Here is a 55,541-nt window from a genome sequence, read left to right as displayed (position 1 = left end):
CTGCTCGCCCGCCTGGTCCTGCGCGGTATCGCCCTGGCCACCGGCGTCGAACTCCCCGTCGACGCACCGGGCCGCCGCGCCCTGTGGCGCCTCGCCTCGGTCACACCGGACGAAGTGTCCAGCACGGTGCTCACCTTCGGCCTACGACCGACTGGCACGACCTGGGGCGAGAGAACCCTTCGAGAACGCGCGGACCACCACCTGGAGACCCACCTCACCCTGCGTGAACTGCGCGCCCTCCACCTGCAGATGCCGGCCGGAGCCCGCATCCACGTCTGCGAGAACCCCCGGGTGGTCGAAGCCGCCGCCGAGGCAGGCTGCGCCGAGCCGCTGGTCTGCACGTCGGGGAGCGCGGCGACGGTCGTCCTCACCCTCCTCGACGCACTGGCCGCAGCCGGGTGCGCCTTCGCCTACCACGGTGACTTCGACTGGCCCGGCATCGCACTGGCCAACCGTGTGATGGACCAGTACGGCGCGCACCCCTGGCGCATGAGGGCAACGGACTACGAATACCTCGCGACCCGAACCCAGGTACACGGCACCCCGCAGCTCCTCCTCACCGGCCCGCCCGTGCAAGCCGTATGGGATGCCGAACTGACCCCCGCCATGGAAGCCCTGGGCATTGCCCTCCACGAGGAGTCGGCACTCGACCTTCTCCTGGAAGACCTCCGCTAACCGGCGTATGCCTTGCCGCCGCAAACCGGTCCACGCACCGCACCACGTGACCGGATTGCGCCCTTTCGGCCCGCAACCCTCCAGCTCACGCTGGTCGCAGACCGTTGCGGGGCAGTGTGGAGGGGGCCGCCATGTCCGGGTCGGTGTACATACCTGTCTTACCGGTGCGGGTTCACGCCGTGTCCGCGGTCAAGGACCTGTCCCCGTGGGTCCGTGACCGGACAACCCCGTTGTGGACCCTGCCCGTTGTCACCGCCGAAAGCCCCGACCAGCTCGAACAAGCGGTGGACAAGGAACTACTACGCGTCGCCTCCGTGCAGAAGCACAGCCCCGCATGGCTCGATGCGCCCTACGCCGATCTCGGCGAGAGCCCTTACGCGGACCTGCTCCCCTTCTACTGGTCCCACACGCCGCTCCGGCCGGTCACCGACCCGGATCTACCCGACTCCCACCATGCCGCCGCCATGGACGGCGCCCGCTCGGGTGGCAACGGACTCGGCGTCCGCATCCGGATGCCCGGCGCCTGGAACGACCAACTCGCCGAACACGCCATGGCTTTGCTGGACAGGACACATTCGGAAGCGATACCGGTGGATCTTCTCCTCGACCTCCAGACCGTCCTCCCCAGCCGCCCCGACGCCGGCAAAGAAGCACTGCGCGCGCTCGACATGCTTGTGCCCCTCGCCTCCTGGCGCACGATCGCCGTGCTTTCCGGCGCCTTCCCGGACAACGTCGACGGATTGTTGGACCGAGACCGCGGCGATGCGGATCGCGCGGACTGGGACGCCTGGCATGAGATACGGGTCAGCGGCGGCCCTACGCGCCCCTCACCCTGTACGGGGACTACGGCACCCTGCCCGCCCGGAACATCGGCAGGGCAACCGCCGATGGCGCCCGATCGCCGTTCGGACTGCTCAGGTACACCACGGACCGCTCCTTCCTGCTCGCCAGGTTCCGGGCCGAAAACCGCGGCGAAACCGGCGCCACCCGGGAAGCAGCCCGCTGGATCACCCAAAGTCCGGACTTCCGCGGGGAAACGGCCAGCAGCGGTGAACGCTGGTACCACCAGTGCGCCCGGACTACGGGCTCCAAAGGCACCGGCAACCCCGGGACATGGAACTCCGTGGGCAATGTGCAGCACGTGACCCATGTCGTCCGCTGCTTGTGCGGGGACGAAGAGGGCGCCTGAATCCGCCCGCCTTCCGCTTGCGCACCCCCCCCAACCACCCCCCACCCACCGTGACTTGCAAGTGAACAACATCGCCGCAGCTCAAGTGACCCTTCCGTGATGATGGAACAAGATCTGTCTATATAGATAGCTGACTATCGTTCACATTCGGGTGGCGACCCATACGCGGAGAGTTCATATAGGCGGGCTTCGATCCAAGCCACGCGGCCGGGCAAGCCGGCGGACACGAGGATCGAGAGTCACGTGGACATTCATTTGTTGCGCCGGGCCAAGGCGCCCTTGGCTCTGATGGCGGCTGTGATGCTGGCGGTGAGCGCCTGCGGTGGCGATGACGACGGGGACGGGGACGGTGCCGGCGGAGGCGCCGGGGGAAGTGAACTGTCGGGGTCGGTCAAGGTCGACGGGTCCAGTACCGTCGCGCCGCTGACCACCGCCGCCGCCGAGCTCTTCGCCGAGGAGCAGCCCAAGGTGAAGGTGACCGTGGGTACTTCGGGCACCGGTGGTGGGTTCGAGAAGTTCTGCAACGGCGAGACCGACATCTCCGACGCCTCCCGTCCCATCAAGGACGAGGAGAAGGCGGCCTGCGAGAAGAACAGCATCACCTACGAAGAGTTCCAGGTCGCCAACGACGCCCTCACCGTCGTCGTGCCCAAGGAGAACGACTGGGTCGAGTGCCTCACCGTCGAGCAGCTCAAGAAGATCTGGGAGCCCGACTCCAAGGTCAGCAACTGGAACCAAGTCGATCCCAAGTTCCCTGACGAGGCACTGAAGTTGTTCGGGCCCGGTACCGACTCCGGCACCTTCGACTACTTCACCGACGAGATCAACGGGGAGGAAGGGGCCTCCCGGACCGACTACTCGCCCAGCGAGGACGACAACGTCATCGTCCAAGGCGTTGCCGGGTCTCCCGGCGGGCTCGGGTACTTCGGGTTCTCCTATTTCGAGGAGAACTCCGACAAGCTGAAAGCCCTTCAGGTCGATGGCGGTGAAGGGTGTGTCTCGCCGAGTGTCGAGACGGCCCAGGACGGGTCCTACACGCCTCTCGCCCGGCCCCTGTTCATCTACCCCTCCGCCAAGGCCCTCGAGCGTGAGGAAGTGCTCGGGTTCGTCGAGTACTACGTCGAGGACCACAAGGCCATCGCCGAGGACGCCCTGTTCATTCCGCTCAACAGTGAGCAGGAGACCGAGCTCAAGGCCGACCTCGACAAGCTCAAGGAATCGGTGAAGTGACCTCGCCGACGCTCAAGGCCCCCGCAGGGACACCGTCCCTGCGGCGGGCCAAGCCGCGTTATGGCGAACGGGTCATCCAGGGCCTGCTGTTGGTCGCGGCGCTGGTCTCCGTCGCCACCACCATCGGCATCGTCGTCTCGCTCATCCCGCCCACCGTCGACTTCTTCGAGCGCGTCGGCTTCGGCGAGTTCCTCTTCGGCACCGACTGGACCGCGCTCTTCAGCACCCCCGAGTACGGGGTGCTGCCCCTGCTCGGCGCCACCATGCTGATCACGGTGATCGCGCTGGTCGTCGCCGTGCCCGTGGGGCTCGGGTCCGCCATCTATTTGAGTGAGTACGCCAGTCGGCGCGTCCGCGCCGCGCTCAAGCCCGCCCTCGAAGTCCTCGCCGGTGTGCCCACGGTCGTCTACGGCTTCTTCGCGCTCAACTTCGTCACGCCCCGGCTCCAGGACTGGTGGCCGGGCGGCACCGGGCCCGACTTTCAGAACGCCCTGTCCGCGGGCCTGGTCATGGGCGTCATGATCATCCCGACCATCGCCTCGCTCTCCGAGGACGCCATGGCCGCCGTACCGCAGTCGCTGCGGGACGGGGCCTACGCGCTCGGCTCCGGCAAGCGGATCGTGTCCGTGCGGGTCGTCGTGCCCGCCGCGCTCTCCGGCATCGTCGCGGCCTGCGTGCTCGGCATCTCCCGCGCCATCGGCGAGACGATGATCGTCGCCATCGCGTCCGGGCTCACCGCCAACCTCAGCGCCAACCCGCTGGAGGCGATGCAGACCATGACCGGGTTCATCGCCCAGGCCGGCATGGGTGACGTCCCGGTGCAGTCCTTCGAGTACAAGACCATCTTCGCCGTCGGGTCCCTGCTGTTCCTCATCACCTTCGTGATGAACGTGATCAGCATCCGGCTGGTCCGCAAGTACCGGGAGGTGTACGAATGACCACCGAGATCCGGGTCACCGAACCGCCCTCCCACGCCGCCCCGCGCAAGCTCGCGGGCCCCCGATTCCGGCCCGCCGAGAGCGCCTTCCGGCTGTTGCTGCTGTGCTGCCTGGGCGTGGGCATCGTCTTCCTCGGCGTCCTCATCACCTACGTGCTGGTGGAGGCCTGGCCGCGGCTCGACTCACGGCTGTGGGAGAACTTCCCCTCCATCCGGCGGCCCGAGCGCGCCGGCGCCCAGTCCGCGATCTTCGGCACGATCTGGGTGATCGCGTTCACCGCCCTGTTCTGCCTGCCCACCGGCATCATGGCGGCGATCTACCTGGAGGAGTATGCCGACCCCAACCGCTGGTACAACCGCATGATCGAGCTGAACATCCAGAACCTGGCCGCCGTGCCCTCGATCATCTACGGCATCCTGGGACTTGGCCTCCTCGCCCGCGAACTCTCCCTAGGCACCACCGTGTTGACGGCCTCACTCACCCTGTCGCTGCTCGTGCTGCCGGTCGTCATCATCGCCTCGCGCGAGGCGATCCGTGCCGTACCGCAGTCCATCCGGCAGGCCTCGCTGGCCCTCGGCGCCACCCAGTGGCAGACCGTCTGGCGGCAGGTGCTGCCCGCCGCCGTGCCCGGCATCGCCACCGGCTCGATCCTCGCCCTGTCCCGGGCGATCGGCGAGGCCGCGCCGCTGCTGCTGCTCGGAGCGGTGACCTACGTGGCGTTCAACCCGGAGGGTCTGGAGAGCTCGTACACCGTGCTGCCCATCCAGATCTTCAACTGGATCAGCCAGTCCCGCGAGGAGTTCCGCCACCTCGCCGCCGCCACGATCGTCATCCTCCTGGCCCTTCTCCTCCTCATGAACGCGGCCGCGATCTGGCTGCGCAACCGCTTCACTAAGCGCTGGTGATACCGATGACCGAAAACGCCGTCCCCGGACAGGGCGAGGAAGCCCACGCCCTCGCCGTCACCCTCGGAAAGCGCCGCCGCAGCCGACCCGAACCGTCCCTGAACGACCCGGTGTTCGAGATATCCGACCTGGACATCTGGTACGGCGACCATCAGGCCGTACGCGATGTCAGCATGCTCATCGGACGCCGCCAGATCACCGCCATGATCGGGCCCTCCGGCTGCGGCAAGTCCACCGTGATCCGCTGCTTCAACCGCATGAACGACCTCATCCCCGGCGCCCGGGTGACCGGCAAGGTCGCCTACCACGGGGAGAACCTGTACGACGCCGACGTCGACCCCATCGAAGTGCGCCGGCGCATCGGCATGGTGTTCCAGAAGCCGAACCCGTTCCCCAAGTCGATCTACGACAACATCGCCTACGGGCCCCGGGTCAACGGCATGAAGGGCAGCATGGACGACCTCGTCGAGGAGGCGCTCACCGGCGCCGCGCTCTGGGACGAGGTCAAGGACAAGCTGAAGTCCAACGCCCTTGCGCTGTCCGGCGGTCAGCAGCAGCGGCTGTGCATCGCCCGCGCCATCGCGGTCCGGCCCGAGGTGATCCTCATGGACGAGCCCTGCTCCGCGCTCGACCCGATCGCCACCGCCCGCATCGAGGACCTGATGGCGGAACTCGCGGCCGACTTCACCATCGTCATCGTCACGCACAACATGCAGCAGGCCGCCCGAATCTCCGACTACACCGCCTTCTTCACGGCCGACGTCGACGACAAGGGCGTACGGCACGGCCGGCTCGTCGAGTACGACACCACCGTAAAGATCTTCGAGAACCCCGCCGACCAGCGCACCGAGGACTACATCACCGGCCGCTTCGGCTGACCCGATGTCCCGTCCGAGGTCCCTCCGCTCCGCGCCCCTTTGCGCGTCCACGTGAAGGAGTACGACGGGTGACACCCGAGGCACACGGACCGACCGAGGCACATGGACCGACCGAGGCACCCGGACCGACGGAGGTGCAAGGGCCGAAGGAGTCCTCGTCCACCGCCGGTTCCGACGACAGCCGTTCACCGGACCTGCTGCTCGCCGAACCCGACCCGGAGCTCGCCCGGGACGTCACCGCCCGCTTCCTCAGCGCGGGCGTGCGGACCCTGGTCTGCCACGACGGCGCCGAGGCCCTGCTCCAGGTCGGCGCCCGCCGCCCCCGGGCCGTGCTGCTCGCCGCGCCGCTGCCGGTCGTCGGCGCCGCCGCGGTCACCGAGCTGATCGCCCGGCTGCACCCGGTGCCCGTCATCGTGGGCGCCGGGGCGGAGGGCGCCGCGGAGGCCACCGCCGCGCTGACGGCGGGCGCGGTGGCCTTCGTCGCCCGTCCCTACCGGGCCGAGGAGATCCTGCCGCTGCTCACCCTCGGCGCCCGGGCCGGAGCCGCCCCGCGGATGCTGGTCGTCGGGGACATCGAGCTCGACGTCGAGGGCTTTCACGTGTACGTCCGCGGGCGCTCGCTCACCCTGCCCGTACGCGAGTTCCTGCTGCTGCGCTATCTGATGGAACGTCCCAGCAAGGTCGTCAGCCGAAGGGAGCTGACCAAGGCGCTGTGGGGCGCCGACAAGCTCGACAGCAACACGCTCACCGTGCATGTGCGCCGGGTCCGCAACAAGCTCCGGGACGAGGCGGGCAGCCGGTGCACCATCGACGCGATCCGGGGCATGGGATACCGGCTGGAGTGCGGGCGCGAGGAGTCCGCCGCGAGCGGACGCGCCGGAGCCAAGGTGAACCGTGGGTGAACAACTCGTGGGTCGGGCAACCCTGTTCGAAGGGTACGGCGGAACCGCCCTATGGTGGTTGGATGAACGTCTCTCCTGGGGATACGGAGCTCGCCGCCGACCAACCGGAAGCTCACACATCGTCCCTGGCCCGCCTGTTGATCGACCGGGACGAGGCCGAGCGGCTGGCCGCCGTGCTCAAGGCCATCGCCGATCCGACCCGGCTGCAGCTCCTCCGGCTCATCGAGCGGGCACCCGCCGGTGAGGCCTGCGTCGCCGATCTCACCGACTGCCTGGGGCTGCGGCAGCCGACCGTCAGCCACCATCTGAAGGTCATGACCGACGCGGGACTGCTCACCCGGGAACGCCGGGGTACCTGGGTCTGGTACGCCGTCGACCGGGACGGCCTGCACCGGGTGCGGGACATCCTGAAGCCGGTACCGACGGTGGTCACGGCCGCCTAAAACAGGCCGCCTAAGACAGGCCTTCACGGGCCCCTAAGACAGGCCGCCTAAGAAACCAGGCTTGCTAAGACAGGTCCCCCACCACCGCCCGCACCCGGCTCGCGACCTTCTCCGGCAGGGGCGCGTAGTGGATGCCGGGGAGGATCTCCTGACCGGCCTCGCTGACGACGTAGGACAGGAACGACTTCAGGGCCGGGAGCGTGTCGGGCGGGGTGCCCTCGGCGCAGACCACCTCGTAGGTGACCAGGACGATCGGGTACGCCCCGGGCGCCCGCGTCGCGTGGTCGAGCCGCAGCGCCAGGTCCCGCCCCTTCCCGGTGATCCGCGCCCCGGCGATCCCGGCCGAGGCGGTCCTGGGGCTCGGGGCGACCGGCTCCGCCGCGCCCGTGTCGATCCGGACCGTCGGGATGCGGCCCTTCGTGGCGTACGACAGCTCGACGTAGCCGATCGAGCCGAGCGTGCCGGTCATCTCGCTCGCCATGTTCTGCGAGCCGTCGGCGGAGTTGCCGCCCTCGGCCGGCCAGGACTTCGAGACCGGGTAGGGCCACTCCCGTGACGCGGCGGCGGAGAGGTAGGCCGTGAAGTTCTGGGTGGTGCCCGAGCCGTCGGAGCGGTGCACGGACTGGATGGCCAGGTCGGGCAGGCGGGCGCCGGGGTTGAGGGCGCGGATCGCGGGGTCGTTCCAGCGGGTGATCCGGGAGTCGAAGATCCTGGCCAGCGTGGGCGCGTCCAGGACCAGGTCGTCCACCTCGGAGAGGTTGTAGCCGACCGCGATCGGGCCGCCCACAGTGGGCAGGTTGACCGCGCGCCCGCCCCCGCACACCGGCCCGGTGCGCGCCAGGTCCGCCGGCTTCAGCGCGCCGTCGGTGCCGCCGCGCCGTGACGCCCCGCATGAACTGCGAGACACCCGCGGTCGATCCCACCGGGTTGTAGGCGATCCGTACCCCCGGACAGGCCCGTTGGTACTGCGCCATCCAGTACTTCATCGCGTTGTCCTGGGCGCTCGAACCCGACCCCGACACCTGCCCCCGCGCCGCGCACCGGATCCGCGGATCCGCCGGCGCCCTGGCGGCCGTACGACTCCCGGGGCCGCCCGAATCGTCCTCCGTCCAGGCCCATAACCAGGCCCCGCCCGCGACGGCCACGCCCGCCGCCGTGACGACGGCGCCGACCGGCACCAGGCCGAGGCGGGGGCGTCGCCTGGGCCGTCGATGTCGCACCATGTCCCCTCCGAAGCGTTCCGGGGTTCCCGGGGGCATAGATGCTGGCCTATGTCGGGCGGGGGTGTGGCGACGTCGGCGCGAACGTCTGGCGACGCCTTCGTGGCGTAGGGCGGTCAGGGCAGGGCGGTCAGGGCCCGGTCGGGGCAGGGCGGTCAGCGTAGGGCCAGCATCCGCGCCATCGCCGCGACGACCTGGGGCGCGACCTTGTAATAGACCCACGTGCCGCGCCGCTCGGAGGTGAGCAGGCCTGCCTCCTTCAGCTTCTTCAGGTGGTGGGAGACGGTCGGCTGGGAGACGCCCACGTCGGAGATGTCGCACACGCAGGCCTCCCCGCCCTCGTGCGAGGCGACCAGTGAGAAGAGCCGCAGCCGTACGGGGTCGCCGAGCGCCTTGAACATACGGGCGGTGCGCTCGGCCTCGTCCGTGCTCAGGGGGCGCTCGGTGAGGGGCGGGCAGCAGGGGACGGCTTCGGTGCCGACCGTCTCCAGTAGTTCCACTTCCAGTCCCGGTTCCACGTCCAGTGCGCTGTCCTGATTCGGCATGTGTCTATGTTGACACACTTCGAATCAAGGGGCAGGGTGGGTGCTGTATCGACAGATGTCGAATCAATGGAGCTGTCATGGCTGAGTACCCCGTCGTCGTCATCGGAGCCGGTCCCGTGGGCCTGGCCGCCGCCGCGCACCTCGCCGCGCGCGGACTGGAACCCCTGGTCCTGGAGGCGGGCCCGGTCGCGGGCAGCGCGGTCCGCGAGTGGGCGCACGTCCGGCTGTTCTCCCCGTGGGCCGAACTCGTCGACCCGGTCGCCGAGAAGCTGCTGGCCCCCACCGGCTGGGTCCGCCCCGACGGTGCCGCCTATCCCACCGGGGGCGACTGGGCGGACCGCTACCTCCAGCCGCTCGCCGACGCCCTCGGCGGCCGGGTCCGCTACGGCGTCGCCGTCACCGGAGTGGCCCGCGCCGGGCGCGACCGGGTCGTCGACGCGGGGCGCTCCGGGCAGCCGTTCACCGTGCACGTCACCCACGCCGACGGCCACGAGGACCGGCTGACGGCCCGAGCGGTCCTCGACGCCTCCGGCACCTGGTCCGGCCCGGCCCCGATGGGCGCCGACGGGCTGCCCGCGCTGGGCGAGAGGGCGGCGGCCGACCGGATCTCCTACCGGGTCCCCGACCTCCGCGACCCCGCCATCCGTGCCCGTTACGAGGGCCGCCGCACCGCCGTCGTCGGCTCTGGCGCCTCCGCGTTCACGGCCCTCGCCACGCTCGCCGACCTCCCGGGCGCCCACGCGGTATGGGTCCTGCGCCGCGGAAGCGCCCAGTACGGCGGCGGCGAGGCCGACCTGCTCCCGGCCCGCGGCGCCCTCGGGCTGCGCGCCAGGGCCGCCGTGGAGGAGGGGCACGCCGAGGCGGCGACGGGATTCCGGATCCGGGCGGTCGAACGGGTCGCGGACGGGCTCGTGCTGATCGCCGACGACGGCCGCCGCCTGGACCCGGTGGACGAAGTCCTCGTCCTCACCGGCTTCCGGCCCGACCTGTCGTTCCTCTCCGAGGTCCGCCTCGGCCTCGACGAACGCCTCCAGGCCCCCGTCGGACTGGCCCCGCTCATCGACCCCAACGTCCACTCCTGCGGCACCGTCCCACCGCACGGCGTCGGCGAGCTCTCCCATCCGGAGCAGGGCATCCACCTGGTCGGCATGAAGTCCTACGGCCGCGCCCCGACGTTCCTCGCCATGACCGGGTACGAACAGGTCCGCTCCATCGCGGCGGCGCTGGCCGGCGACGCCGAGGCGGCCCGCCGGATCGAACTGACACTGCCCGCGACCGGGGTGTGCGGGGGCTCCGGGCTCTACGACGACGCAGGCGGCGGGAGTTGCTGCTCCTGAAGCATGGGGGCATCAGGGTCTGCCCGACCCCAGCGACCGCTCCCGCACCCGGGCCAGATGCCCCTCGAACACCTCCCGGGTGTCGGGCGTCAGCGTGCGCAGGGCGACCAGGGCCGTGATCACGACGTCGCACAGTTCCGCCTGTACGTCGTCCCAGGTGTGCGTGACGCCCTTGCGGGGGTTCTGCCCGGTCGCCCCGATCACCGCCTCGGCGACCTCGCCGACCTCCTCCGACAGCTTCAGCATGCGCAGGAGCAGGCCCTCCCGGCCGTCGACCGGACGGTTCGCGTCCAGCCAGGCGTACAGCTCGTCGATGCCGGACCACAGGTCGGTCGCGGGAGGCGTGGCGGTCTGTTCAGTCATACGCCGAGACTGTCACGCCCCACTGACAGCGCCCCGGGGCAGGGAAGCCCCAGGCCAGGGAAGCCCCGGGCCAGGGAGGCCCGGGCCAGGGAAGCCCCGGGTCAGGGAAGCCCCGGCGAGGGCAACCCCGGCCAGGGCAACCCCTCCTTGGCGAACCCCGGCCACACATCCTCAGCTCTTGAACTCGTCCTCGAACAGGGCCACTTGCTCGCCCTCCCGTTCCTCGCGCAACGCCTTGTTGCGCATGCCGACGACGACCGCCGTCCCCGCCGCCGTCGCCGCGAGCGCCACCGGGACCATCCAGCCCCGGTCGAAGACATGGCCGAGCGCGTGGTCCAGGGAGAGTCGGCCCGGGCCGCTGACCGCGAGGCCGGCCGCGGCCAGGCCCAGGGTGGCGGCGTACTCGTAGCCGCCGCTCGCGTTGAAGAAGCCGTTCGGGGTGTGCACCGCCGCCGCGCCGGTCATCGCGCCGGCTGCCGCCGCGCCCGCCGCCGGGGTGGCGAGGCCCAGCGCCAGCAGGGTGCCGCCGCCCGCCTCGGCGAGGCCGGCCATCCTCGCGTTCGCCTCGCCGGGCCGGTATCCCACGGACTCCATGAACTGCCCGGTGCCCTTGATACCTCCTCCGCCGAACCAGCCGAACAGCTTCTGCGCGCCGTGCGCGGCCAGTACCCCGCCGGCACCCAGCCGCAGCAGGAGCAGACCCAGATCACGTCGGTCGTAAGAGCTCACGGTGTCTCCCGTAACAGACAGCAGGAACAGTCCCCTCCCGCGTGTCCACCGTCGCACCCCGCACACCCGAGGGGCCTGCCCGGGCCGCCGTTCGGGTGGCGGGGTGCCGGGAGCGATGTGAGTCTGACGGTCATGACGATCCAACCGAAGAACCTCAGCGACCCAGCCGTCCGGGACTTCGTCGCCGCCGTCAACGCGCACGACCGGCAGGCCTTCATGGACCTGCTCACCCCGGACGCGACCATGGCGGACGACGGCACCGACCGTGACCTCGACGACTGGATCGACCGGGAGATCTTCTCCTCCAACGGTCACCTGGAGGTGGACCGGGAGTCCGACGGCGGCCACGCCCTCCTCGCCCGCTACCGCAACGACACCTGGGGCGAGATGCGCACCCGCTGGCGCTTCGAGGTCGACGACGACGGCAAGATCCGCCGCTTCGAGACGGGCCAGGCCTGAAGTTCCCTCTCAGCGCGCGGACTTGCTCTGAAGTTCCCTCTCCGCGCCGGGACTTGCCCTGAAGTGGGCTTCAACTCCTAGCGTCTGCAGCCATGAACGCAATGGAGACGAACCTCAGGCCTCTCGGCCGCAGCGGAATCGACGTCAGCGCCCTCGGCTTCGGCTGCTGGGCCATCGGCGGTGAGTGGACCGACCCGGACGGACAGCCGCTGGGCTGGGGCCGGGTCGACGACGAGGAGTCGGTACGGGCGATCCGGCGCGCCCTCGACCTCGGCGTCACCTTCTTCGACACCGCCGACACCTACGGCGCCGGGCACAGCGAGCGCGTCCTCGGCCGTGCGCTGGGCAGGCGCCGGGCCGACGTGATCGTCGCCACCAAGTGGGGCAACGTCTTCGACGAGGAGACCCGCACCCTCACCGGCGGCGACGACTCCCCGGCCTACGCCCGTCGCGCCCTGACCGCCTCGCTGCGGCGCCTGGACACCGACTACGTCGACCTTTACCAGCTGCACCTGTCGGAGGCCGACCCCGACCGCGCGGCCGAACTCCGTGACATGTGCGAGGAGTTCGTGCGCGACGGGCTCGTCCGGGCCTACGCCTGGAGCACCGACGACCCCGCCCGCGCCGCCGTCTTCGCGGAGGGCGCCCACTGCGCGGCCGTACAGCATCGGCTCAACGTGCTGCAGGACGCACCCGAAATGCTGGCGCTCTGCGCGGAGTTCGGACTCGCGAGCGTCAACCGCAGTCCGCTGGCGATGGGGTTGCTGAGCGGGAGGCGGACGGCGGGGCAGGCGCTCGACGCGGGGGACATCCGCAACGCGCCTCCGGCCTGGCTGCCCGGTTTCGCGGCCGGGTCCGGTGCGGATCCCGAGTGGCTGAAGCGGGTGGAGGCGATCCGGGAGATCCTGACCAGCGGCGGCCGTACGCCTGCCCAGGGCGCGCTCGCCTGGATCTGGGCGCGTAGTCCGCACACGGTGCCGATTCCGGGGTTCCGCACGGTCGCGCAGGCCGAGGAGAACGCGGGGGCGATGGCGAAAGGGCCGCTCACCGCAGCCCAGTTGGCCGAGATCGACGGCATCCTGGGGCGGTGAGCGGCCCTTCCTCTAGTACGTCACCTGCCGTTCCGTCAGGGTGATCCGGCCCGACTTGATGGTGGCGAGGCGGGGTGCGCGGCGGGCGATCGAGGAATCGTGGGTGACCATGACGAAGGTCAGCCCGTACTCGTGCCACAGCCCCTCCAGCAGGGCCATGATGTCGTCGCGGGTGCCCTCGTCGAGGTTGCCGGTGGGTTCGTCGGCGAGCAGCACCTTCGGCCGCTTGACCAGGGCGCGGGCGATGGCGACGCGCTGCTGCTGGCCGCCGGACATCTCCGACGGTACGTGGGTGAGGCGTTCGCCGAGGCCGACGGAGTTCAGCGCCTCGGCGGCCCGTTCGCGGCGCTCCTTGGGGCTGACGCCGAGGGGGACGAGCGCGGTTTCCACGTTCTCCTGGGCGGTGAGGGTGGGGATGAGGTTGAACGCCTGGAAGATGATGCCGATCTTCTCGGCGCGCAGGCGGGTGAGCCGGGCCTCGCTGACGGTGGCGAGGTCGACGTCGTCCAGCATGACGCTGCCCTCGGAGGGGCGGTCGAGGCCACCGATCATCTGGAGCAGCGTGGACTTGCCGCCGCCGGTCGGTCCCTGGATGACGAGCTGATCGCCGTCCGCGATGGTGAGGTCGACGCCGTCGAGGGCGAGGACTGTTTCCTTGCCTCGGGTGTAGCGCTTGGTGACGTTTCTGAGGTCGTACATGGGGGCTCCTGGGGGGGTGTTCGGGGTGGTTCGCCGGGTGCGGGTTCGTGGGGGCTGGTCGCGCAGTTCCCCGCGCCCCTGGGAGTTGCAGCCGAGGCTTGCTACTCGACTCGCCTCAGTGCGTCCGCCGGGCGGAGCCGGGATGCTCGCCAGCCGCCGAAGCCGCCCGCTATCAGGCCGCCCGCCACCGCCAGGCCCACCGCCAGGGCGATCGTCGTCGCGCTGACCGGGGCCGTGAGGGCCACCTCCAGGGCGTTCGAGGACTGCTGGGCGCCGGGGCCGCCGCCCATGCCGCCGCCACCGGGGCCGCCGCCCATGCCGCCGCCCGTCGAGCCGAGTTGAGCCTCCAGGGTCGGGCTGATCGCCGTCACCGTGTAGGCGCCCGCCAGGCCGACCGCGATACCGAGGACACCGCCCACCAGGCCGCTGACGATCGCCTCGCCGACCACCTGGCGGGTGACCCGGCCCGACGTCCAGCCCAGGGCCTTCAGGGTGCCGAACTCGCGGACCCGGCGCGTCACCGCCGACGACGTCAGCAGGCCCGCGACCAGGAACGCCGCCGCCAGTACCGCGACCGACAGCCACTTGCCGACGCTCGACGCGAGGTTCGACGCGGTCGACAGGGACCCCGACACCGTCTCCGCCAGATCCGCGGACGTCGTAACCGTCGTACCGGAGATGTTCTTCTGGATCGTCGACTTGACCGCGTCGATCCGCTGGGAGTCCGTGGCCTTGACGTAGATCGTCGTGACCTTGTTCTTCGCGTCGCCCAGCGTCTGGGCCTGCTTCAGGGGCAGGTAGACGTCGGTCGTCGACTCGCTGCTCTCCGGGGTCGCGATGCCGATGATCGTGTACTTGGTCCCGGAGATCTTGAAGGTCTCGCCGACCTTGTACTCGTTCTCCTTCGCGTACGACTTGCTGAGCACCGCCACCTTCGCGCTGGTCTGCGTCGCCGTGAAGGTCTTGCCGGAGGTGATCTGCGAGCCGGCCAGCGGGCCGAGGTCCTGGTCGGTGACGTCGACGCCGGCGACGGAGTAGGAGTTGACGTCGAAGGAGGCGCCGCCGCCCTGGACCTGCGGCTGGCCGGTGGCGCCGGAGCCGCCCGTGCCTCCGGGGCCGCCCTGGGACTGGCTGCCCTGGGACTGCGACTGCGCCTGGCCCTGCGTGAAGGAGCCGTCGACCTTCGTGACGTTCAGGGTCAGCGCGCCGACCGCGTTGGCGACCCCGCTCTGCCGGGCCACCTTCGTCACGAGCGAGGCACTGAGCGCCTCACCGCCCTGCGTCATCACCCGGTCCGAGCTCTGCTCCTCGTCCTCGTCGGACTTGGCGTCGAACTCGAACCTCGGTCCGCCCGAGGCGTTGTCGCTGGGCGCCGATCTGGCCTTGGTGACCGTCATGTCGGTGCCCAGGCCGTAGAGGGACTGCAGGACCTTGTCCTGCGCCTGCTGCATGCCCGCCGACACGGAGTTGACCGTGATGACGAGGGCGATTCCGAGCGCCAGACCCAGTGCGACGACCAGAGCCGCCTTCTTGCGCCGGCTCAGCTCGCGCTTGAGATAGATGCCAAACATCCCGTTCCTCGAAGGTTCTTGGCGCCCGCTGTGGGCGCGGCCTCAAGGTAGGGACGGAATGTTGTGCGGCCGTGAGGAAGGGATAGGTGCGGGCTGAGAAGGGATGTGAACCTGCTGAGAGTCGTACGGCAGCCGTCGACGGCGCGGTGCGTACCCCGCGGTCCCGCGCGAGGTCCACCCCCAACCCGCGCCGTCGGACGGCTGCCGTCTCCCCCCTCGGTGTGGCCGGAAGCCCTCCACTCCAACTGTGAAGCTCTTGTGGAGGAGAGTTGAGCATAAGCCGCCGACCGGCCGCAATGGTGCGGACGGTCAAATTCCGATTGTGCAAGTTGAGGAGACTGAGTTCTTCGGCGTTCCTCAGCTCTGGCTCAGCCGCGTCCCACGTACGGCATGGCCGTCGCCAGCACCGTCGCGAACTGCACGTTCGCCGCCAGCGGCAGCTCGGCCATGTGCCGGACGGTTCGCGCCACGTCGGCCACGTCCATCACGGGCTCCGGCGCCACCTCGCCGTTGGCCTGAAGTGCCCCCGTCTGCATGCGGGCCGTCATGTCGGTGGCCGCGTTGCCGATGTCGATCTGCCCGACGGCGATGTCGTACGGCCGCCCGTCCAGTGACAGCGACTTCGTCAGGCCCGTCAGCGCGTGCTTGGTCGCCGTGTAGGCGACGGAGTGCGGGCGGGGGGTATGGGCGGAGATGGACCCGTTGTTGATGATCCGGCCGCCCCGGGGGTCCTGCTCCTTCATCTGCCGGAACGCCGCCTGCGCACACAGGAACGCCCCGTTGAGGTTGGTGTCCACCACGTGCCGCCAGGCGTCGTAGGGCAGCTCCTCCACCGGCACCCCGCCCGGCCCGAACGTCCCCGCGTTGTTGAACAGCAGGTCGACCCGCCCGAACCGGTCCACCGTGGCGGCGAACAATGCGGCGACCTCCTCGGGCCGCGCCACATCCGTGCGTACGGCGAGGGCGGCGCCCTCGGGCGCCAGGGCCGCCGTCTCCTCCAGGGTCCCGGTGCGGCGGCCCGCCAGCGCCACCGACCAGCCCGCGCGCAGCAGCTCCACGGCGACCGCGCGCCCGATGCCGGAGCCGGCCCCGGTCACCACGGCGGTCCTCGGCCTGTCAGTTTGCTTCGCATTCATGGCCCCGCAGCGTACGGGAGGGTCCGCCATCCGGAACTCATCCGTCCGCCATCCGGGTGTTGTGTACGCGCCAATCGAGAGTCGTCCCCGGCCACTCCAATGCCTGGTGCATTCATTTCGTCAGGGGAGGACCGGATGACACTCGACGCACGCCAGTCACAGCACGCCCCCGAACTGCGCGCGGCGGCCCGGCACTTGGGCCGCCGTCGCTTCCTCACGGTCACGGGCGCGGCCGCCGCGCTCGCCTTCGCGGTGAACCTGCCCACGGCCGGGGTCGCGGGCGCCGCCGAGCTGGACGCCCGGAAGATCACCGAGAACCCGTTCACCCTCGGCGTCGCCTCCGGCGACCCGCTGCCCGGCTCGGTCCTGCTGTGGACCCGCCTCGCCCCCGCCCCCTACCAGCCCGACGGCGGACTGCCCGCCGAGCGCGTCACCGTGCACTGGGAGCTGGCCCGCGACGAGAACTTCCGCCGCCCGGTCAGACGCGGCACCGCCACCGCGCACCCCGAGTTCCAGCACACCGTCCACGTCGAGGTCGGCCACCTCGACACCGACCGCGTCCTGTACTACCGCTTCCGGGTCGGCTCCTGGATCTCCGAGACCGGCCGCACCCGCACCGCCCCCGCCCCGGGCGCCCGCGGCTCCGGGCTCAAGCTCGCCGCCGTCTCCTGCCAGGCGTACCACGACGGCTACTTCACCCCGTACGGCCATCTCGCCGCCGACGACGTCGACGTCGTCTTCCACCTCGGCGATTACCTCTACGAGTACGCCGTCAACTCTGTCGGCGGCAACCGCAACTACACCGACCGCGTCCTGCCGGCCCTGTTCAACCGGGAGACGCTGACCCTGGAGGACTACCGGCTGCGCTACGCCCTCTACAAGTCCGACCCCGATCTGCGCGCCGCGCACGCCGCGCACCCCTTCGTCGTCACCTGGGACGACCACGAGACCGAGAACAACTACGCCGACGACAGCCCCGAGAACAGCGTCCCGCCGGAGGAGTTCCTGCTGCGCCGCGCCTCCGCCTACCGCGCCTACTGGGAGCACCAGCCGCTGCGCCGCCCCCAGCTCCCCGAGGGCCCCGACATGCAGCTCTACCGGCGCCTGAAGTGGGGCCGGCTCGCCCAGTTCGACGTGCTCGACACCCGGCAGTACCGCTCCAACCAGGCCCAGGGCGACGGCGCCAAGGTGCCCGGGCCCGAGGTCGACGACCCGGCGCGCACGATGACCGGTGAGACGCAGGAGCGGTGGCTGCTGGACGGCTGGCGGTCCTCGCGGGCGCTGTGGAACGTCGTCCCGCAGCAGGTCGTCTTCTCCCAGCGCAAGTTCGACCTCGTCGAGCCCTCCCGGGTCTCGATGGACGCCTGGGACGGCTACCGCGCCTCCCGCCGCCGGATCCTGGACGGCGCCGAGGCCGCGGGCGTCGACAACCTGATGGTGCTCACCGGCGATGTGCACGTCGGGTACGCCTTCGACATCAAGGACGACTTCGACGACCCGGCCTCGCGGATCCGGGGCACGGAGATCGTGGCGACCTCGATCGCGAGCGGCCGGGACGGCGCCGACAAGCCCGCGAACTGGGACACCTACATGACCGCCAACCCGCACCTGAAGTTCTACAACGGCCGGCGCGGCTATGTGACCGTCGCGCTGGACGAGCGGCAGGCGCGGGCCGACTTCCGGACGGTGCCGTACGTGACCACGCCGGGGGCGCCGGTCACGACGGCCGCGTCCTTCGTGACGGAGGTGGGGGAGCCGGGGCTCAAGCCGGCGTGAGCGCCGTCTCGCCCGAGGGTTCGCCCGTCTCGCCCGAGGGTTCGCCCGTCTCGCTCGGGTAGCGGACGCCGACGCGGTCCCGGATCGCGTCGAGCGTCCGCATCACGGCGAGGGTGCCGTCCAGCGGGACGAGCGGGGACTCCGTCTCCCCGGCCCGCAGGGCGCGCATCACCTCGGCGGCCTCGTGGCGCAGGCTGGCGCGAGGGCCGTCGGCCGGGTCGGCGGCGAACCGCTCCGGGTCGCGGCCGTCCCGGTGCAGGACGAAGTGGTCCGGGAAGAAGAAGCCGTAGGGGATGTCGATCCGGCCGTGCGAGCCGGTGACCGACGCCGAGGTCGCCGTACCGCCGATGATGGAGCAGTGCACCGAAGCGAGAGCGCCGCTCTCCCAGGAGAGCAGTGCTCCGGTCTGGAGATCGACGCCCTCGTCCGAGAGCACCGCTCTCGCGACGATGTCCGAGGGCTCCCCGAGCAGCAGCTGCGCGAACGACACCGGGTAGACCCCGAGATCGAGCAGCGCGCCCCCGCCCTGCAGCGGGTCACGCAGCCGGTGCGCGGGCGGGAAGGGCCCGGCCAGCCCGAAGTCGGCCTGCACACTGCGCACTTCGCCGATCGCCCCGTCGTCGACCAGCGCCTTCAGCTTCCGGACCAGCGGATTGCAGTACATCCACATGGCCTCCATCAGGAAGCTCCCGCGCGCCTTCGCGAGGCCGACCAGCTCCTCGGCCTCCCGCGCGTTCAGCGTGAAGGCCTTCTCGCACAGCACGTTCCGCCCGGCCTCCAGGCACAGGCCCGCGGCGACCCGGTGCGCCGAGTGCGGAGTGGCGACGTACACGACATCGATGTCCTCGTCGGCCGCCAGCGCGGCCCAGTCGCCGTACGCGCGCCCGATCCCGAACCGCTCCGCGAACGCGTCCGCCGACGCCTGCGACCGCGAGGCCACCGCCACGACCTCGGCGTCCGGCAGGTCCACCAGGTCGGCCGTGAACGTGGCCGCGATCCCCCCGGTCGCCAGGATCCCCCAGCGCACCTTCTGCTCACTCATCCCCGAACCCCACCCTTGCTGTAGTGACCCTCGGCACTGTGTTCGAGCTGAGAGCATAGGGGCGGCATCGTGAGAAGAGGGAGGGGCACATGCCCGACACCGGGGCGTCCAGGGCATCCATACCGAACCAAACGCAGGCGGCCGTACCGAAGGCGGAACCGGCCGCCCGCGCCATGCGGCGTACCGGTCTGCTGGTCACCCTCGTCCTCGGCGGGCTGACCGCCACGCCCCCGCTGGCGATGGACATGTACCTGCCCGCCCTCCCGCAGGTCACCGGGGCCCTCAGCGCCCCCGCCGCGACCGTCCAGCTCACCCTCACCGCCTGCCTCGCCGGCATGGCGCTCGGCCAGCTCGTGGTCGGCCCGATGAGCGACCGCTGGGGCCGCCGACGCCCGCTGCTGATCGGCCTCGCGGTGTACGTCCTCGCCACCGCCCTGTGCGCCATCGCGCCGACGGTCGAGTTCCTGGTCGCCTTCCGGCTCGCGCAGGGGCTCGCGGGCGCCGCCGGAATCGTGATCGCCCGCGCGGTCGTCCGCGACCTCTACGACGGCGTCGCGATGGCCCGCTTCTTCTCCACCCTCATGCTGATCTCCGGCGTCGCGCCGATCGTGGCGCCCCTGATCGGCGGCCAGATCCTGCGGGTCACCGACTGGCGGGGCGTGTTCGTCGTCCTGACCGTGGTCGGGGTGGCGCTGGCGGGCGTGGTGTGGGCCCGGCTGCCGGAGACCCTCGACCCGGCCGACCGGCACTCGGGAGGCGTCGGCGAGGCCCTGCGCTCGATGCGGGGGCTGCTCGCCGACCGCGCCTTCGCGGGCTACATGCTGACCGGCGGCTTCGCCTTCGCCGCGCTGTTCGCGTACATCGCCGCCTCCCCCTTCGTGATCCAGGAGATCTACGGCGCCTCCCCGCAGACCTTCAGTCTGCTGTTCGGCCTGAACTCCATCGGGCTGGTCATCGTCGGCCAGATCAACGGCAAGGTGCTGGTCGGGCGGGTGAGCCTGGACTCGGTGCTCGCGGTCGGCCTCGGCGTGGTGCTGCTGGCCGCCACGGCGCTGCTGCTGATGTCGGCGGGCGTGTTCGGCGAGGTGGGCCTGGTGCCGGTGGCCGCCGCGCTGTTCGTACTGATGTCGGCCATGGGCGTCACGCTGCCCAACACCCAGACCCTGGCGCTGCTGCGCACCAAGCAGGCGGCGGGTTCGGCGTCGGCGTTGCTGGGTACCTCGTCCTTCCTGATCGGCGCGGTCGCCTCGCCCCTGGTGGGGGTCGCCGGGGAGGACACGGCCGTACCCATGGCGGTGGTCCAACTGGCCGCCGCGCTGGTGGCGTCGGCCTGCTTCGTGGGAATGTGCCGTCCCTGGAACAAGCGTGGGGACACGGCGGCGAGCGTGGAGGGAGCGGGGAGCTGAGCGCACCGAGACTGCGCGGCGACACTCCGGAACGGGCGGGCCTCGACCCCGAGGAACTCGCCCACCTGGTCCGCGAGGTCCACGCCCTCACGACGGGCGAGCGGCCCTGGGCGGCGGGGGCCGTGGTGATCGCCGGACGTGGCCCCTGTGTGGCCGTGGAGGAGGCGGCGGGTTGGGCGGTGCGATACGCCTCGTACGACCCGCAGAAGGACGCCGGGGTGGAGCTCCCCGTGTCCTCCCGCGTCCCGATGACGGTGCGGACCGCCTTCGACCTGGCGTCCCTGACGAAGGTCTTCACGGCCGTGGCCGCGGTGCAGCAGATCGAGCGGGGGACGCTCGGGATCGACGCGGAGGTGGGGGCGTATCTCCCGGACTTCCGCGGGGCGGCGCGGCACGGGGTGACGGTACGGCAGCTGCTGACGCACACGTCCGGGATGCGGCCGGAGGTTCCGCTGTACGACTGCGCCGACGACGCGGAGCGGTGGGCCCGGCTGCGGGCGGAGGTGCCGGTGGGGGTGCCGGGGACGTACTGCTACTCGGACGTCAACCTCCTGCTGCTGCAACAGGTCCTGGAGCGCATCACCGGGCGCGGCCTCGACGTCCTGGTTCACGACGGCATCACCCGGCCGCTCGGCATGACGGCGACCCGCTTCGGGCCGTATCCGGGCGCCGCGGCGACGGAGGACCAGCGGCGGCCGTGGGCGAAGGCCGAGCGGGGCATGCTGCGGGGCGTCGTGCACGACGAGAACGCGTGGGCGCTGGGCGGGGTGGCGGGGCACGCGGGCCTGTTCTCGACGGCGCGGGACCTCGCGGTGTTCTGCCGGGCGCTGCTCGCCGGGGGCTCCTACGGTCCGGCCCGCATCCTGGGACCAGACTTCGTGGAGCTGCTGCTGACGCCGCCGGGGCTGGGGTTCGCGATGGACCAGGAGTGGTTCATGGGGGAGTTGGCGGGGCGGGGGGCGGCGGGCCATACGGGGTTCACCGGCACGATGCTGGTCCTGGACCGGGCCACGGACACGTTTCTGGTGCTCCTGGCGAACACGGTCCATCCCCGGCGGCGGGCAGCGGACAGCAGGCCGCGAGCGGCGGCGGCGTCGCGGGTGGCGCGGGCGGTGCGGGAACGCTGACGCGGGGCACGGGTTTCGCCCCCGCCGCCCCTACCCGTCCCATCCCTGGGGGCTGCGCCCCCAGACCCCCGCTTCGGCCCTGAACGGGCCTCGTCCTCAAACGCCGGACGGGCTGAAAAACCCCGGCGCGGCGGAATTCAGCCTGAGAGCGAGGTCGAAGGGGCGGCCGGCCCCTGGAGGATGGGACGGGTAGGGCCGGCGGGGGCGAGATTAGAATCGGTGGGTGAACGCGCCTGCTGCCTCGGACGAGATTCTGCGTACCGCCCTTGCCGGGCTCCTCGACGGTCTTCCGGCTCGGCAGGCCTCCGCCGCCGTCGAGCGGCTGATCGCCAACTATCGCGGGGCGACGCCCACGGACGCGCCCATCCTGCGGGACCGTGCCGACGTCGCCGCGTACGCCGCCTACCGCATGCCCGCCACCTTCGGCGCCGTCCGCGCCGCGCTGGAGGCGTTCGCCGAGGCCGCCCCTGAGTGGGCGCCGAGCAGCCATGTCGACGTCGGTGGCGGCACCGGCGCCGCCACCTGGGCCGTGAACGCCACCTGGCCCGCTCCCCGCCGCAGCACCGTCCTCGACTGGGCCGAGCCCGCCCTCGCCCTCGGGCGTGAGCTCGCCGCCGCCAACCCGGAACTCCACGACGTCCGCTGGCAGCGCTCTCGTATCGGATCAGCGCTCTCCATCGAGAGCACCGATCTCGTCACCGTCTCCTACGTCCTCAACGAGCTCACCCGACAGGACCGCGACTCCCTCGTCGACACCGTCGCCTCCGCCGCCCAGGCCGTCGTCATCGTCGAACCCGGCACCCCCGACGGGTACACCCGCGTCATCGAGGCCCGCGACCGCCTGATCGGCGCCGGGTTCCACATCGCCGCCCCCTGCCCGCACAGCGCCGGCTGTCCCATCACCCCCGGCAGCGACTGGTGCCACTTCGCCACCCGCGTCTCCCGCTCCTCCCTGCACCGCAAGATCAAGGGTGGCTCCCTCGCCTACGAGGACGAGAAGTTCGCCTACGTCGCCGCCGCCCGCTTCCCGGTCACCCCGGCCCCCTCCCGGGTCGTCCGCAAGCCTCAGATCCGCAAGGGCCAGGTCCTCCTCGACCTGTGCGAGACGGACCCCGCCCTCGCCCGGACCACCGTCACCAAACGCCACGGCGACCTCTACAAGGCGGCCCGGGACGCGGACTGGGGCGACCCCTGGCCCCCGGCCGCCGCCCAGTGACAGACCGGGTGGCCACTGACAGACCGGGTGGCCAGTGACAGACCGGGTAGCCGGCGGCGGGGCCTACTCGTCCGCCCCGCCTTCCTCCCCGCGCCGCTCCTGAAGCTTCCGCAGCAGCTCCCGCTTCCGCGCCTGGGGGTCCTGGGCGCCGCCCACCCGCTCGCCCCGGCCGCCGCCGCGCAGCGCGTCACGGCCGAGGTTCCTTCGGGTGCCGCCCACTCCGAGCATGTTTCCGGCTCCGCCTCGCGACATCGTCGGCTCCTTCCGCCATCCAACGTAAGCCGAGACGTATCGTCTCGGTTTCATGACATCTACAGGCTCCAGCGAGACGTTCCGTCTTGTCAACCTGATAAATTCGACCCATGGCCAAGAACCTCGCCCCCGACTCCACTCGCCGCAGCGAGAAGTCCCGCCGCGCCATCTACGACGCCGCCCTCGCCCTGGTCGCCGAGGTGGGATACCCCAAGACCACCATCGAGGGCATCGCCGCCCGCGCCGGCGTCGGCAAGCAGACGATCTACCGCTGGTGGTCGTCGAAGGCGGAAGTGCTGATGGAGGCCTTCCTCGACCTCGGCGAGCAGGTGACCCGGGAGGCGGGGCAGGAGCCGTACGCCATCCCCGACAGCGGTGATCTCGCCGCCGACCTCAAGGCCGTGCTGCGCGCCACCGTCGACGAGCTCAAGGACCCCCGCTTCGAGGTGCCCTCCCGCGCCCTCGCCGCCGAGGGTGTCGTCAACGAGGAACTCGGGCGGCAGTTCGTCGCCAGGATGCTCGAACCCTCGCTCCAGCTCTACGCCGACCGCCTGCGCGCCGCCCAGGACAGCGGGGACGTCCGCCCGGACGTAGACCCGCGCATCGCGCTGGAGCTGTTCGTCTCACCCGTCGCGCAGCGCTGGCTGCAGTACACCGGGCCCATCTCCTACGAGTACACCGACACCCTCGTCGACTACGCCCTCCACGGCATCGCGCCCCGCTGAACGCCCCGCTGAACACGCCGCCGAACACCTGACCGGACCGCCGTCCGCGCCAGCCGCCCCGGCGCGTCCGTGATCACCCCGTCGCAGCCCAGCGCCAGTACGCGGTCCCGCTGGGCCGGGGTCACCACCGTGTGCGCCCACACCCGGGGGATCCCCGACCGCACCGCCCGCCGCAGATCGGCGTCCCGCGCCCGGTGGTCCACGTCCAGGACGTCCACGTAGGACCGCCACGCGGCGGGGCGGTCCGTGCGCAGCTGGCGCGCCGAGCGCCACAGCTGTGTGAGCAGGCCCAGGCGGTCCGCGCGCCGCGCCACCTCCGGGTCGTTCGTGTTCACCAGCACCGAGCGGGTCAGGCGCCGGGCGCGGATCAGCGCGGCGAGACGGCCCAGGCTCCCCGGCTCCTTCGCCTCCAGCATCAGCACGATCCGCCCGCCGAAGCGGTCCAGCACCTCCGCCACCGTCGGCGGGCGCTCCGGACTCCAGCGCCCCGGGAGCGAACGGGCGGGCCGCAGCCGTACGGCCGACCAGGCGCGGGCGTCCAGCGCGCGCACCTCGCCGGTGCCGTGGGCCGTCCGGTCCAGGGTCGGGTCGTGCAGGACCACCGGCGTGCCGTCGCGCAGGACGCGGGTGTCGAAGTCCAGCACCTGCGCCGTCCCGCGCGCGAAAGCCGCCGTCAGGCCCGCCATGCTGTTCTCGGGGACCTCGCGGGCGCCGCCGCGATGGGCGACGTAGGTGATGCGGGGGAGCGCGTCCATGGTCAGCGGTGCCCGGCCCCACTCCAGCGGGGCCGGGGAGATCAGGCAGGCCGCGCACGCCACGGAGGCGGTCAGTCCGGTCCAGGTGACCATGGCGACACCGTAGGGCCGTAAATCGTGTCAAAGCGTGCAATGACACTCGATCCCGGGCTCGTCCCACCTACCCCTGTTGTCGGCTCCGGCCCCCCGGAGCGCAGGATGGTGGGACCATAAGGCATGCTGTTCCGCACGACAGCGAGGCGAGGGGATAGATGAGCGCGGAGTTCGGCGACCGAGGCCCGCAGGGCAAACTCTCCCGGTGGCTGCGCGGCCGCCGCCCCCAGCAGGCCGCCGACGACGGCGGTCGTGAGGGCCTGCTGCTCGCCGCCGCCGCGGCGGGACTGCCACTGGCCCCCGCCGCCCACCCCGCCCCGGGCTATCGCTGCTCCTGTGACCGCGTCGGCTGTCCCACCCCCGCCCAGCACCCGGTGTCGTTCGCCTGGCAGACGCAGTCCACCACCGACCGCGGGCAGATCGAGCGCTGGGCCCGCCATCAGCCGCAGGCCAACTTCATCACCGCCACCGGCATGGTCCACGACGTCCTGGACGTCCCCCTGGAAGCCGGCCGCGAGGCCCTCGGCCGCCTCCTCGACGCGGGCGTCGAGGTCGGCCCGGTCGCCGAGAGCGACGCCGGCCGCATGCTCTTCTTCACCCTCACCCGGGGCACCCCCGAGGACGAGGACGAGTGGTGGCCCTGCGAACTGGACTGCCACCCCGAGACGATGGACGAGCATCCGGGCCTACGGTGGCACTGCCGCGGTTCGTACGTCCTCGTGCCGCCCGCCCGCCTCACCGGCGACGACCAGGGCGTGCGCTGGGTCCGCGGGCCCGAGCATCCGCTCCCGGACCCGCTCAGCCTGCTGGAGGTCCTCACCGACGCCGGCGCCCGGCACGCGGGGCAGGGCCCCGACCACGCGCAGGCGGCCTGGCCCTCGCGCCGCTGAACCGGAGGGCGCGGGCTACTCGCCCTTCGCGCCGGTCAGGCCCTCGATCCGGCCCAGCACCGACACCTGCCCGGAACCCCTCTTCGGGTCCAGCGCCACCTCGTTCGAGACGAACTCCATCGTCAGCGACTGCTTGATCTCACCCTTCGTCAGGGCCAGTACGTCCTTGTTGGGCGTCGGCACCGACGTGCCCGGCGCGGCCGTCTGCTTCTGGAAGTGGTGCGTGGCGAAGAACACCAGCGCCCCGCCGTCCGCCGTGCGCAGCGCGAGCGGCGCGTAGTCGCCCTCGGTCAGCGGCTCGTCGATGTACTGCGTGACCAGGCCCGGCCGTTCCGCGTTCTTCGCGCGCTTGTCCCGCCAGTCCGAGGTGTGGCTGCCGTCCGCGAAGATCGCGCCGCCGCCCTGGAGGTAGGTCGCGTAGTCCTTGCTCATGTTGCCCGGCGCTATGGCGACCTCCTTGGAGTTCGCGTCCACCGCCTCGGCCCAGCCGTCCTTGTCCTTCTTGAACTCGGGCAGGTCGTCCGGCGCCACCAGCGTCAGATACGCGACCTCCCACGGCGCGTCCAGCTTGTCCCGGGTGAACACCAGCAGCCAGCGGGAGTCACCGCCGCGGTTGGCCTGCGCGTCGGCCAGGAACCAGCGCGGCCAGCCCGGCTTCTTGGGGATGGTGAACTCGGCGTCCGTGAACGCCAGCGGAGTGTGCCCGGCGTTGCCGTCCGGGCTGTTGGCGCGGCCCGCCTCCAGCCGCGCCTCGTCGATGTCACCGAGCGCGCCGGTGACATGGTCGGCGTCCAGGGAGCTGTCGTAGGCCTCGTCCGCCGCGTTGTAGGCGGCGGTGAAGTCCTTCAGGGCCTTGGCGGCCTCGGCCTGCGAGGCGGCGGGGATCAACTCTCGTTCCCCGTGCACCACGACGCACCCGCTCGCCGTCAACGACAAAGCGGTCACAGAGGCCGCTATCAGCACCCTCCGGTCAAGACTGCGGAGCCTTCGCAGGCCGCGATCCGTGCTCATCGGGTTCCTTCACCTTCCCCTTCCCGGAGGCGAACCCTACCGGGGCGAAGAAGAGTGCGAGCGCCGGGATCAGGTACAGCAGCCACACCGTGACCTGGAGGACGGTGGAGGACGGTGGAGGGCGGTCGGATCGGGCTGGAAGTTGAACACCCTTCAGCAAATCAGAGGCTTCTTCGGGGATTGACCAGGATGGCGCCCGTGCGGGGGTGGGGGAGCACCTCGACGGGCTGGTCGTAGACCTCCGACAGGAGCTGGTCGGAGAAGATTTCGGCCGGTACGCCGTCGGCGGCGACCTCACCGGCGCGCAGGACGGCCACGCGGTGCGCGTAGGCGGCGGCGAGACCGAGGTCATGCAGTACGACGACGACGGCGTCGCCCGCCTCCGCCCGCTCCCGGCACAGGCGCAGGACCAACTCCTGGTGCTTCAGGTCGAGGGCGGCGGTCGGCTCGTCGAGCAGGAGGAGCGGGGCGCGCTGGGCGAGGACGCGGGCGAGGGCCACGCGGGCGCGCTCCCCGCCGCTCAGCGCGTTGAACGGACGCGGCGCGAATTCGACGACCTCGGTCAGCTTCATCGCCTCGGCCACCGCGGCGTCGTCGTCCTCCATGCCGAGGGTGGCCCAGGGGGCCCGGCCCATCCTGACGACCTCCTCGACGGAGAAGGGGAAGGTCAGCGTCGCTGACTGCGGCAGGACCGCGCGGCGCAGGGCGAGTTCCGGCGCGGACCACTCCGTGGCGGGGCGGCCGTGAACCCGCACGACTCCACCGACGGCCGGGATGTCGACGGCGAGCGCCCCGAGCAACGTGGACTTACCGGCGCCGTTGGGCCCGACGAGGGCAAGCAACTCCCCGGCACGGACGCTGACATCCACGCCATGGAGAACCTCGCGACCACCGAGACGCACCCGGAGGTCTTCGGCCTCGGCGAGGGTGTCACCGGGGGAGGCGGGGTGCGGGGGAGTGGGCCGGGTACGGAGGAGTCTCATGGGCGGGGTCCTTGGAGGGGGCGGCTGAGGGGGTTCGGCACCGCCGGGGGCGGAGTGGGGGCTGAGCGCCGTTGCGGCGGGAAAGAGGAGGCCGGTGGTGATAGGGCGGGACAGCAGGTGGGCGGGTGATGATGAAGGGCTGCGTGATGAGTGGTGCGGGTGAAGGCTGAGGGCTTGGCGTTTGGGCGGTGTGGGAGAGGGTGCGTGCTGTGCAACTGACGGCGAGGTCGACTCCCCAGGGGCGCGGGGAACTGCGCGACCAGCCCCCACGCACCCGCACCCGGCATACGACCTTCACCCCCACCCCCCTTGCCGCCCTCACGCTCCCGCAGCCGGCATACGACCTTCACGCCCACCCCACCCATGCCGCCCCCACGCACCCGCACCCGGCATACGACCTTCACGCCCACCCCCCTTGCCGCCGCCGAGTCCTCCGCAGCAGCCAGAAGAAGAAAGGGCTGCCAAGAAGGGCCGTAAGAACACCAAGTGGCAGCTCCGCCGGAGACGCCAGCGTGCGGGACGCCAAGTCCGCCGCCAACAGCACCACCGCTCCCAGCAGCGCGCTCGCCGGGACCAGGAACCGATGCCCCGGGCCCGCCGCCATCCGGAGGAGGTGCGGGACGACCAGGCCCACGAAGCTGATGATCCCCGACACGCTCACCGCCGCCGCCGTGAGCAGCGCGATGACGAAGACCAGGGTGATGCGGAGCCGCTCGACGTCCACCCCCAGATGCCGCGCCGGACGTTCGCCCAGCGACAGCAGGTCCAGGCGGCGGGAGTACAGCGGGGCCACCACCAGGCCCAGCGCCGCGCACGGCAGTACCGCCAGCACCTTCGGCCAGGTCGCCTGCGACAACGACCCCAGCTGCCAGAACGTGATCTGCTGGATCGCCGCCGCGTCCGCGAAGAACAGGAACAGCCCGATCACCGCCCCCGCGAACGCGTTCACCGCGATCCCGGTCAGGATCAGCGTCACGACCTCCGTACGGCCCCCCGAGCGCGACATGACGTACACCAGCAGAACCGTCGCGAGGCCGGCCACGAACGCCGCCACCGAAACCGTCCACGTGCCGAGGAAGTTCAGGCCCAGCGCGATCGACGCCACCGCGCCCACCGCCGCCCCGGACGAGATCCCGATGACCCCCGGCTCCGCGAGCGGGTTGCCGAACACGCCCTGCATCAGCGCCCCGGCACAGCCCAGCGAGGCCCCGATGAGCAGGGCGAGCACGATCCGCGGGAACCGCACGTTCCACAGCACGGACTCCGCCACCCGGTCCAACTCCGCGCCCCCGAGCCCGATCCGGTGCTGCACCGACGAGAGCACCTCCCCGACCGGCACCGGATACGCCCCGATCCCGGCCGCGACCGGCACCAGCACCACCAGCGCGACCACCAGTCCAACGGTCAGCAACCAGGCCGCCGTACGCGGCCGGTGCGCCGGTGCGGTCTCCGACTGCGCGGCCGCCGCCTTCTCCGTCACGCTCACGCGGAACCGTCCTTGTAGAGCTGCTCGACGACCGACTCGAGCACCTGGTCGGTGCGCGGCCCGTAGTTGAGGAGGACCCCGTCCTCGACGGACACGACTCGCCGGTCCATCCCGGCCGGGGTCTGCGCGACGCCCGGGATCCTCACCAGCCCGTCGATCCCGCCGACCGACTCAAGTCCCTTGGACATCACGAGAATCGCGTCCGGCGCGGCCTTCACCAGCGCCTCACTGGTGATCGCGGTGAAGTCCTTCGTCAGCCCGGACTCGGCACCGGCGTCCACCCCGCCCGCCGCCTCGATCAGCGACGTAGCCCCGGACCCCTTGCCGCCGATGAGATAGACGGAGGCCGAGCCGCGCAGGTACAGGAAGGCGACCCGCGGCTTCTCGCTCACGCGCGGAACGTCCTCGCGTACGGCCGAGATCCGGTCCTCCGAGCGGATCGTGAGGCGTTCACCGGCCGCCGGTACGCCGAGCGCCTCCGCCACCGCCCGGATCCGCGTGCCGACGTCGGCGAGACCTCGCGCCGGGTCCACCACCAGCACCGGCACCCCCGCCGCGCGGATCTGCTCCATCGCCTCCGCCGGCCCGCTGCTGGTCTCGGCGAGCACGAGGTCCGGCCGGAGCGAGAGCACGCTCTCGGCGGAGACGTCATGACCCCGGGTCACCACGGGCAGCTTCTCGGCCTGCGCGAAGGTGGCGGTGATGTCACGGGCGACGACCCGGTCACCGAGCCCGAGCGTGAACACGATCTCGCTGAGGCTGCCGGACAGGGGCACGATCCGCGCGGCCCTCTCGACGGTCACCCGCTCGCCGTCGGCGGAACCGACCGTGACCGGCAGCTCGGGGGTGGGCGCGGGGGAGAGGGGCTCCACCCGGTCGGCAGCCGTGTGCGCGGCGGGTGCCGCACTGGCACCGCCCCCGCACCCCGTCGCCGTCGTCAGGGCGAGCACCGCCAGCAGTGCTCCCGCCAGTCGTGTGCGCAAGCGTCGCACTGTCGGCCGTTCCTCTCCGCGCCCGTCTGACGTGCGCCTTTTCCTGTGGCTCAGCTGATGACTCGGCTGAGTCCGGTTCCTGACCTCCCGATCGGAGCGGTCGTAGTTTAGGTTAGCCTTACCTCACCTGGCCAGAAGTCAGCGGACCCTGGCCGGATCTCGCTGTCCCCGGAGGTCACCCATGTCCCCACCCCTGCCGAGACGCCTCTACGGCCTGCTCGCCGCGCTGTTCCTGGCCGTCCTCGGAGCCCTGCTCCCGACGGCCGACGCACACGCCGCGAGCCGTACCGTGCAGGGCGGCCGGCTCGACTGGGGCATCAAGTCCTCCTTCCAGAGCTATGTCACCGGCCCCATCGCGAACGGCGGTTACTCCCTGACCGGTGGCGCGGCCACGGTCGGCACCGGAAGCTTCCGCTTCCACTCGGCCACCGGCGGCTACGACGGCGGCACCGGTGCCTTCACCGCGTCCTTCTCCGGCGGAGTCCACTTCCTCGGCCACCAGACGGACTCGGGGAGCTACCAGCTCGACCTCACCATCAGCCGCCCCACCGTCCGGATCTCCGGCTCAGCCGGGACCCTCTACGTGGACGTCACCAGCAAGGCGAAGGGCACCGGGACGGTCACGACGTCCAGCCAGGTGCCCTTCGCCTCCCTCTCGCTGGGCGGCATCGACATGACGGGCGGCGGCGACACCGTCGTACTCAACAACCTCCCCGCCACCCTCACCGCCCAGGGCGCCCAGTCCTTCGCCGGTTACTACACGGCCGGGACCGCGCTGGACCCGGTGAGCCTGTCGGCGGACGTCCAGCCGGCCGCCGTGACCGAGTCACCCACGCCCACCGCCACCAAGTCCCCTGCCAAGTCCAAGTCCCCGGCCAACAAAAAGACTTCGGGCGGCGCGATCGAGGACGGCGCCGTCGACTGGGGCGTGCGCCGCACCTTCCGGGAGTACGTCACCGGCGACATCGCCCACGGCAAGTGGACGCTGTCCGCCGGCGCCCAGGACGGGGGAGCGCTCTTCCGCTTCCCCGCGGGCGAAGGGACCTACAGCAGCGGGGAGTTGACGGCCCGCTTCAAGGGCGCCGTCCGCTTCACCGGCGAGCAGGGCCTCGACCTGAGGCTGAGCAAGATCCGCGTCACCGTCGAGGACGGCAAGGGCACGCTCTACGCCGATGTCGTCACCCCCGACTTCACCGGCACCAAGGTCCCGCTGGTCACCTTCACGGCGAAGGGTCTGAAGTCCGAGAAGGGCCTCGCGAAGCTCACCGAGGCCCCCGCGAAACTCACCGCGCGCGGCGCCAAGGCCTTCGGCGGGATGTACCAGCCGGGCACCGAGATGGACCCCGTGTCCCTGGCCGTGGCCACCACCGCGGACGCCGAACTGCCCGCCCTTCCCGACCTGGGCAGCGGTCCTACGGCGAGCCCGTCGCCGAAGTCCTCGGATCCCGCCGAGCCGTCCGCCGAACCCGTCGCGAAGGCGACCGACGACGACGGCGCACCCCTCGCCCTGCCCCTCGGTGTCGCGGCCGGCTGTCTGGTCCTGGTGGCCGCAGCCGCCGCCCTCGTCACCGCCCGCAGGCGCAAGAACTGACCCTCTTCCACTCTCGCCAGGAGAGGACCACCTCCACTCTCGCCAGGAGGGGACCCTCTCCACTCTCGCTAGGAGAACCCCCGGCCATGCCCGCCAGATCCGCCCGCCGTCCCCTCGCCCTCGCCGCCGCCGTCGCCACGGCGGCCGCCCTCGGCGCCACCGCCCTCGCCGCGACCACCGCCTCGGCCGCCGAAGTCCCGCTCAGCGGCTATGAGTTGACGTGGGGCATCAAGCAGTCCTACCGCACCTACGTCACCGGCTTCGCGGCCGGCAGCTTCACCGCCACGGACGGGGCCTCGCAGGCCGCGGACAACGGGGCGTTCACCTTCACGGAGGGCAGCGGCGGCTACGACTCCACCGCGCACACCGTCGACCTCGGCTTCAAGGGCGCCCTGAAGATCGAGTCCAAGCTGCACGGATTCGAGATCGCCCTGTCCGACGTGCGGTTCGACAGCGCCGCCGCCGAGATCACCGCCGATGTGACGAAGGGCGGTACGACGACCGACGACGTGCCGCTCGCCGACGTGACGGTCACCCGGGCGATGACGGACATGGCGACCAAGCTGACGAAGGAGGCGGCGGACGTCTTCGGCAGCGCGAGCTACGAGGGCGCGGCCGGAGACCCGCTGACGGTGCTCCAGAAGACGGCGCCCCAGTCCCCGACCCCGACCCCGACCCCGACGCCCACGGCGACGCAGTCCGCGACGCCGAGCGCCACCCCCTCGGCCACGCCGAGCGCGACCCAGAGCGCGACGCCGTCCCCCTCGACGTCCATGTTCACGAGCGCCTCCCCTTCCACCACGGCCACGGCCACGGCCACTGAGGCTCCCGCCGCCGGGGACATCGCCGACGGCACGCTCGGCTGGGGCGTGAAGGAGTCCTTCCGCACGTATGTCGTGGACGGGGTGGCCAAGGGCGACATCACGACCTCGGGCGGTGCGTCGCAGGCGGCGGACAACGGCGTGTTCACCTTCGTCGACGCGACGGGTGACTACGACACCGACGCCGACACCCTCTCCGCCGCCTTCGAGGGTGTGGTGAACTTCAAGGGCCATGAGGCGAACGGCGAGTTCGGCCTCGACCTCACCCTGACCGGCCTCCAGGTGACGCTCGACGGCGGCTCCGGCGAGCTGACCGCCGATGTGACGAGCCTCGGCGACACCTCCGAGGACGTGGTCCTGGCCGACCTGACGGCGGACTCCGCGGACCTGACGGCGAAGGATGACGTCATCACCCTGGACGACGTCACCGCGACCCTGACCACCACGGGCGCGAAGGCCTTCGGCGGCTTCTACACGGCCGGGACCGAACTGGACCCGGTGGACATGTCGGTGGCCCTGACGGAGGACGCCGAACTCCCGGACGGCGGCGACGATGGCTCGGGGACCGGATCCGGCTCTGGCTCCACGGGCGGTGCGGGTACGACGGGTTCGACCGGTACGACGGGTTCGACGACCGGCGGCGTCACCGGAGGACTCGCCTCCACCGGCTCGGACGTACCAGTCGGCGCACTGGGCACGGCAGCCGCGGTGACCGTGGCGGCGGGTGCGGGCGTCGTATTCGCGATGCGCAGGCGGCGTACACAGGCGTAGAACTGTCCCCGTGAACAGGGGGCACCGGGAACTGCTGGGGCCGGGGCGGCTGGTACTGGACGTACAGGGCCGCCCCGGCCCGCCGGCGTTGCGCTTCGAGGCGACGGACGGCGGGCGGATGCTGCTGCGGCAGGGCGAGCGCCCGCTGTTGCTGGGCCGCGCGGACGGCACGGGGTGCTGCCGCGACCTGGCGATGCACCGCTTCGACGGCTACCGCTCACCGCTGCCGCCGATCCGTTCGGCGCTGATGCGCGACCCGGGCAACTGGCCGCACCGGTACACGTCGTGGCTGGAGGACTCGGATTGGACCCCGCTGTGCGACGGCCGCTGGGAGGTACGGGAGCGACGACAGTTCCCGCCGTACGTGTGGCACAGCGAGGAGTTCGTACGGGACTGGCCGGGCGGCAGTCTGGAGCTGTACTGCGGGGGCGGCTGGAACGGCGTGCTGCCCCTGCGCCGCCTCTCGGCGCCGGACGCCCCACGGGTGAAGGCGTACCGCAAGCACGCGCGCGAGGGCACGCTGGCGCCCGTGCTCCTGTGGTGGGTCACCTTCCTGGACGGCTGGTTGCTCCTCGACGGCCACGACCGAGCGGTGGCGGCACTCGCGGAAGGGCGGACCCCGCCCAGTGTGGTCCTGGCCATGGAGGAAGCGGACCGCACATGGCCCGTGCCCGGCGGGCCCGTGACCTGGGACGGCATCGCCGCGCCCGTGATGCTTGAATGCCCTAGTGACTGACTACGACGTGCTCCGTGTCTTCTGCGCGCCGAACGGTGGATACGGCAACGAACTCGGCGTCGTGCGTGAGGGCTCGGTGCTGCCGGACCGTGCGGAGCGGCAGGAGTTCGCGGGGAAGCTCGGCTTCAGCGAGACCGTGTTCGTGGACGACCCCGAGCGCGGTGTCATCGACATCTACACCCCCACCCTGCGGCTGCCCTTCGCCGGTCACCCCTGTGTGGGCGCGGCCTGGCTGCTGGACGTGCCGGAGCTGGTCACGCCCGCGGGGGTCGTGGGGGCGAGGCTGGACGGGGAGTTCAGCTGGATCGAGGCGCGCGCGGAGTGGGCGCCGCCGCGGACGCTGCGCCAGTACGCGACGGCCGCCGAGGTCGACGCCCTGCCCGTGCCGCCGAAGGGCGAGTGGATCTATGCCTGGGCGTGGGCGGACGAGGCCGCGGGACGTATCCGCGCCCGCGCCTTTCCCGGCCGGGACGACGGCATCGACGAGGACGAGGCCACCGGCGCCGCGGCCCTTCTCCTGACCGAACAACTGGGCCGCGCCCTGAACATCACCCAGGGCATGGGCTCCCAGATCCTGACGGCACCCCAGCCGGGCGGCTGGGTGGAGATCGGCGGCCGGGTGTTCCTGGAGCGCTGAGCGCCCGGAGCAGACACTAGGCGCTGAGCGGGAACTCCTCGCCCAGCGCGCGGAACACCGCCGTGTTCAGGGCGAAGGCCCGCTTGCACTCCGTCACGATCCGCTGCTTCTCCAGGTCGTCCGCCCGGACCGCGTCCAGGAGTTCGCGGTAGCCGCGCTTGAAGGCCGCCGGGTTGCCGATCTGTTCGAAGACGTAGAAGCGGACGCCGTCGCCCTTCTTCGCGAAGCCCCAGGTCTTCTCCGCCTTGTCGCGGATGATCTGGCCGCCGGAGAGGTCGCCGAGGTAGCGGGTGTAGTGGTGGGCGATGTAGCCCCCCGGCCAGGTCACCGCGCACTCCCGGACCCGGTCCGCGTACTCCCGCGTCGCCGGAAGCGCCGACACCCCGGAACGCCACTCCGGGCCCCGCAGGTGGGCGAGGTCCCGCTCCAGCGCCCGCAGCCGGAACAGCTCCGGCTGGATGAACGGGCCCGCCACCGGATCCGACGCCAGCCGGTCCGCGCCGGTCTCCAGCGCCTCGTACACGAACCACAGCTGCTCGGTGTAGCGCGCGTACGCGTCGACGCCGAGGCGCCCGCCGAGCAGGTCGCTCATGAACGTCGAGGTCTCCGCCTCCACGTGCTGCTCATGGGAGGCGGTGCGGATGACTGTCGAGAAGGAGTCCATGGCCCAGATTTTCTATGGTTAGGCTTACCTAAGTCAATGTCTTTCCGACCCTCTGTCGGTAAAGTTTCCGACGCGCTGTCGGTAAAAACCTACCCGAACGAAAAAGGGCCCGCCCTCCGAAGAGAGCGGGCCGAAACCAGAGGTTCGCTACGGCAGCGTCAGGATCTCCGCCCCGGTGTCCGTGACCACCAGCGTGTGCTCGAACTGTGCCGTCCGCTTGCGGTCCTTCGTCACGACCGTCCAGCCGTCGTCCCACATGTCGTACTCGTGCGTGCCCAGCGTCAGCATCGGCTCGATCGTGAACGTCATCCCGGGCTGCATCACGGTCGTCGCGTGCGGGCTGTCGTAGTGCGGGATGATCAGACCCGAGTGGAACGACGAGTTGATGCCGTGGCCGGTGAAGTCCCGGACCACGCCGTACCCGAAGCGCTTGGCGTACGACTCGATCACCCGGCCGATGATGTTGATCTGGCGGCCCGGCTTGACCGCCTTGATCGCCCGCTCGAGGGACTCCCGGGTCCGCTCCACCAGCAGCCGGCTCTCCTCGTCGACGTCACCCACCAGGTACGTCGCGTTGTTGTCGCCGTGCACCCCGCCGATGTACGCCGTCACGTCGAGGTTGATGATGTCGCCGTCGCGCAGCACCGTGGAGTCCGGAATGCCGTGGCAGATCACCTCGTTGAGCGAGGAGCACAGGGACTTGGGGAAGCCCCGGTAGCCGAGCGTGGAGGGGTAGGCGCCGTGGTCGCACATGTACTCGTGCGCCACCTTGTCCAGTTCGTCCGTGGTGACGCCGGGCGCGATCAGCTTCGCGGCCTCGGCCATCGCCCGCGCGGCGATCCGGCCGGCGATCCGCATCGCCTCGACGGTCTCCGGGGTCTGCACCTCGGGGCCCGAGTACGGCGTCGGCGCGGGCTTGCCGACGTACTCGGGACGGCGGATGTTTCCGGGTACGGAACGGGTGGGAGAGAGCTCCCCTGGTACGAGCAGCGACTGGCCAGACATGCCAGCGAGTCTAACGAGCCGTCGTGGGGGAACATGTCCCTGGCGAGAGGAGCAGGTCATGGCCATGTTCAAGAAGCGCACCACCGGCAAGCCGGGCGAGTGGTACTACTGCCTGGAGCACAAGAAGGTCGAGGAGGGCCCGGACTGCCCGGGCAAGGACCGCTTCGGTCCGTACACCTCCCGTCCGGAGGCCGAGCACGCGATGGAGACCGCCCGCGAGCGCAACCTCCAGTGGGAGAACGACCCCAAGTGGCACGACGCGCCGAAGGGGACCGACGGCGGCTGATCGCGTGCGGGGGCGGACGGCTGATCACCCCTCCGCGGCCGCCGACGCCTGAGCCGCCGTCCGCTGTTCGCGCACCCGCGCGAAGTGCTCGCTCGTGCGGGCGTCGTACGTCATCAGCTTCGGCAGGCACAGCGCCAGCAGCCCCACCGCGCCGGCGCACAGCAGCCCGCCCGACCACACCGACGCCCGCACGCCCCACCACGCGGCGAGACCACCGGCCCTGACCTGGCCGAGGGTCGGTCCCACGGAGTACGACAGCAGCTCGATCCCGGCGAGCCGGCCGCGCAGCTCGTCCGGGATCGTCTGGTTCCACATGATCCCGCGGAAGATCCCGCTGACCATGTCGCAGCTTCCGGCCAGGGTCAGGAACAGCAGCACCAGCCAGACGTTGCGGGAGGCCCCGGCCGCCGCGATCGCCACGCCCCACCCGGCCGCCGCCAGCACCACCATCCGGCCGTGCCGGTGGATCCGCCCGGTCCAGCCGCTGGCCAGGCTCACCAGCAGCGCCCCGAACGGCAGCGCCGCGTACATCAGCCCCAGCGACCACTCCGCGTCCAGCTCGTCCGCCAGGAACGGCAGCAGCGCCAGCGGCATCGCCAGGAACATCGCGGCGAGGTCGATGGCATAGGTGCCCAGCAGCTCCTTGCGGCTCCAGGCGTACCGGGCGCCCTCCGCGATGGCCTTCAGCGACGGCTTCGCCGCCTCGTGGGACGCGGGGGAGGAGGCCAGCGGAAGGATCAGTACGACCGAGACGACGAAGGTCAGCAGGTCGGCCGCGTAGGCCCAGCCGAGCCCCGCGTACGCCACCACCACGCCCGCCACCGCCGGGCCCGCGACCCCGCCGAGCGTCCAGCGGAAGGAGTTGAGGGCACTCGCCGCCGGAAGGTGCTCATGCGCCACGATCCGGGGCCAGAGCGAGTCCAGCGCGGGGCGCTGCACGGACACCAGCGCCGACGACAGGGCGGCGACGACGTACAGCGGCCATACGGCGGGCTCCGGCATCAGCGCGTTCACCAGCAGCGCCGCGCTCAGCAGGCCCTGCCCGGCCTCCGTCCAGACGATCAGGCCCCGCTTGTCCAGCGCGTCGGCGAGGGCGCCGCCGTACAGGCCGAAGACGACCAGCGGGATCAGCTCCACCGCGCCGATCGCCCCGACGGCCGCCGCCGAGCCGGTCAGCTCCTTGATCTGCACCGGCAGCGCCACGAACGTCAGGAAGCTGCCGAAGGTGGAGATCAGCCCCGACAGCCACAGCCGCCGGAAGTCGGCCGAGGCACGCCAAGGAGTGAGGTCGGGGAGGAAAGAGGCCACGAGGTGCCATGATCCGCAAAGCTGCCGGAGCCTGGCAACCCGTTTTCCCCGGTCAGGGTCACCAGCGCGCCGGTGGCGGGGCCGTCAGATGGTCCGCCAGCGCCGAGAGCCGGTCCCGGAAGCGGCGGGGTGCGCGGGGCGTGGGGACGGAGTTCTCCCCGGCCGCCGCGCTCACCAGGTGCTGCACGGTGTCCAGGTCCAGGTCCGTGCCCTCCGGCACCGCCAGCGACTCGTGCGCCATCGCCACCAGGTCCCCCTCACCGGGCCCGAGCGCCAGCACGGTCGCCCCGGCCCGCCGCGCGTCGTGCACCCGCTCCAGCAGGTGCGCGCCGGGCTCCTGCGGTGACATCCCGGCGCCGAGCCTTTGCGGCGTCCCCGCGCCGGGCCCTTGCCGGAGCGCCCCGGCGCCCGGTCCCTGCGGTGACATCCCGGCGCCCGGTCCCTGCGGTGACATCCCGGCACCCGGTCCGTGTGGTGACATCCCGGCGCCGAACCCCTGCGGCATCCCCGCGCCGGGCCCCTGCCGTGGCGCTCCCGCGCCGGGCCCCTGAAGTGATGCCCCCGCGTCGGGTGCCTGCCGTGACAGCCCGGAGCCCGACCCCTGCGCCGGCACCCCCGCGCCCGGCCCCTGCGCCGGCACCCCCGCGCCCGGCCCCTGCGCCGACACCCCCGCGCCCGGCCCCTGCGGTGCCACCACCAGGAGTGTCTCGCCGCGGCGGGCGGCGGCGAGGCGGCCGAGGCCGACCGACAGGTGGGCCGGGTCCGAGGGGCGCGCGTCGTGCCGTACCAGCGTCGGGGCCAGTTCGGGCGTGCCCGACCACGCGGCCTCGTCCACCAGATGGGCCGCGAGATGCCACGGCTCGTACCCGGGGGTGCCGACGAGCAGCAGCCCGCCGCCGTGCGAGACCACCGAGCCCCGCAGTACGCCCGCGAACCGCCGGGTGGCCCCCAACCACTCGGTCCCGGCGAGCACTTCGCGCAGCAGCGCGACCCGTACGGCGTCCATGGACCCGCATCCTGCCGTACGAAGCCACTCTTGACCGGCGGTTCACCATGAATTCGCCCAACCTGGGCAAGCAGTACGACATGCCAGCATCCGCCACCCCCCTGCCCGCCTCCCTGTCCGCCTCCGTCCCCTTCCGTGCCGGACGTGAGGGCTACGCCAGTTTCCGGATCCCGGCCGTCGTGGCCACCCGGGCCGGCACGCTGCTCGCCTTCTGCGAGGGGCGGGTCGAGTCGTCCCACGACTGGGGGCACATCGACATCGTGCTCAAGCGCTCCACCGACGGCGGCCGCACCTGGGGCCCGCTGCAGGTCGCCGCCAGCAACGGCGTGGACCTCTCCGGCAACCCCGCCCCCGTCGTCCTGGACACCGGCCGGATCCTCCTCGTCCACGTCCGCTCCGCCGCCTCCGCGAGCGAGGACCTGATCCTGCGCGGCAAGGTCCCGGAGGCCGACGGGCGCCGGGTCTGGGTGCAGCACAGCGATGACGACGGCGTCACCTGGAGCAGCCCGATGGAGATCACCGAGTCCGTGAAGCGGCCCGGATGGCGCTGGTACGCCACCACCCCCGGCCACGCCGTCCAGCTGAGCACCGGCCGGGTCGTCGTCCCCGCCAACCACAGCCTCCCGCCCGCCGGCACGGACACCGGCACCGAGGCCAAGTACAACGGCGGCCACTGTCTGCTCAGCGACGACCGGGGCGTCACCTGGACGCTCGGCTACCTCGACGAGAACACCGACGGCTACGTCAACGCCAACGAGACCACCGCCGCCGAACTCCCCGACGGCCGCGTCTACTTCAACACCCGCAACGACTCCCCGTCGCCCGGCAACCGCGCCGACGCCCACTCCGAGGACGGCGGCTGCACCCTCCACCACCCCTTCCGCCCGCAGGCCGGACTCGACGGACCCGTCTGCCAGGCCAGCGTGCTCCAGCTCCGCGACCCCGACCTGCTGCTCTTCTCCGGGCCCGCCTTCCCCGCCGGCCGGGCCCTGATGACGATCCGGGTCTCCACCGACTCCGGCACCACCTGGTGCCCCCGCGTCACCGTCGACGGACTGCCCGCCGCCTACTCCGACCTGGTGCGCGTCGATGACGACACCGTCGGACTGCTGTACGAGACGGGCGACTTCGGCGCCTACGAGCGGATCGTGTTCCGGCGGGTGCCCGTGACGCGGCTCACCTGAGCCGGTCCTGTACCGGGGGGCCTCCGGCGCGGACGTAAAGTCGGGCCATGACCTCTACCGACAGTGCTGCACAGAAGGCCCCCGCCAAGGACCCCTGGGACCTTCCCGATGTCTCCGGGCTCGTCGTCGGCGTGCTCGGCGGGACCGGGCCGCAGGGCAAGGGCCTGGCCTACCGGCTCGCCAAGGCCGGCCAGAAGGTGATCATCGGCTCCCGGGCCGCGGAGCGCGCCCAGGCCGCCGCCGGGGAGCTCGGGCACGGAGTCGAGGGCGCCGACAACGCCGAGTGCGCCCGGCGCGCCGACATCGTCATCGTCGCCGTGCCGTGGGAGGGCCACGGCAAGACGCTGGAGGCGCTGCGCGAGGAGCTCGCCGGGAAGCTGGTCGTCGACTGCGTCAACCCGCTCGGCTTCGACAAGAAGGGCGCCTTCGCGCTGAAGCCGGAGGAGGGCAGCGCGGCGGAGCAGGCGGCGGCGCTGCTGCCGGACTCGCGGGTCACGGCGGCCTTCCACCACCTGTCGGCGGTGCTGCTGGAGGACCCCGCGATCGACGCGATCGACACCGATGTGATGGTGCTCGGCGAGGAGCGCGCCGACGTGGAGATCGTGCAGGCGCTGGCCGGCCGCATCCCCGGGATGCGCGGCATCTTCGCGGGCCGGCTGCGCAACGCCCACCAGGTCGAGTCCCTGGTCGCCAACCTGATCTCGGTGAACCGGCGCTACAAGGCGCACGCGGGACTCCGCATCACGGACGTGTGAGGGGATGGGGGACACTGGTCGGTGCCCGAGCAGTGTCCCCCGACAGGAGAACCCGTCCCATGCCCCGCCTTGCCGTCTACGCCCTGATCGTCTGCGTCCTCTCGGTGGCCGCCGCCGTCGTCTCCTTCGTGCAGGGCAGCTTCCTGGGGGTCGTCTGGGTGCTGCTGGCGGGGCTGTCGTCGAACATGTGCTGGTACTACCTCAAGCGCGCCAAGGCCTACCAGAAGCGGTAGAGGTCCCAGCCGAACGCGGTGTCGAGCTCACTGACCCCGAGCGCCCGCAGGATCGCGTCGACGAAGTCGAAGAACACGCCGTTGACCTGCGGCAGCCACAGCAGCGCGAACACGAACAGCAGGCCGAACGGCGCGAACGGCTCCACCTGACGCCGGACGTCGTACGACAGCCAGGGTTCGATCACGCCGTAGCCGTCCAGGCCCGGGACCGGCAGGAAGTTCAGGATCGCCGCCGTCACCTGGAGCAGGGCGAGGAAGGCCAGCGCGTACTTGAAGTCCGCGGGGACGCCGTCGAGCGCGTCGAGCCAGAAGGGCGCCGTGCAGACGATGGCGAACAGCACGTTCGTCAGCGGTCCGGCGGCCGAGATCAGACTGTGCTTCCAGCGCCCCTGGATCCGGCCGCGCTCGATGAACACGGCTCCGCCGGGCAGACCGATCCCGCCCATGATCACGAAGAGGACCGGGAGCACGATGCTGAGCAGGGCGTGCGTGTACTTCAGCGGGTTCAGGGTGAGATAGCCCTTCGCGCCGACCGTGATGTCCCCGCTGTGCAGGGCCGTGCGGGCGTGCGCGTACTCGTGCAGGCACAGGGAGACGATCCAGGCCGCCGTCACGAACAGGAACACGGCGACGCCCGGCTGCTCGGCGAACCCGGTCCAGGTGGCCCATCCGGTCACCGCCGTGACGGCCAGGATCCCGATGAACACAGGGCTCAGCCGCCGGTCGCTGGGGCGGGCGGTGGTGGCGGTCATGGAACTCCCTGAACGGTCGGGCAGAGGTCGGGCAGGCGCCCGACGGTACCGGGCGCACCGGGAAAACGTCTCGCGGTGGGGCATGGGTTCCGTAGAAGGTGGGGGCATGGGGCTGTGGCAGGTGTTCTACGCGAGCTGGCAGATGGAGTGCTGCGGCGAGCCGTTCTCGCTCGGCGACGAGGTGAGCTGGCAGCTGCTGCTCGGCGATTCCGGCGGTGACTGGGACGATCACGTGTCCAAGGTCGTCGGGGAGGTGGCGCACGTGGACGGCGTGCGGGTCCTCCACGACGGGAACGGACTCACCGTGGCCCTGCACGAGGACCCGGTCGACACGGTGGCCCCCCAGGACCTCGGCGAGGAGCGGCCCGGCGACTGGATCCGGCTGGTCGGGCTGTTGACGGTCGAGACGCACGGGGCGCGCTGGCCGGAGGTCACCGGGCGGGTGCGGGACATCCGGATCGTGACCCAGGAGTACGCCCGCACCGGCGGCTCGCCCACCTGGGAGCCGGTGCCGGGGCAGCGGTCACTGCGGCCGGTCGAGGTCTGCCCGAAGTGGTTCCGGGAACAGGACTCCCCGGACGGCCGCCGCCTTTCGGACCGCGGTGTCCTGGTCACCCTGGAGGTGGAGCAGGCCACGCTGTGACTCCCCCGGCCCATCCGCCCACCGCACCAGAGACAATGGACCCCGTGCGCTACCGCATTCTCGGCACCACCCAGGCCCTCCGTTCCGATGGCACGCCCGTCCCCGTCGGCGGGGCCCGGCTGCGTGCGCTGCTGTGCGTGCTCGCGCTGCGGGGCGGGCGTACCGTGCCCGTCCAGGTGCTCGTGGACGAGGTGTGGGACGGGGACCCGCCCGCCGACGCCGCGGGCGCCCTGCAAGCACTCGTCGGGCGGCTGCGGCGCGGGCTCGGGGCCGACACCGTGGAGTCCGTGGCGGGCGGCTACCGGCTCGCCGCCGGCGCCGACGACATCGACCTGCACCGCTTCGAGCGGCTCACCGCCGACGGCATCCGCGCCCTCACCGACGGCGACCCCGCCAAGGCCGCGGGCGTCCTCGACGACGCCCTCGCCCTGTGGCGCGGCCCCGCCCTCGCCGACCTCCCCGACCGCACCGCCGAGGCGGCCCGCTGGGAGACCCGCCGCCTGGACGCCCTGCGCGCCCGCCACACCGCCGCCCTCGCCCTCGGCCAGGCCGAACAGGCGCTGCCGGAGCTGACCGCGCTGTGCGACGGCCACCCCCTCGACGAGCCGCTCCAGGCCCTGCGGCTGCGCGCCCTGCGCGACCTCGGCCGCCCCGCCGAGGCACTGGCCGCCTACGACGACGTACGCCACGCCCTCGCCGAACAGCTCGGTACCGACCCCGGGCCCGAACTGGCCGCCCTGCACCAGGAGTTGCTCTCCCCGGCGCCCGCGCCCGCCCAGCTCGGCAACCTGCGCGCCCGGCTCACCTCCTTCGTCGGCCGGGAGACCGACATCGATGCCATCCGCGGGGACCTCGGCGCCGCCCGGCTCGTGACCCTGCTCGGCCCCGGCGGCGCCGGGAAGACCCGGCTGTCGCAGGAGGCCGCCGAGACCCTCCAGGACGCGGCCCGCGACGGCATCTGGCTGGCCGAACTGGCGCCCGTCGAGGATCCCGACGACGTCCCCGAGGCCGTCCTGACCGCCGTCGGCGCCCGCGAGACCGTGCTGTACGGCGCCGGTGCCGAGGAACTGCGCAGCGTCGGCGAACGCCACGACGACCCGGTCGAACGGCTCGTGGAGCACTGCGCCCGGCGCCGCATGCTGATCGTCCTCGACAACTGCGAGCATGTCGTCGACGCCGCCGCCCGGCTCGTGGACCACCTCCTCGCCCGCTGCCCCGGCCTGACCGTCCTCGCCACCAGCCGCGAACCCCTCGGCGTCCCCGGCGAGGTGCTGCGCCCGGTCGAGCCGCTGCCCCAGCCGTACGCCCTCCGGCTGCTCGCCGACCGGGGGGCCGCCGCCCGCTCCGGGTTCCGCGTCGAGGACGACCCCGAGGCCTGCGCCGAGATCTGCCGTCGGCTCGACGGACTGCCCCTGGCCATCGAACTGGCCGCCGCCCGGCTGCGCATGCTCACACCCCGCCAGATCGCCGACCGGCTCGACGACCGCTTCCGGCTGCTCACCTCCGACAGCCGGACCGTCCTGCCCCGCCAGCAGACCCTCCGCGCCGTCGTCGACTGGTCCTGGGACCTCCTCGACACGGACGAACGCGATGTCCTCAGCCGGCTGTCGGTCTTCGCCGGCGGCTGCGACCTGCCCGCCGCGGAGGCTGTGTGCGGTCCCGCCGCCCTGGACGCGCTCGGCTCGCTCGTCGACAAGTCCCTGGTGGTGGCCGCCCCGTCGAGCGACGGCGCGATGCGCTACCGGCTCCTGGAGACCGTCGCCGAGTACGCGGGCGAACGCCTGGACGAGTCCGGGGGCCGCCCCGGCGCCGAGCGCGCGCACCTGACGTACTACCGCGAACTCGTGCGCACCACCGACCCGTTGCTGCGCGGCCCCGGCCAACTGGACGCCGTCGAACGGCTCCAGCGGGAGTACGAGAACCTGCGCACCGCGCTGCGGCACGCCGTCGCCGAACGCGACGAGCAGGAGGCGCTGACCCTGGTGCTGTCGCTGGCCTGGTACTGGCAGATGCGCGACCTGCGGTTCGAGGCCCGCGGCTGGTGCGCGGAGGTGATGGCGCTCGGCCCCAATCCCTTCGCCGAGCCGGTCCGGCCGGCCGAGCCGGTGTGGCGGCGCTGCACCGCCGAGCCACCGCCGTACACCGGCGAGGTGCTGACCGAGGCCCGGCGCGGGGTCCATCTGGCCCATCTCGCCTGCATGGACACCGAGTTGCAGGCCTGGCAGAACCCGACCGCCCAGCGCAAGCTGCACATCATCGCCGAGACCTACGAACCCGGCCTGCCGCAGACCTGCCGCAGCCCCGGACTGCTCGCGATCTTCGCCGTGATGCTCACCGGCGACATGGAGCGGGTCGCCACGATCCTCGACGCCGCCGTGGAGACCTGCCGGCGGACCCCCGACTACGACTGGGAACTCGCCGCCACCCTCCAGATGCGCGCCAACCTCCTCGCCAACCGCCCCGAGCGCGCGGCGGATGCCGCCCGGGACGCCGACGAGTCGCTCACGATCTACCAGCGGCTCGGCGACGCCTGGGGCAGGGCCGAGGCGCTCTCCGCGCGCGCCGAGGCCCGTGAGCGCAAGGGCGCCTACCTGGAGGCCGCCGCCGACTACGAGGCGGCCATCGAGGAGGCCCGCCGGCTCGGCGCCCGCGCCCAGGAGGCCGTCCTGACCGCCCGGCTGGCCAGCGCGCTGCTGGAGGCCGGGCAGGGCGAGCGGGGCGAACGCCTGCTGTGGGAGGTCATCGACGCCCTGGACGGCGGGCACAACGAGGCGATGCCGTTCAGCCGGGTCATCCTCGCGGGGTGGCTCAGCATCACCGGCCGCACCACCGATGCCCGCGAGCAGATCCGGCTGCTGCGCGAGAACTTCGGCCTCGCCCACTTCCATGTCTTCGACGCCTTCATCCTCAGCGGGGAGGCCTGGATGGACGCCTTGGAGGGCCACCACGAGGAGGCCCGGGAGAAGCTCCGGCGCGCCCTGGAGCTGGCGGAGGATCCGCTGTCGCAGGCCATGGCCCCGCAGCTGGGCCCGGCGTGCCTGGTCATCGCCGCCGTCGCGCTGGCGGGGAGCGAGCCCGAGAACGCCGCCCGCTGTCTCGGCGCCGCCGAGGCGCTGTGGCCGACCGGGCACCAGAACTCCACTCTGGAGCGCGAGTGCCGCGACCGGGCCGTCGCCGCGGTGCGCGCGGTCCTCGACGAGGAGGCGTACGAGGCCCGGTACGCCGAGGGCGGCAGCCTCACCGCGAAGGAGGCCGCCGCCCTCGTATGACCGTCACCGGTCAGTTCTTGGTACGGAACTTGTGGATGGCGACCGGCGCCATGATCGCCGTGAGCAGCGCCGACCAGCCGAGCGTCAGCCACAGGTCGTGGGCGACCGGACCGCCGATCATCAGTCCGCGGGCGGCGTCCGCCAGGCAGGACAGCGGGTTGTAGTCGGTGAAGTTCTGCAGCCAGCCCGGCATGGACTGGGTCGGCGCGAAGATCGACGAGCCGAACTGCAGCGGCATCAGCACCAGGAAGCCCATCGCCTGCACGGACTGCGCGTTCTTCATCACGACGCCGAGCGTGAGGAAGACCCACATCAGCGCCGAGCCGAAGGCCACGGACAGGGCGACGGAGGCCAGCAGGCCGCCCCAGCTCTCGATCTCGAAGCCCACCAGCACGCCGACGATCATCAGCACGCAGGTGGCGAACAGCATCCGCATCAGCTCCACCGCGATCTTCGCGAAGAGCACGGAGCCGCGGCCGATGGGCAGGGAACGGAACCGGTCCATGACACCGGAGTTGAAGTCCGTGTTGAAGCCTGTACCCACGCCCTGGGCCATGGTCATGCCCATCATGGCCAGCATGCCGGGCATCACGTACTGCACGTACTCCTCCTGGCCGCCGCCGAGCGACTGCCCGATGGAGCCGCCGAAGACGTACACGAACAGCAGCGTGAAGACGATCGGGAACAGGATGGCGTCGAACATCGACTCCGGGTCCTGCCGGATCCACAGCAGATTGCGCCGGACGAGCGCCCCGGTGTGCCGCAGATGAGCCCGCAAGGGGATCCGGACGTCGGCGTTGAGGGCGGCGGTGGTGGTGGCGGTGGTGGCGCTCATACGGCGACCTCCTCGCGGTCGTCGGCGGGTACGGCGTCCTGCGGGGCGCTGGCACGGTGGCCGGTGAGCGACAGGAACACCTCGTCCAGGCTGGGCAGTTCGGTGACGACGGAGGACAGCGTGATCCCGCGCGCGGTGATCGCGCCGACCACGGCGGTGAGCTGCTCGTCGCTGAGGACCGGCACGAGCAGGGAGCCCCGCTCGGGGTCCACCGTGGTGCTGGCGAGCCCGGTGATGCCGAGCGTGTCGAGGTGGGAGGCGAGCGGACGCAGCTGCAGCGGGTCGGCCGGCTTGACGCGCAGGGTGCGCCCGCCGACCTTGGCCTTGAGCTCGTCGATGCCGCCCTTGGCGATGACCGTGCCCCGGTCGACGACGGTCAGCTCGGAGGCGAGCTGCTCGGCCTCCTCCATGTACTGGGTGGTGAGCAGCACGGTGACGCCCTCGCCGACCATGGTCTTGACCTCGTCCCACACCTCGTTGCGGGTGCGCGGGTCGAGCCCGGTGGTGGGCTCGTCCAGGTACAGCACCGCCGGGTGCCCGATCATCGAGGCGGCCAGGTCGAGCCGGCGCCGCATACCGCCGGAGTAGGTGGCGGCGGGCCGCTTCCCGGCCTCGGTGAGGGAGAACCGCTCCAGCAGCTCGTCGGCCCGCTTGCGGGCGTCCCGGCGGGACAGGTCGAGCAGCCGGCCGATGAGGTAGAGGTTCTCCCACCCCGGGAGCTTCTCGTCCACGGACGCGTACTGCCCGGTGAGCCCTATCACCCGGCGCAGCTGCCGGGGCTGGCGCACGACGTCGTAGCCGGCCACGGTGGCCTGGCCGGAGTCCGGGGCGAGCAGGGTGGACAGGATCCGGACGAGGGTGGTCTTGCCGGCGCCGTTGGGCCCGAGGACCCCCATCACGGTGCCCTCGCGGACATCCAGGTCCACGCCGTCCAGTGCCTTGGTCTCGCCGTAGTGCTTGACCAACCCCCGCACGGTGACGGCGCTCCCGGCGCCGCTGGGGTTCTTGTCGATGCGTGTCATGGCAACGAAGGTGTCAGGCCCCACCGACAAACCACCGACAGGCCGCCGACACCCGCCGACAGACCACCGACCAGCCGCTGTCGATGTCCGCGCCGAAACGGCAGCAGCCCGCCGACGGGGGAAATCGGCGGGCTGCTTCTGTACCGCTGTGGCTTTAGTGGACGGAGTGCTCCTCCAGCGGGAACGTTCCGCCGACGACGTCCTCCGCGAACGCCTTGGCCGCGTCGCCCATGACCTGGCGCAGGTTCGCGTACTGCTTGACGAACTTGGGGACCCGGCCGCCGGTCAGGCCCATCATGTCCGTCCAGACCAGGACCTGGGCGTCGGTCTCCGGGCCCGCGCCGATGCCGACCGTCGGGATGTGCAGCACCCGCGTCACCTCGGCCGCCAGCTCCGCCGGGACCAGCTCCAGCACGACCGCGAAGGCGCCGGCGTCCTGGACCGCCTTGGCGTCCCGCAGCAGCTGCGCCGCCGCCTCCTCGCCGCGGCCCTGGACGCGGTAGCCCATGGCGTTGACGGACTGCGGGGTCAGGCCGATGTGGGCCATCACCGGGATGCCCGACTCGACCAGCAGCTCGATCTGGCGGTGCGAGCGCTCGCCGCCCTCCAGCTTCACCGCTCCGACGCCGGCCTCCTTCACCAGCCGGGTCGCCGAGCGCAGCGCCTGCACCGGGCCCTCCTGGTAGGAGCCGAAGGGCAGGTCGCCGACGATCAGGGCGCGCGAGGTGCCCCGTACGACGGCGGCCGACAGCATGGTCATCTCGTCGAGCGTGACGGGCACGGTGGTCTCGTACCCGAGGTGGCAGTTGCCCGCCGAGTCCCCGACGAGCATGACCGGGATGCCGGCCTCGTCGAACACGGACGCGGTCATGGCGTCGTAGGCGGTGAGCATGGGCCACTTCTCGCCGCGCTCCTTGGCGAGGGCGATGTCGCGAACGGTGATGCGGCGGGTGCCCTTCCCCCCGTACAGCGCTTTGCTGCCGCCGGAGGGCGTGGTCTGGGCAGCCGAAAGCTGCGTCATGGCAACGGCTCCTTACGTCATCTCGAGGCACCCTGACGGCGTCCCCGGATCCCCTCCATGGTGGCACCTCGTGCCAGGCGCGGCTAGGGGGACCCCGGTCACGCTCGAGCGGCGTAAGAGCCGGGTAAGAGAATTACGATACGGATCGGTCTCGTATCGTAAAGGGGTTAGCGTGGACGGCATGACTACATCCGCTCCTCCCGCGACCCGGATACCGGAGGCGGTACACCGTCGTCGCTGGGCCATCCTCGGCGTGCTCATGCTGAGTCTGCTGATCATCGTCCTGGACAACTCCATTCTCAACGTCGCGGTCAAGACGATCTCGACCCCCGCTCCGACCGGCCTCGGAGCCACCCAGAGCGAGCTGGAGTGGGCGATCAACTCCTACACCCTCGTCTTCGCGGGCCTGCTGTTCAGCGCCGGTCTGCTCGGCGACCGGCTCGGCCGCAAGAAGGTCCTGCTCGGCGGGCTGGTCGTGTTCGGCATCGGCTCCGCCCTCGCCGCCTTCGCCGGATCGCCGGGCGAGCTGATCGGCTTCCGCGCGGTGATGGGCCTCGGCGCCGCCTTCGTGATGCCCGCCACCCTCGCGGTCCTCATGAACGTCTTCGAGCGGGACGAGCAGCCCAAGGCCATCGGCATCTGGGCGGGCGGCGTCGGCCTCGCCATCGCCATCGGCCCGATCACCGGCGGCGTCCTCCTCGACCACTTCTGGTGGGGCTCGGTCTTCCTCATCAACGTGCCGATCGTGCTGCTCGCACTCGCGCTGATGATCTGGCTGGTCCCCGACTCCCGCGACCCGAACCCCGGCCGGATCGACCCCGTCGGCGTCACCCTGTCCGTCGTCGGCCTGGTCCTGCTCGTCTACGGCATCATCCGGGGCGGCGAGCTGGCCGACTTCACCGACGCCACCGTGCTGGCGGCCATCGGCGCCGGACTCGCCGTCCTCGTCGCGTTCGTGGTGTTCGAGAAGCGCAGCGACCATCCGTCCATCGATGTCACCTACTTCCGCGACAAGGTCTTCTCGGCCGCCATCGCCGCCATCGCGCTCGTCTTCTTCGCGCTGATGGGCGTGACCTTCTTCTCCGTCTTCTACACCCAGAGCGTGCGCGGCTACTCCCCGCTGGAGACCGGTCTGCTGTTGCTGCCGCTCGCCGCCGCCCAGCTCATCTTCGCGCCCCGGGCCCGGCTGCTGGTGGACCGCTTCGGCTACCGGGCCACCACGACCGCCGCGATGGCCCTCATCGCCGCGACGCTCGGCGCCTTCGCCACCCTGGACGCGGACACCCCGATCTGGATCCTCGAGGTCGTCTTCTTCCTCATGGGCGCCGCCATGGCGCACATCATGACCCCGGTCAGCGTCGTCATCATGCAGGCCCTGCCCCGCGAGAAGGCCGGTTCCGCCTCCGCGCTCAGCAACACCTTCCGCCAGGTCGGCGGCGCCCTCGGCATCGCGGTCCTCGGCTCGGTGCTCTCCACCTCGTACCGCTCCTCGATCGAGGACGACCTCACCGCGCTGCCGCCCGGGCTGCGCCACACCGCGGGCGAGTCCATCGAGTCCACGCTCGCCGTCGCCGCGAAGCTCGACAGCCCCGGAACCCTGGTCGCGCAGGCCAACGACGCCTTCCTGCACGCCATGCACATCACCGCCCTCGGCGGCGCCGCGGTCGCCGTGATCGGCGCGATCGTCGTCGGACTGTTCCTGCCGGGGAAGCCGCCCCGGGCCGAGGAGGGACAGCCGTAGGGGAGAATCCCCAGGACACAGAAGGGACGCACGCACGTGAACCTCGCCGACAGTCAGCCCAGCCCGGTCCGCGGCCGCCCCCGCAGCGAGGCCGTGGAGCGCGCCATCATCGAGGGCGTGGTGAAGCTGCTGGAGGAGGGCGTGCCGCTCGCCGAGCTGTCCATCGAGCGCATCGCCCGCACCGCGGGGGTCGGCAAGGCCGCCATCTACCGCCGGTGGAGCGGCAAGGAGGAGCTGTTCGCCGACGTCGTGCGCGCCGCCGAACCGCCCGACGCCGAACTGCCCGGCACCTCCGTGCGCGACGACCTCGTCGTCCTGCTGGAATCGCTGCGGCAGCGGGGACTTGTGAGCCGTTCCTCGGCGATCCTGCACAACGTGCACGCCCAGATGAAGTCCAGCCCCAAGGTGTGGGCGGCGTATCACGCCAACGTCGTCGCCCCCCGGCGCCGGCTCGGCATCGAGGTGCTGCGCCGGGGCCAGGCTAACGGCGAGTTGCGCGACGACATCGACGTCGAACTGCTCAACGACCTGTTCGTCGGCCCCATGCTGGTCCGCGCGGTCCTCCACCCGGACGGCGACCTCCCCGAGGGCCTGTCCGAACAGATCGTCGACACCCTCCTCGAAGGCCTACGGCCCGTCAGCTCATCGCCCGTCAGTTCGCCTCCCGCGTAGCGGATGTGCGCGTTTCGTCACAGAGCGCGCTTTCCGCGTCGGCAAGCGGAACTCCCGAAGCCGACTTGTACGTCCCTGTGCCCGTACGGCCGTCATGGGACGGCAGGAAGAGAACCGATCATCCCCTAGGGTCGTAACAGCGGGGGACGATGGTGTGCACGGCAGGCAGTGAGGCGACGGTATGGCGCAGCAGGCGTACATGACGGAGACGGACAGCGGCGGCTCGGGACCCGAGCGCCGGGGAAACCGGTTCCGGCGTCTGCTGGAGCGGCTGCTGACCGGCTGGCGCGGTGACCCGCGGATCTGGCGCCGGGGCATCGTCACCGCCGTCTTCGCGGTACTCCTCGCCCTCGTCATGCTGCTGCACGCGCAGATCCCCAACGCCATCGGCAACCTCGGCAGCCTGACCGAGACCTTCCTGCCCTGGCTCGGCCTGTTCGTCCCGCTGCTGATCCTGCTGGGCCTGGTGCGCAAGTCCGCCACCGCGCTGATCGCGGTCGTCCTGCCCGCCGTCGTGTGGCTGAACCTCTTCGGCGGGCTCCTCACCCACAAGACCTCCTCAGGCGGCGACCTCACCATCGCCACCCACAACGTCAACGCCGACAACCCCGACCCCGCGGGCACCGCCCGCGACGTGGCCGCCTCCGGCGCGGACGTGCTGGCCCTGGAGGAACTCACCGCGACCGCCGTACCGGTCTACGAGAAGGCACTGGCGTCGACCTACAAGTACCACTCGGTGCAGGGCACCGTCGGGCTGTGGAGCAAGTACCCGCTGAGCGGGGTGAAGGCCGTCGACATCAAGCTGGGCTGGACCCGGGCCATGCGCGCCGCCGTCAGCACGCCGTCCGGCGAGATCGCGGTGTACGTCGCCCACCTGCCCTCGGTGCGGGTCAAGATGGAGGCCGGCTTCACCGCCCGCCAGCGCGACAAGAGCGCCGACGCCCTGGGCGAGGCCATCGCCGCCGAGAAGCTGCCCCGCAGCGTGCTGCTCGGCGACCTCAACGGCACGATGAACGACCGCGCGCTGAACGCCGTCACCTCCCAGATGCGCTCCACGCAGGGAGCGGCGGGCAGCGGCTTCGGGTTCAGCTGGCCGGCGTCGTTCCCGATGGCGCGGATCGACCAGATCCTGGTGCGGGACATCGAGCCGGTCACCTCGTGGACGCTGCCGGAGACCGGGAGCGACCACCTGCCGGTGGCGGCCCGTGTGAAGGTCGACACCTCGTCGTAACCGCCTGGAATACTGGGCCGGGGAGACTTTGTTCCGTGCGTGAACATATGATGCACGGAACCCCGCTCCCGAAAGGTACGGCCCCTTCATGCCCCTCGCCCTGCTCGCCCTCGCGGTGGGCGCATTCGGCATAGGCACCACCGAGTTCGTGATGATGGGCCTGCTGCCCGACGTCGCGGCCGACCTCGGCATCTCGATCCCGGCCGCCGGCCACCTGGTCTCGGCGTACGCCCTCGGCGTCGTCGTCGGCGCCCCGCTCCTCGCGGCCGTCACCGCCCGCATGTCCCGCCGCAAGGTCCTGATCGGCCTGATGGTGCTCTTCGTGGCCGGCAACGCCCTGTCCGCCCTCGCCCCCGACAACGGCTCGCTGCTCGCCGCCCGCTTCCTCAGCGGCCTGCCGCACGGCGCCTTCTTCGGCGTCGGCGCGGTCGTGGCGACGACCCTGGTCGCGCCGGAGCGCAAGGCCCGCTCGGTGTCCCTGATGTTCCTGGGGCTGACGGTCGCGAACATCGCGGGCGTCCCCGTCGCCACCCTCATGGGCCAGCACCTGGGCTGGCGGGCGACCTTCCTCGGGGTGAGCGCGATCGGGGTGGCGGCGATCGTCTCGCTGTTCCTGCTGATCCCGCGCGAGCACCCGCAGGCGTCCCCCGCCGCCGGCCTGCGCGGCGAACTGGCCGCGCTGAAGTCGCTGCCGGTCTGGCTGGCCCTCGGTACGACGGTGGCCGGCTTCGGGGCGCTGTTCGCGGCGTACAGCTACATCACACCGATGCTCACCGACGCGGCCGGGTACGCGGACGCCAGCGTGACACTGCTGCTCGCGCTGTTCGGCGTGGGCGCGACCGCCGGGAACCTGCTGGGCGGACGCCTGGCGGACCACGCGATGCGGGCGACCCTGTTCGGCGGGCTGGCCTCGCTGGCGCTGGTGCTCGGGCTGTTCCCGGTGCTGATGTCCACGGCGTGGAGCGCGGCCCTCGGGGTGGTCCTGCTCGGCATGGCGGCCTTCGTCACCGGGTCCCCGCTCCAGCTGATGGTCATGGAGAAGGCCTCGGCGGCCCCCTCCCTCGCCTCCTCCGCGAACCAGGCCGCCTTCAACCTGGCGAACGCGGGCGGCGCGTGGATCGGCGGGCTCGCCCTGGCCGCGGGCTTCGGTGTGACGTCCCCGGCGCTCGCGGGCGCGGCCCTCGCGGTGCTGGGCCTGGGCGTGGCCGGGACGGCGTACGCGGTGGACCGGCGCCGGGGGCCGGTGGCGGGACGGGAACTGGTCGTCGCCGGGGGTGTGCCGCGGGAGGCGGAGGCGCTGCGCTTCTGAACGGGAAGGGGGCCAGATTGCTCTGGCCCGCTCCTGAACGGGAAGGGGGGCCAGATTGCTCTGGCCCTCCTTTCGGCTACGCCGTCTCCCGCCACCCATTCGTGATCGGCAGCCGTCGGTCCTTGCCGAAGCCCTTCGCCGAGATCTTCGTGCCCGGCGGGTACTGGCGGCGCTTGTACTCCGCCGTGTCCACCATGCGCAGCGTCTTGGTGACCAGGGCCGGGTCGTAACCGGCGGCCACGATGACGTCGGCGCCCTCGTCGCGGTCGACGTAGCGCTCCAGGATCGCGTCCAGGACCGGGTAGTCGGGCAGGGAGTCGGTGTCGACCTGGCCGGGGCGCAGTTCCGCGCTCGGCGGCTTGGTGATCGAGTTCTCCGGGATCGGCGGGGTCTGGCCGCGCTCGGCCGCCGAACGGTTGCGCCACTCGGCGAGGCGGAAGACCGAGGTCTTGTAGACGTCCTTGATCGGGCCGTACGCGCCCACCGAGTCGCCGTACAGCGTCGAATACCCCACCGCCAGCTCCGACTTGTTGCCCGGCGCCAGGACGATGTGGCCCTCCTGGTTGGAGATCGCCATCAGCAGCGTGCCGCGCAGCCGGGACTGGAGGTTCTCCTCGGCCAGGCCGGTCAGCTCCGTCGACGACATGTAGGCGTCGAACATCGGCTCGATCGGGATCGTGCGGAAGTTCAGGCCCGTGCGGCGCGCCAGTTCCGCCGCGTCGCCCTTGGAGTGGTCCGAGGAGTACTTCGACGGCATCGAGACGCCGTAGACGTTCTGCGCGCCCACCGCGTCGCAGGCGATGGCCGCGACCAGCGCCGAGTCGATGCCGCCGGACAGGCCGATCAGGACCGACTGGAAGCCGTTCTTGGCGACGTACGCCCGCAGGCCCACGACCAGCGCCGAGTAGACCTCCTCGTCGTCGTCCAGGCGGTCCGCGTAGCCGCCCGTCAGCTCTGGGGCGTACGCGGGGAGCGGGTCCTCGGACAGGACCAGGCGGTCGATCCGCAGACCGTCGTCCACGACGCCCGTCGGGGCGTCCGCCGAGGCCGCGGGCAAGTCGAGGTCGAGGACCACACAGCCCTCCGCGAACTGCGGTGCCCGCGCGATGACTTCACCGCTCGCGTCGACGACGATCGAGTCGCCGTCGAAGACCAGCTCGTCCTGGCCGCCGATCATGGCGAGGTAGGCGGTGGTGCAGCCGGCCTCCTGGGCGCGCTTGCGGACCAGTTCCAGACGGGTGTCGTCCTTGTCGCGCTCGTACGGGGAGGCGTTGATGGAGAGCAGCAGCCCGGCCCCGGCAGACCGCGCCGCCGGCACCCGGCCGCCGTCCTGCCAGAGGTCCTCGCAGATGGCGAGGGCGACGTCCACGCCGTGCACCCGCACCACCGGCATGGTGTCGCCGGGCACGAAGTAGCGGAACTCGTCGAAGACGCCGTAGTTCGGCAGGTGGTGCTTGGCGAAGGTGAGGACCACCTCGCCGCCGTGCAGCACCGCCGCCGCGTTGCGCGGGGCGCCCGCGGGCTGGCCGTACTTCGGCTGGGCCGTCTCGGAGCGGTCGAGGTAGCCGACGACCACCGGCAGCTCCCCGAAGCCCTCCTCGGCGAGCCGGGCGGCGAGCGTCCGCAGGGCCGCGCGGGACGCCTCCACGAAGGAGGTCCGCAGGGCCAGGTCCTCGACGGGATACCCGGTCAGCGCCATCTCCGGGAACGCCACGAGGTGCGCTCCCTGCTCGGCGGAGTGCCGGGTCCAGCGGAGGATCGTCTCGGTGTTCCCGGCGAGGTCACCGACGCGCGAGTCGATCTGGTTCAGGGCGAGGCGAAGTTGAGGCACGCGCCCAGTGTAATCGTCAGAGCGACGCGATGGGGTGGTGAGGGTATGTGGGCCGCCCCACCACAGGGGAACTAGGGCCGGGCCTTCGCGCCGCGGTCGGCGAGCATGCCCGCCATCAGCTGGATCTCCGACTCCTGGCCGTTGACCATGGTCT

The 55,541-nt window shown here is 71.7% G+C and carries 54 protein-coding genes and 4 pseudogenes (2 of these 58 only partly in view); 32 read left to right on the top strand and 26 right to left on the bottom strand.

The annotated features are described in order from the left end of the window. The 9 genes and pseudogenes from AC068Z_RS28040 to AC068Z_RS28000 form a co-directional block, all read left to right on the top strand. Nucleotides 1-675, top strand: partial view of a TIGR02679 family protein gene (locus AC068Z_RS28040; protein WP_478561311.1) — the 3' portion only. Its footprint begins 624 nt before the window's first position; only the last 675 of its 1,299 coding nucleotides appear in the window; its start codon lies off the left edge, out of view; the stop codon is at nt 673-675. 131 nt (nt 676-806) lie between these two features. Then, nucleotides 807-1,487, top strand: a pseudogene (locus tag AC068Z_RS28035) (beta family protein); the annotation flags it as partial. A 20-nt stretch (nt 1,488-1,507) separates the two neighbouring features. Then, nucleotides 1,508-1,864, top strand: coding sequence for a beta family protein (locus AC068Z_RS28030; RefSeq protein ID WP_478562069.1), 357 nt, complete (start codon nt 1,508-1,510; stop codon nt 1,862-1,864). Nucleotides 1,865-2,107: 243 nt separating this feature from the next. Next, nucleotides 2,108-3,094: a PstS family phosphate ABC transporter substrate-binding protein gene (locus tag AC068Z_RS28025; RefSeq protein WP_478561308.1), complete on the top strand. Its 987-nt coding sequence runs from the start codon at nt 2,108-2,110 to the stop codon at nt 3,092-3,094. Next, nucleotides 3,091-4,032 (top strand): phosphate ABC transporter permease subunit PstC, encoded by a 942-nt coding sequence (gene pstC / locus AC068Z_RS28020; protein WP_478561305.1) that lies wholly within the window; start codon nt 3,091-3,093, stop codon nt 4,030-4,032. The genes AC068Z_RS28025 and pstC overlap by 4 nt, the downstream gene beginning before the upstream one ends. Then, nucleotides 4,029-4,937: a phosphate ABC transporter permease PstA gene (gene pstA, locus AC068Z_RS28015; RefSeq protein ID WP_478561302.1), complete on the top strand. Its 909-nt coding sequence runs from the start codon at nt 4,029-4,031 to the stop codon at nt 4,935-4,937. Before pstC ends, pstA begins: the two co-directional genes overlap by 4 nt. 5 nt (nt 4,938-4,942) lie before the next feature. Then, a complete protein-coding gene (gene pstB / locus AC068Z_RS28010) occupies nt 4,943-5,815 on the top strand; it encodes a phosphate ABC transporter ATP-binding protein PstB (protein ID WP_478561299.1) in 873 nt (290 codons plus the stop codon). 68 nt (nt 5,816-5,883) lie between these two features. Further along, nucleotides 5,884-6,717, top strand: coding sequence for a winged helix-turn-helix transcriptional regulator (locus AC068Z_RS28005; RefSeq protein ID WP_478561296.1), 834 nt, complete (start codon nt 5,884-5,886; stop codon nt 6,715-6,717). 62 nt (nt 6,718-6,779) lie between these two features. Next, nucleotides 6,780-7,160, top strand: a complete 381-nt coding sequence (locus AC068Z_RS28000) for an ArsR/SmtB family transcription factor (protein WP_478561293.1) — start codon at nt 6,780-6,782, stop codon at nt 7,158-7,160. Between the two features lie 64 nt (nt 7,161-7,224). Here the strand turns inward: AC068Z_RS28000 and AC068Z_RS27995 are convergent, their stop codons facing one another. Both AC068Z_RS27995 and AC068Z_RS27990 read right to left on the bottom strand, forming a co-directional pair. Next, complete coding sequence (locus AC068Z_RS27995; RefSeq protein WP_478561290.1) at nt 7,225-8,067, bottom strand: substrate-binding domain-containing protein; 843 nt, start codon at nt 8,065-8,067, stop codon at nt 7,225-7,227. Nucleotides 8,068-8,535: 468 nt separating this feature from the next. Next, nucleotides 8,536-8,925, bottom strand: a complete 390-nt coding sequence (locus tag AC068Z_RS27990; RefSeq protein WP_478561287.1) for an ArsR/SmtB family transcription factor — start codon at nt 8,923-8,925, stop codon at nt 8,536-8,538. A 77-nt stretch (nt 8,926-9,002) separates the two neighbouring features. Here AC068Z_RS27990 and AC068Z_RS27985 point away from each other — a divergent pair, with 77 nt between their 5' ends. Continuing rightward, the gene (locus AC068Z_RS27985; protein ID WP_478561284.1) at nt 9,003-10,262 is read left to right on the top strand and encodes an FAD-dependent oxidoreductase; all 1,260 of its coding nucleotides are present in this window, start codon (nt 9,003-9,005) and stop codon (nt 10,260-10,262) included. Between the two features lie 12 nt (nt 10,263-10,274). Here the strand turns inward: AC068Z_RS27985 and AC068Z_RS27980 are convergent, their stop codons facing one another. Both AC068Z_RS27980 and AC068Z_RS27975 read right to left on the bottom strand, forming a co-directional pair. Then, entirely contained in the window at nt 10,275-10,625 is a 351-nt protein-coding gene (locus AC068Z_RS27980; protein ID WP_478561281.1) for a MazG-like family protein, read from the bottom strand. Between the two features lie 171 nt (nt 10,626-10,796). Further along, a complete protein-coding gene (locus AC068Z_RS27975) occupies nt 10,797-11,354 on the bottom strand; it encodes a DoxX family membrane protein (protein ID WP_478561278.1) in 558 nt (185 codons plus the stop codon). 132 nt (nt 11,355-11,486) lie between these two features. Here AC068Z_RS27975 and AC068Z_RS27970 point away from each other — a divergent pair, with 132 nt between their 5' ends. Further along, nucleotides 11,487-11,813, top strand: a complete 327-nt coding sequence (locus tag AC068Z_RS27970) for a nuclear transport factor 2 family protein (protein ID WP_478561275.1) — start codon at nt 11,487-11,489, stop codon at nt 11,811-11,813. A gap of 101 nt (nt 11,814-11,914) precedes the next feature. Then, the gene (locus tag AC068Z_RS27965; protein ID WP_478562066.1) at nt 11,915-12,904 is read left to right on the top strand and encodes an aldo/keto reductase; all 990 of its coding nucleotides are present in this window, start codon (nt 11,915-11,917) and stop codon (nt 12,902-12,904) included. Nucleotides 12,905-12,916: 12 nt separating this feature from the next. Here AC068Z_RS27965 and AC068Z_RS27960 read toward each other — a convergent pair whose 3' ends face one another. The 3 genes from AC068Z_RS27960 to AC068Z_RS27950 form a co-directional block, all read right to left on the bottom strand. Further along, the gene (locus AC068Z_RS27960; RefSeq protein WP_478561272.1) at nt 12,917-13,603 is read right to left on the bottom strand and encodes an ABC transporter ATP-binding protein; all 687 of its coding nucleotides are present in this window, start codon (nt 13,601-13,603) and stop codon (nt 12,917-12,919) included. 101 nt (nt 13,604-13,704) lie between these two features. Beyond that, complete coding sequence (locus tag AC068Z_RS27955) at nt 13,705-15,174, bottom strand: ABC transporter permease (protein ID WP_478561269.1); 1,470 nt, start codon at nt 15,172-15,174, stop codon at nt 13,705-13,707. A gap of 368 nt (nt 15,175-15,542) precedes the next feature. Next, complete coding sequence (locus tag AC068Z_RS27950) at nt 15,543-16,310, bottom strand: SDR family oxidoreductase (RefSeq protein ID WP_478561266.1); 768 nt, start codon at nt 16,308-16,310, stop codon at nt 15,543-15,545. A 135-nt stretch (nt 16,311-16,445) separates the two neighbouring features. Between AC068Z_RS27950 and AC068Z_RS27945 the strand changes: the two genes are divergently transcribed. Continuing rightward, the gene (locus AC068Z_RS27945) at nt 16,446-18,086 is read left to right on the top strand and encodes an alkaline phosphatase D family protein (protein ID WP_478561263.1); all 1,641 of its coding nucleotides are present in this window, start codon (nt 16,446-16,448) and stop codon (nt 18,084-18,086) included. Here the strand turns inward: AC068Z_RS27945 and AC068Z_RS27940 are convergent. Continuing rightward, nucleotides 18,073-19,128, bottom strand: a complete 1,056-nt coding sequence (locus AC068Z_RS27940; protein WP_478561260.1) for a Gfo/Idh/MocA family protein — start codon at nt 19,126-19,128, stop codon at nt 18,073-18,075. The genes AC068Z_RS27945 and AC068Z_RS27940 overlap by 14 nt on opposite strands. A gap of 89 nt (nt 19,129-19,217) precedes the next feature. Here AC068Z_RS27940 and AC068Z_RS27935 point away from each other — a divergent pair, with 89 nt between their 5' ends. The 3 genes from AC068Z_RS27935 to AC068Z_RS27925 all read left to right on the top strand — a co-directional run bounded on the left by AC068Z_RS27935 (nt 19,218) and on the right by AC068Z_RS27925 (nt 22,877). Further along, the gene (locus tag AC068Z_RS27935) at nt 19,218-20,534 is read left to right on the top strand and encodes a multidrug effflux MFS transporter (protein ID WP_478561258.1); all 1,317 of its coding nucleotides are present in this window, start codon (nt 19,218-19,220) and stop codon (nt 20,532-20,534) included. After that, entirely contained in the window at nt 20,474-21,661 is a 1,188-nt protein-coding gene (locus tag AC068Z_RS27930; RefSeq protein ID WP_478561255.1) for a serine hydrolase domain-containing protein, read from the top strand. Before AC068Z_RS27935 ends, AC068Z_RS27930 begins: the two co-directional genes overlap by 61 nt. A gap of 223 nt (nt 21,662-21,884) precedes the next feature. Then, entirely contained in the window at nt 21,885-22,877 is a 993-nt protein-coding gene (locus AC068Z_RS27925; RefSeq protein WP_478561252.1) for a small ribosomal subunit Rsm22 family protein, read from the top strand. 63 nt (nt 22,878-22,940) lie between these two features. Here AC068Z_RS27925 and AC068Z_RS27920 read toward each other — a convergent pair whose 3' ends face one another. Beyond that, on the bottom strand, nt 22,941-23,129 hold the full coding sequence (locus AC068Z_RS27920) for a DUF6243 family protein (protein ID WP_478561249.1): 189 nt from the start codon (nt 23,127-23,129) through the stop codon (nt 22,941-22,943). A gap of 110 nt (nt 23,130-23,239) precedes the next feature. On the opposite strand from AC068Z_RS27920, the gene AC068Z_RS27915 reads away from it, so the two are divergent. Continuing rightward, on the top strand, nt 23,240-23,854 hold the full coding sequence (locus AC068Z_RS27915; RefSeq protein ID WP_478561246.1) for a TetR/AcrR family transcriptional regulator: 615 nt from the start codon (nt 23,240-23,242) through the stop codon (nt 23,852-23,854). On the opposite strand, the gene AC068Z_RS27910 is transcribed toward AC068Z_RS27915, so the two are convergent. Next, nucleotides 23,824-24,702, bottom strand: a complete 879-nt coding sequence (locus tag AC068Z_RS27910) for a glycerophosphodiester phosphodiesterase (protein ID WP_478561243.1) — start codon at nt 24,700-24,702, stop codon at nt 23,824-23,826. The two genes, AC068Z_RS27915 and AC068Z_RS27910, sit on opposite strands and share 31 nt — an antisense overlap. Before the next feature lie 158 nt (nt 24,703-24,860). Here AC068Z_RS27910 and AC068Z_RS27905 point away from each other — a divergent pair, with 158 nt between their 5' ends. Next, nucleotides 24,861-25,592 (top strand): bifunctional DNA primase/polymerase, encoded by a 732-nt coding sequence (locus AC068Z_RS27905; protein WP_478561241.1) that lies wholly within the window; start codon nt 24,861-24,863, stop codon nt 25,590-25,592. A gap of 15 nt (nt 25,593-25,607) precedes the next feature. Here AC068Z_RS27905 and AC068Z_RS27900 read toward each other — a convergent pair whose 3' ends face one another. The 5 genes and pseudogenes from AC068Z_RS27900 to AC068Z_RS27880 form a co-directional block, all read right to left on the bottom strand. Beyond that, on the bottom strand, nt 25,608-26,603 hold the full coding sequence (locus AC068Z_RS27900) for an SCO2278 family lipoprotein (RefSeq protein WP_478561238.1): 996 nt from the start codon (nt 26,601-26,603) through the stop codon (nt 25,608-25,610). Further along, nucleotides 26,563-26,753, bottom strand: a pseudogene (locus AC068Z_RS27895) (iron transporter); the annotation flags it as partial. The gene AC068Z_RS27900 and the pseudogene AC068Z_RS27895, both read right to left, overlap by 41 nt. An 11-nt stretch (nt 26,754-26,764) precedes the next feature. Then, nucleotides 26,765-27,586 (bottom strand): heme ABC transporter ATP-binding protein, encoded by an 822-nt coding sequence (locus AC068Z_RS27890; RefSeq protein ID WP_478561235.1) that lies wholly within the window; start codon nt 27,584-27,586, stop codon nt 26,765-26,767. A 400-nt stretch (nt 27,587-27,986) separates the two neighbouring features. After that, nucleotides 27,987-29,072: a FecCD family ABC transporter permease gene (locus AC068Z_RS27885; RefSeq protein WP_478561232.1), complete on the bottom strand. Its 1,086-nt coding sequence runs from the start codon at nt 29,070-29,072 to the stop codon at nt 27,987-27,989. Further along, the gene (locus AC068Z_RS27880; protein ID WP_478561229.1) at nt 29,069-30,055 is read right to left on the bottom strand and encodes a heme/hemin ABC transporter substrate-binding protein; all 987 of its coding nucleotides are present in this window, start codon (nt 30,053-30,055) and stop codon (nt 29,069-29,071) included. Before AC068Z_RS27880 ends, AC068Z_RS27885 begins: the two co-directional genes overlap by 4 nt. A 190-nt stretch (nt 30,056-30,245) precedes the next feature. On the opposite strand from AC068Z_RS27880, the gene AC068Z_RS27875 reads away from it, so the two are divergent. From AC068Z_RS27875 to AC068Z_RS27860, 4 genes are all read left to right on the top strand, one after another. Next, entirely contained in the window at nt 30,246-31,655 is a 1,410-nt protein-coding gene (locus AC068Z_RS27875) for an HtaA domain-containing protein (protein WP_478561226.1), read from the top strand. Between the two features lie 86 nt (nt 31,656-31,741). Further along, nucleotides 31,742-33,247: an HtaA domain-containing protein gene (locus tag AC068Z_RS27870; RefSeq protein ID WP_478561223.1), complete on the top strand. Its 1,506-nt coding sequence runs from the start codon at nt 31,742-31,744 to the stop codon at nt 33,245-33,247. A gap of 10 nt (nt 33,248-33,257) precedes the next feature. After that, entirely contained in the window at nt 33,258-33,983 is a 726-nt protein-coding gene (locus AC068Z_RS27865; RefSeq protein WP_478561220.1) for a hypothetical protein, read from the top strand. Further along, the gene (locus AC068Z_RS27860; protein WP_478561217.1) at nt 33,976-34,620 is read left to right on the top strand and encodes a PhzF family phenazine biosynthesis protein; all 645 of its coding nucleotides are present in this window, start codon (nt 33,976-33,978) and stop codon (nt 34,618-34,620) included. The genes AC068Z_RS27865 and AC068Z_RS27860 overlap by 8 nt, the downstream gene beginning before the upstream one ends. A gap of 16 nt (nt 34,621-34,636) precedes the next feature. Here AC068Z_RS27860 and AC068Z_RS27855 read toward each other — a convergent pair whose 3' ends face one another. Then, nucleotides 34,637-35,284, bottom strand: a complete 648-nt coding sequence (locus AC068Z_RS27855; RefSeq protein WP_478561214.1) for a biliverdin-producing heme oxygenase — start codon at nt 35,282-35,284, stop codon at nt 34,637-34,639. Nucleotides 35,285-35,431: 147 nt separating this feature from the next. Next, nucleotides 35,432-36,289 (bottom strand): type I methionyl aminopeptidase, encoded by an 858-nt coding sequence (gene map / locus AC068Z_RS27850; protein WP_478561211.1) that lies wholly within the window; start codon nt 36,287-36,289, stop codon nt 35,432-35,434. A 58-nt stretch (nt 36,290-36,347) separates the two neighbouring features. On the opposite strand from map, the gene AC068Z_RS27845 reads away from it, so the two are divergent. Further along, complete coding sequence (locus AC068Z_RS27845) at nt 36,348-36,575, top strand: hypothetical protein (protein ID WP_478561208.1); 228 nt, start codon at nt 36,348-36,350, stop codon at nt 36,573-36,575. 24 nt (nt 36,576-36,599) lie between these two features. Here the strand turns inward: AC068Z_RS27845 and AC068Z_RS27840 are convergent, their stop codons facing one another. The 3 genes and pseudogenes from AC068Z_RS27840 to AC068Z_RS27830 all read right to left on the bottom strand — a co-directional run. Further along, nucleotides 36,600-37,883, bottom strand: coding sequence for an MFS transporter (locus tag AC068Z_RS27840; protein ID WP_478561205.1), 1,284 nt, complete (start codon nt 37,881-37,883; stop codon nt 36,600-36,602). Between the two features lie 58 nt (nt 37,884-37,941). Further along, a pseudogene (locus AC068Z_RS27835) lies at nt 37,942-38,229 on the bottom strand (hypothetical protein); the annotation flags it as partial. A 267-nt stretch (nt 38,230-38,496) separates the two neighbouring features. After that, a pseudogene (locus AC068Z_RS27830) lies at nt 38,497-38,889 on the bottom strand (hypothetical protein); the annotation flags it as partial. 80 nt (nt 38,890-38,969) lie between these two features. On the opposite strand from AC068Z_RS27830, the gene AC068Z_RS27825 reads away from it, so the two are divergent. From AC068Z_RS27825 to AC068Z_RS27815, 3 genes are read left to right on the top strand one after another with little or no spacing between them, the layout of a single operon-like run. Then, complete coding sequence (locus AC068Z_RS27825; RefSeq protein ID WP_478561202.1) at nt 38,970-40,073, top strand: sialidase family protein; 1,104 nt, start codon at nt 38,970-38,972, stop codon at nt 40,071-40,073. Between the two features lie 47 nt (nt 40,074-40,120). Beyond that, nucleotides 40,121-40,828, top strand: a complete 708-nt coding sequence (gene npdG, locus AC068Z_RS27820) for an NADPH-dependent F420 reductase (RefSeq protein WP_478561199.1) — start codon at nt 40,121-40,123, stop codon at nt 40,826-40,828. Nucleotides 40,829-40,887: 59 nt separating this feature from the next. Next, entirely contained in the window at nt 40,888-41,061 is a 174-nt protein-coding gene (locus tag AC068Z_RS27815) for a hypothetical protein (RefSeq protein ID WP_478561196.1), read from the top strand. On the opposite strand, the gene AC068Z_RS27810 is transcribed toward AC068Z_RS27815, so the two are convergent. Then, nucleotides 41,046-41,813, bottom strand: a complete 768-nt coding sequence (locus tag AC068Z_RS27810) for a site-2 protease family protein (protein WP_478561193.1) — start codon at nt 41,811-41,813, stop codon at nt 41,046-41,048. The genes AC068Z_RS27815 and AC068Z_RS27810 overlap by 16 nt on opposite strands. Nucleotides 41,814-41,919: 106 nt before the next feature. Between AC068Z_RS27810 and AC068Z_RS27805 the strand changes: the two genes are divergently transcribed. Beyond that, nucleotides 41,920-42,456, top strand: a complete 537-nt coding sequence (locus AC068Z_RS27805) for a DUF6578 domain-containing protein (protein ID WP_478561190.1) — start codon at nt 41,920-41,922, stop codon at nt 42,454-42,456. Between the two features lie 35 nt (nt 42,457-42,491). Next, nucleotides 42,492-45,725, top strand: coding sequence for a BTAD domain-containing putative transcriptional regulator (locus tag AC068Z_RS27800; RefSeq protein ID WP_478561187.1), 3,234 nt, complete (start codon nt 42,492-42,494; stop codon nt 45,723-45,725). A gap of 10 nt (nt 45,726-45,735) precedes the next feature. On the opposite strand, the gene AC068Z_RS27795 is transcribed toward AC068Z_RS27800, so the two are convergent. The 3 genes from AC068Z_RS27795 to panB all read right to left on the bottom strand — a co-directional run bounded on the left by AC068Z_RS27795 (nt 45,736) and on the right by panB (nt 48,603). Further along, nucleotides 45,736-46,560 carry an ABC transporter permease gene (locus AC068Z_RS27795; protein ID WP_478561184.1) on the bottom strand — a complete coding sequence of 275 codons (825 nt, stop codon included), beginning with the start codon at nt 46,558-46,560 and terminating at the stop codon, nt 45,736-45,738. Further along, on the bottom strand, nt 46,557-47,582 hold the full coding sequence (locus AC068Z_RS27790; RefSeq protein ID WP_478561182.1) for an ATP-binding cassette domain-containing protein: 1,026 nt from the start codon (nt 47,580-47,582) through the stop codon (nt 46,557-46,559). Before AC068Z_RS27790 ends, AC068Z_RS27795 begins: the two co-directional genes overlap by 4 nt. A gap of 154 nt (nt 47,583-47,736) precedes the next feature. Further along, nucleotides 47,737-48,603, bottom strand: coding sequence for a 3-methyl-2-oxobutanoate hydroxymethyltransferase (panB, locus tag AC068Z_RS27785; protein WP_478561179.1), 867 nt, complete (start codon nt 48,601-48,603; stop codon nt 47,737-47,739). Nucleotides 48,604-48,784: 181 nt separating this feature from the next. On the opposite strand from panB, the gene AC068Z_RS27780 reads away from it, so the two are divergent. From AC068Z_RS27780 to AC068Z_RS27765, 4 genes are all read left to right on the top strand, one after another. Further along, nucleotides 48,785-50,344: an MFS transporter gene (locus AC068Z_RS27780; protein ID WP_478561176.1), complete on the top strand. Its 1,560-nt coding sequence runs from the start codon at nt 48,785-48,787 to the stop codon at nt 50,342-50,344. Nucleotides 50,345-50,380: 36 nt separating this feature from the next. Further along, nucleotides 50,381-51,016, top strand: coding sequence for a TetR/AcrR family transcriptional regulator (locus tag AC068Z_RS27775; protein WP_478561173.1), 636 nt, complete (start codon nt 50,381-50,383; stop codon nt 51,014-51,016). Between the two features lie 181 nt (nt 51,017-51,197). Then, a complete protein-coding gene (locus AC068Z_RS27770) occupies nt 51,198-52,247 on the top strand; it encodes an endonuclease/exonuclease/phosphatase family protein (RefSeq protein WP_478561170.1) in 1,050 nt (349 codons plus the stop codon). 88 nt (nt 52,248-52,335) lie between these two features. Continuing rightward, nucleotides 52,336-53,556 (top strand): MFS transporter, encoded by a 1,221-nt coding sequence (locus tag AC068Z_RS27765; RefSeq protein ID WP_478561167.1) that lies wholly within the window; start codon nt 52,336-52,338, stop codon nt 53,554-53,556. Nucleotides 53,557-53,632: 76 nt separating this feature from the next. Here AC068Z_RS27765 and AC068Z_RS27760 read toward each other — a convergent pair whose 3' ends face one another. Further along, the gene (locus AC068Z_RS27760; protein ID WP_478561164.1) at nt 53,633-55,387 is read right to left on the bottom strand and encodes an NAD+ synthase; all 1,755 of its coding nucleotides are present in this window, start codon (nt 55,385-55,387) and stop codon (nt 53,633-53,635) included. Nucleotides 55,388-55,458: 71 nt separating this feature from the next. Next, nucleotides 55,459-55,541 carry the end of a DUF305 domain-containing protein gene (locus AC068Z_RS27755; protein ID WP_478561161.1) on the bottom strand. Its footprint extends 538 nt past the window's final position, so the window shows 83 of its 621 coding nt (coding positions 539-621); its start codon lies off the right edge, out of view; it ends in the stop codon at nt 55,459-55,461.

The sequence above is a fragment of the Streptomyces sp. NPDC043726 genome (assembly GCF_056436565.1).
Note: the sequence above shows the minus strand (reverse complement) of the source record. Positions and strands in the feature narration are given on the sequence as shown.

What these genes read in the sequence shown, in the direction of transcription:
- npdG (WP_478561199.1), top strand. Translation starts at nt 40,121, where the DNA reads ATGACCTCTACCGACAGTGCTGCACAGAAGGCCCCCGCCAAGGACCCC.
- AC068Z_RS27955 (WP_478561269.1), bottom strand. Translation starts at nt 15,174, where the DNA reads ATGTTTGGCATCTATCTCAAGCGCGAGCTGAGCCGGCGCAAGAAGGCG.
- AC068Z_RS27795 (WP_478561184.1), bottom strand. Translation starts at nt 46,560, where the DNA reads ATGAGCGCCACCACCGCCACCACCACCGCCGCCCTCAACGCCGACGTC.
- AC068Z_RS27810 (WP_478561193.1), bottom strand. Translation starts at nt 41,813, where the DNA reads ATGACCGCCACCACCGCCCGCCCCAGCGACCGGCGGCTGAGCCCTGTG.
- AC068Z_RS27920 (WP_478561249.1), bottom strand. Translation starts at nt 23,129, where the DNA reads ATGTCGCGAGGCGGAGCCGGAAACATGCTCGGAGTGGGCGGCACCCGA.
- AC068Z_RS27845 (WP_478561208.1), top strand. Translation starts at nt 36,348, where the DNA reads ATGGCCATGTTCAAGAAGCGCACCACCGGCAAGCCGGGCGAGTGGTAC.
- AC068Z_RS27935 (WP_478561258.1), top strand. Translation starts at nt 19,218, where the DNA reads ATGCCCGACACCGGGGCGTCCAGGGCATCCATACCGAACCAAACGCAG.
- AC068Z_RS27900 (WP_478561238.1), bottom strand. Translation starts at nt 26,603, where the DNA reads ATGAGCACGGATCGCGGCCTGCGAAGGCTCCGCAGTCTTGACCGGAGG.
- AC068Z_RS27870 (WP_478561223.1), top strand. Translation starts at nt 31,742, where the DNA reads ATGCCCGCCAGATCCGCCCGCCGTCCCCTCGCCCTCGCCGCCGCCGTC.
- AC068Z_RS27805 (WP_478561190.1), top strand. Translation starts at nt 41,920, where the DNA reads ATGGGGCTGTGGCAGGTGTTCTACGCGAGCTGGCAGATGGAGTGCTGC.
- AC068Z_RS27770 (WP_478561170.1), top strand. Translation starts at nt 51,198, where the DNA reads ATGGCGCAGCAGGCGTACATGACGGAGACGGACAGCGGCGGCTCGGGA.
- panB (WP_478561179.1), bottom strand. Translation starts at nt 48,603, where the DNA reads ATGACGCAGCTTTCGGCTGCCCAGACCACGCCCTCCGGCGGCAGCAAA.
- AC068Z_RS27950 (WP_478561266.1), bottom strand. Translation starts at nt 16,310, where the DNA reads ATGAATGCGAAGCAAACTGACAGGCCGAGGACCGCCGTGGTGACCGGG.
- AC068Z_RS27965 (WP_478562066.1), top strand. Translation starts at nt 11,915, where the DNA reads ATGGAGACGAACCTCAGGCCTCTCGGCCGCAGCGGAATCGACGTCAGC.
- AC068Z_RS27980 (WP_478561281.1), bottom strand. Translation starts at nt 10,625, where the DNA reads ATGACTGAACAGACCGCCACGCCTCCCGCGACCGACCTGTGGTCCGGC.
- AC068Z_RS27910 (WP_478561243.1), bottom strand. Translation starts at nt 24,702, where the DNA reads ATGGTCACCTGGACCGGACTGACCGCCTCCGTGGCGTGCGCGGCCTGC.
- AC068Z_RS27985 (WP_478561284.1), top strand. Translation starts at nt 9,003, where the DNA reads ATGGCTGAGTACCCCGTCGTCGTCATCGGAGCCGGTCCCGTGGGCCTG.
- AC068Z_RS27875 (WP_478561226.1), top strand. Translation starts at nt 30,246, where the DNA reads ATGTCCCCACCCCTGCCGAGACGCCTCTACGGCCTGCTCGCCGCGCTG.
- AC068Z_RS27780 (WP_478561176.1), top strand. Translation starts at nt 48,785, where the DNA reads ATGACTACATCCGCTCCTCCCGCGACCCGGATACCGGAGGCGGTACAC.
- AC068Z_RS27915 (WP_478561246.1), top strand. Translation starts at nt 23,240, where the DNA reads ATGGCCAAGAACCTCGCCCCCGACTCCACTCGCCGCAGCGAGAAGTCC.
- AC068Z_RS27890 (WP_478561235.1), bottom strand. Translation starts at nt 27,586, where the DNA reads ATGAGACTCCTCCGTACCCGGCCCACTCCCCCGCACCCCGCCTCCCCC.
- AC068Z_RS27800 (WP_478561187.1), top strand. Translation starts at nt 42,492, where the DNA reads ATGGACCCCGTGCGCTACCGCATTCTCGGCACCACCCAGGCCCTCCGT.
- AC068Z_RS27940 (WP_478561260.1), bottom strand. Translation starts at nt 19,128, where the DNA reads ATGAGTGAGCAGAAGGTGCGCTGGGGGATCCTGGCGACCGGGGGGATC.
- map (WP_478561211.1), bottom strand. Translation starts at nt 36,289, where the DNA reads ATGTCTGGCCAGTCGCTGCTCGTACCAGGGGAGCTCTCTCCCACCCGT.
- AC068Z_RS27905 (WP_478561241.1), top strand. Translation starts at nt 24,861, where the DNA reads ATGAGCGCGGAGTTCGGCGACCGAGGCCCGCAGGGCAAACTCTCCCGG.
- pstA (WP_478561302.1), top strand. Translation starts at nt 4,029, where the DNA reads ATGACCACCGAGATCCGGGTCACCGAACCGCCCTCCCACGCCGCCCCG.
- AC068Z_RS27960 (WP_478561272.1), bottom strand. Translation starts at nt 13,603, where the DNA reads ATGTACGACCTCAGAAACGTCACCAAGCGCTACACCCGAGGCAAGGAA.
- AC068Z_RS27790 (WP_478561182.1), bottom strand. Translation starts at nt 47,582, where the DNA reads ATGACACGCATCGACAAGAACCCCAGCGGCGCCGGGAGCGCCGTCACC.
- AC068Z_RS27815 (WP_478561196.1), top strand. Translation starts at nt 40,888, where the DNA reads ATGCCCCGCCTTGCCGTCTACGCCCTGATCGTCTGCGTCCTCTCGGTG.
- AC068Z_RS27990 (WP_478561287.1), bottom strand. Translation starts at nt 8,925, where the DNA reads ATGCCGAATCAGGACAGCGCACTGGACGTGGAACCGGGACTGGAAGTG.
- AC068Z_RS27825 (WP_478561202.1), top strand. Translation starts at nt 38,970, where the DNA reads ATGCCAGCATCCGCCACCCCCCTGCCCGCCTCCCTGTCCGCCTCCGTC.
- pstB (WP_478561299.1), top strand. Translation starts at nt 4,943, where the DNA reads ATGACCGAAAACGCCGTCCCCGGACAGGGCGAGGAAGCCCACGCCCTC.
- AC068Z_RS27765 (WP_478561167.1), top strand. Translation starts at nt 52,336, where the DNA reads ATGCCCCTCGCCCTGCTCGCCCTCGCGGTGGGCGCATTCGGCATAGGC.
- AC068Z_RS27945 (WP_478561263.1), top strand. Translation starts at nt 16,446, where the DNA reads ATGACACTCGACGCACGCCAGTCACAGCACGCCCCCGAACTGCGCGCG.
- AC068Z_RS27970 (WP_478561275.1), top strand. Translation starts at nt 11,487, where the DNA reads ATGACGATCCAACCGAAGAACCTCAGCGACCCAGCCGTCCGGGACTTC.
- AC068Z_RS27855 (WP_478561214.1), bottom strand. Translation starts at nt 35,284, where the DNA reads ATGGACTCCTTCTCGACAGTCATCCGCACCGCCTCCCATGAGCAGCAC.
- AC068Z_RS28000 (WP_478561293.1), top strand. Translation starts at nt 6,780, where the DNA reads ATGAACGTCTCTCCTGGGGATACGGAGCTCGCCGCCGACCAACCGGAA.